Annotated in this window: 28 protein-coding genes and 1 CRISPR repeat array; of the genes, 20 read left to right on the top strand and 8 right to left on the bottom strand. The window is 60.1% G+C overall.

The annotated features are described in order from the left end of the window. Positions 1-159: 159 nt before the first annotated feature. Positions 160-993, bottom strand: a complete 834-nt coding sequence (locus ACTJGZ_RS06010) for an ABC transporter substrate-binding protein (RefSeq protein WP_441662035.1) — start codon at positions 991-993, stop codon at positions 160-162. A gap of 348 nt (positions 994-1,341) precedes the next feature. Between ACTJGZ_RS06010 and ACTJGZ_RS06005 the strand changes: the two genes are divergently transcribed. From ACTJGZ_RS06005 to ACTJGZ_RS05990, 4 genes are all read left to right on the top strand, one after another. Beyond that, on the top strand, positions 1,342-1,854 hold the full coding sequence (locus tag ACTJGZ_RS06005) for a sigma-70 family RNA polymerase sigma factor (RefSeq protein WP_441662034.1): 513 nt from the start codon (positions 1,342-1,344) through the stop codon (positions 1,852-1,854). Then, the gene (locus ACTJGZ_RS06000; protein WP_441662033.1) at positions 1,847-2,875 is read left to right on the top strand and encodes a FecR domain-containing protein; all 1,029 of its coding nucleotides are present in this window, start codon (positions 1,847-1,849) and stop codon (positions 2,873-2,875) included. Before ACTJGZ_RS06005 ends, ACTJGZ_RS06000 begins: the two co-directional genes overlap by 8 nt. Before the next feature lie 111 nt (positions 2,876-2,986). Further along, positions 2,987-5,761 carry a TonB-dependent receptor domain-containing protein gene (locus ACTJGZ_RS05995; protein ID WP_441662032.1) on the top strand — a complete coding sequence of 925 codons (2,775 nt, stop codon included), beginning with the start codon at positions 2,987-2,989 and terminating at the stop codon, positions 5,759-5,761. Between the two features lie 54 nt (positions 5,762-5,815). Then, a complete protein-coding gene (locus tag ACTJGZ_RS05990) occupies positions 5,816-8,326 on the top strand; it encodes a PKD domain-containing protein (RefSeq protein ID WP_441662031.1) in 2,511 nt (836 codons plus the stop codon). Positions 8,327-8,459: 133 nt separating this feature from the next. Here ACTJGZ_RS05990 and ACTJGZ_RS05985 read toward each other — a convergent pair whose 3' ends face one another. Further along, positions 8,460-9,923 carry a short-chain fatty acyl-CoA regulator family protein gene (locus tag ACTJGZ_RS05985; RefSeq protein ID WP_441662030.1) on the bottom strand — a complete coding sequence of 488 codons (1,464 nt, stop codon included), beginning with the start codon at positions 9,921-9,923 and terminating at the stop codon, positions 8,460-8,462. A gap of 330 nt (positions 9,924-10,253) precedes the next feature. On the opposite strand from ACTJGZ_RS05985, the gene prpC reads away from it, so the two are divergent. The 10 genes from prpC (at position 10,254) to ACTJGZ_RS05935 (ending at position 28,626) form a co-directional block, all read left to right on the top strand. After that, complete coding sequence (gene prpC, locus ACTJGZ_RS05980; protein ID WP_441662029.1) at positions 10,254-11,414, top strand: bifunctional 2-methylcitrate synthase/citrate synthase; 1,161 nt, start codon at positions 10,254-10,256, stop codon at positions 11,412-11,414. A 92-nt stretch (positions 11,415-11,506) separates the two neighbouring features. Next, the gene (locus ACTJGZ_RS05975) at positions 11,507-12,961 is read left to right on the top strand and encodes a bifunctional 2-methylcitrate dehydratase/aconitate hydratase (protein WP_441662028.1); all 1,455 of its coding nucleotides are present in this window, start codon (positions 11,507-11,509) and stop codon (positions 12,959-12,961) included. A 203-nt stretch (positions 12,962-13,164) separates the two neighbouring features. After that, the gene (locus tag ACTJGZ_RS05970; protein ID WP_441662027.1) at positions 13,165-14,037 is read left to right on the top strand and encodes an isocitrate lyase/PEP mutase family protein; all 873 of its coding nucleotides are present in this window, start codon (positions 13,165-13,167) and stop codon (positions 14,035-14,037) included. Between the two features lie 268 nt (positions 14,038-14,305). After that, positions 14,306-15,298, top strand: a complete 993-nt coding sequence (gene cas1f / locus ACTJGZ_RS05965) for a type I-F CRISPR-associated endonuclease Cas1f (protein ID WP_441662026.1) — start codon at positions 14,306-14,308, stop codon at positions 15,296-15,298. A gap of 35 nt (positions 15,299-15,333) precedes the next feature. Continuing rightward, complete coding sequence (cas3f, locus tag ACTJGZ_RS05960) at positions 15,334-18,987, top strand: type I-F CRISPR-associated helicase Cas3f (protein ID WP_441662025.1); 3,654 nt, start codon at positions 15,334-15,336, stop codon at positions 18,985-18,987. Positions 18,988-19,357: 370 nt separating this feature from the next. Further along, entirely contained in the window at positions 19,358-20,731 is a 1,374-nt protein-coding gene (csy1, locus tag ACTJGZ_RS05955; RefSeq protein WP_441662024.1) for a type I-F CRISPR-associated protein Csy1, read from the top strand. Next, complete coding sequence (csy2, locus tag ACTJGZ_RS05950) at positions 20,728-21,804, top strand: type I-F CRISPR-associated protein Csy2 (RefSeq protein ID WP_441662023.1); 1,077 nt, start codon at positions 20,728-20,730, stop codon at positions 21,802-21,804. The genes csy1 and csy2 overlap by 4 nt, the downstream gene beginning before the upstream one ends. A 31-nt stretch (positions 21,805-21,835) precedes the next feature. After that, entirely contained in the window at positions 21,836-22,855 is a 1,020-nt protein-coding gene (gene csy3, locus ACTJGZ_RS05945) for a type I-F CRISPR-associated protein Csy3 (protein ID WP_441662022.1), read from the top strand. A 14-nt stretch (positions 22,856-22,869) separates the two neighbouring features. Further along, complete coding sequence (gene cas6f, locus ACTJGZ_RS05940; protein ID WP_441662021.1) at positions 22,870-23,436, top strand: type I-F CRISPR-associated endoribonuclease Cas6/Csy4; 567 nt, start codon at positions 22,870-22,872, stop codon at positions 23,434-23,436. A gap of 129 nt (positions 23,437-23,565) precedes the next feature. Next, positions 23,566-26,053: direct repeats of the CRISPR family, unit length 28 nt; unit sequence GTGGCCTGCCGCATAGGCAGCTTAGAAA. Positions 26,054-26,235: 182 nt separating this feature from the next. Further along, positions 26,236-28,626: a 3-hydroxyacyl-CoA dehydrogenase/enoyl-CoA hydratase family protein gene (locus ACTJGZ_RS05935; protein ID WP_441662020.1), complete on the top strand. Its 2,391-nt coding sequence runs from the start codon at positions 26,236-26,238 to the stop codon at positions 28,624-28,626. A 182-nt stretch (positions 28,627-28,808) separates the two neighbouring features. Here the strand turns inward: ACTJGZ_RS05935 and ACTJGZ_RS05930 are convergent, their stop codons facing one another. From ACTJGZ_RS05930 to ACTJGZ_RS05920, 3 genes are all read right to left on the bottom strand, one after another. Further along, positions 28,809-29,510 (bottom strand): Bax inhibitor-1/YccA family protein, encoded by a 702-nt coding sequence (locus tag ACTJGZ_RS05930; protein WP_441662019.1) that lies wholly within the window; start codon positions 29,508-29,510, stop codon positions 28,809-28,811. 270 nt (positions 29,511-29,780) lie between these two features. Further along, on the bottom strand, positions 29,781-30,212 hold the full coding sequence (locus tag ACTJGZ_RS05925) for a DNA polymerase III subunit chi (protein WP_441662018.1): 432 nt from the start codon (positions 30,210-30,212) through the stop codon (positions 29,781-29,783). A 9-nt stretch (positions 30,213-30,221) separates the two neighbouring features. Then, complete coding sequence (locus tag ACTJGZ_RS05920; protein WP_441662017.1) at positions 30,222-31,733, bottom strand: leucyl aminopeptidase; 1,512 nt, start codon at positions 31,731-31,733, stop codon at positions 30,222-30,224. Between the two features lie 59 nt (positions 31,734-31,792). On the opposite strand from ACTJGZ_RS05920, the gene lptF reads away from it, so the two are divergent. The 3 genes from lptF to ACTJGZ_RS05905 all read left to right on the top strand — a co-directional run bounded on the left by lptF (position 31,793) and on the right by ACTJGZ_RS05905 (position 34,853). After that, on the top strand, positions 31,793-32,911 hold the full coding sequence (lptF, locus tag ACTJGZ_RS05915) for an LPS export ABC transporter permease LptF (RefSeq protein ID WP_441662016.1): 1,119 nt from the start codon (positions 31,793-31,795) through the stop codon (positions 32,909-32,911). A 363-nt stretch (positions 32,912-33,274) separates the two neighbouring features. Continuing rightward, the gene (locus tag ACTJGZ_RS05910) at positions 33,275-34,234 is read left to right on the top strand and encodes a CysB family HTH-type transcriptional regulator (protein WP_441662015.1); all 960 of its coding nucleotides are present in this window, start codon (positions 33,275-33,277) and stop codon (positions 34,232-34,234) included. A gap of 307 nt (positions 34,235-34,541) precedes the next feature. After that, the gene (locus ACTJGZ_RS05905) at positions 34,542-34,853 is read left to right on the top strand and encodes a DUF2325 domain-containing protein (protein WP_415832427.1); all 312 of its coding nucleotides are present in this window, start codon (positions 34,542-34,544) and stop codon (positions 34,851-34,853) included. Between the two features lie 759 nt (positions 34,854-35,612). Here ACTJGZ_RS05905 and ACTJGZ_RS05900 read toward each other — a convergent pair. Further along, a complete protein-coding gene (locus ACTJGZ_RS05900; RefSeq protein ID WP_441662014.1) occupies positions 35,613-36,248 on the bottom strand; it encodes a C40 family peptidase in 636 nt (211 codons plus the stop codon). 496 nt (positions 36,249-36,744) lie between these two features. On the opposite strand from ACTJGZ_RS05900, the gene ACTJGZ_RS05895 reads away from it, so the two are divergent. After that, positions 36,745-37,152 carry a GlcG/HbpS family heme-binding protein gene (locus tag ACTJGZ_RS05895; RefSeq protein ID WP_441662013.1) on the top strand — a complete coding sequence of 136 codons (408 nt, stop codon included), beginning with the start codon at positions 36,745-36,747 and terminating at the stop codon, positions 37,150-37,152. Between the two features lie 652 nt (positions 37,153-37,804). On the opposite strand, the gene ACTJGZ_RS05890 is transcribed toward ACTJGZ_RS05895, so the two are convergent. Together ACTJGZ_RS05890 and trxB are read right to left on the bottom strand one after the other, a co-directional pair. Continuing rightward, positions 37,805-38,671 (bottom strand): Smr/MutS family protein, encoded by an 867-nt coding sequence (locus ACTJGZ_RS05890; protein WP_441662012.1) that lies wholly within the window; start codon positions 38,669-38,671, stop codon positions 37,805-37,807. Beyond that, positions 38,668-39,633 carry a thioredoxin-disulfide reductase gene (gene trxB / locus ACTJGZ_RS05885; protein WP_441662011.1) on the bottom strand — a complete coding sequence of 322 codons (966 nt, stop codon included), beginning with the start codon at positions 39,631-39,633 and terminating at the stop codon, positions 38,668-38,670. Before trxB ends, ACTJGZ_RS05890 begins: the two co-directional genes overlap by 4 nt. A 51-nt stretch (positions 39,634-39,684) precedes the next feature. On the opposite strand from trxB, the gene ACTJGZ_RS05880 reads away from it, so the two are divergent. After that, complete coding sequence (locus ACTJGZ_RS05880; RefSeq protein WP_441662010.1) at positions 39,685-42,081, top strand: DNA translocase FtsK; 2,397 nt, start codon at positions 39,685-39,687, stop codon at positions 42,079-42,081. Positions 42,082-42,181: 100 nt separating this feature from the next. Further along, the coding region (gene lolA / locus ACTJGZ_RS05875) for an outer membrane lipoprotein chaperone LolA (protein WP_441662009.1) at positions 42,182-42,495 on the top strand (314 nt) is incomplete at its 3' end.

Below are 42,495 nucleotides of genomic sequence, written 5' to 3'. Positions count from 1 at the left end.
GGTGGATTCCGGTGAACTTGTGTCAGGAGGGCAGCGGCACAAGGAAAATCAGGTTGGCAAGCAGGTTGGCACAATGCTGCTGGCGGAGCAGCGGAAGAAACGGCGGAGCGGCCCGCATGGTTGCCATGCGGGCCGCTGCCGGTTTCAAGCCTGCGTGGCTTACTCGTCGATCTGGTCAGTATCCAGCTTGAAGTCACGGGATTCGAATTGCGACTTGGTGTCCGGGCCGTACCACTTGAAGAAGATGCGTTCGGCGTCACCGCTGTTTTCCAGGCCGCGCAGCGTTTCATCCACCACGGCCTTCAGCGAAGACTCATTCTTGCGGATGCCGAAAGCCAGAGATTCCTTGCTCAGATTGTCCTTGAGCACCACGTAGTCGCGTTTGGCATCGCCCAGTTTGGCATACACGCGCAGCAAAGCGGCCTCATCGTCCACATAGCCGACGCCCTTGCGTTGCTGCAAGGCCTGGAAGGCTTGCTGGCTCGTATCGAAGGTCACCACATCCACGCCGGGCACGGCTTTGCGGACATTGGGTTCCTGCGTGCCGCCGCGGATGGTGACGACCTTGCGGTTTTCCAGGCCGGACAGATCGGTGATGCCGCTGTCGGCGCGCACCAGGGCTTTCTGGCCGGTCACGAAAGTGGTGACGGAGAAGTCGATCAGCTCTTCGCGTTCCTTGTTGTGCGTCAGGCCGGCGGCGATCAGATCGACATGGCCTTGCTGCAGTTCGGGGATGCGTGCCGCCACGGCGACTTGCTTGAAGACCGGCTTGACACCGATGGCCTTGGCCACTTCGGTTGCCAGATCCACTTCATAGCCGATGAACTGGCGGGTCTTGGGGTCGATGAAGGTGGCGGGCTCGTCCGTGCCCAGCACGCCGATGACCAGCTCGCCTTTCTGCTTGATGTCATCGAGCTGATCGGCCTGTGCCGACAGTGCGGCCAGCCCGAGCACGGAGCCAGCCAGAACGGAGAATAAACGGCGGAATTTCATCTTGCATCCCTGATTCACGTTGAATGATTGCAAGACTATCAATAGGACGGAAAATTATGAAATCACATTTTCATATAAACAAAGGATATCTTCTTATTTGGCTGGATGCTGATGCAGGCGCCGGGGCCAGCGTCTGGAAAGAAACGAAAAAACAACGCAGACCGGTCTGACGCATTCAAAATTTCTGCCGGCATATACATCTGTTGATAATAAGTATTATCATTTAGTATCTGGGCCGCGGGTGGACAATGCCGTGTCATCAGGTTGCGCTTCTGGCGCGCCGGTCCGGTCTGTCACCGCCCGGTTCCGAGGCGGAAGGATTTCCCCCCTGGAGTAAGGTACCGAAAAATGGCTGGCGACATTGCGCAACGCGATCAAATCGTACATGGCCTGTACCGTGAGCATCATGCCTGGCTAGTGTCATTGCTGCGCCGGCGGCTGGGGGACAATCATCAGGCAGCGGATCTGGCGCAGGACGTCTTTGAACGCCTGTTGCGCGTGGATCTTGCCCATCTGCTAGAGCCGCGTGCTTATCTCAGCACCATTGCCTCCCGTCTGGTGGCATCCCACTTCCGCCGGCGGGCGCTGGAGCAGGCCTGGGAAGAGGTCATGGTCAGCCAGCCCGAACCCTGCTGCGAGTCCGTGGAAACGCAATATCTGATCCTGGAATCCTTGCTTGCCGTCTGGAAAGCGCTGGATGGCCTGTCGCTGCGCACCCGGCAGATATTCCTGATGGCGCAGATTGACGGAATGGCGCACAAGGAAATTGCCGCCCAGCTGGGCGTGACCGCCAACGCGGTGCAGAAAGCTGTCGCGCGGGGCTTGGAACAATGTTATTTCGCGGTATATGACTGTGTCTGAGCGTCAGGCTTTACCTCTTCGCAGCGGCGCGGCGCAGGCGGATGAGCTGCCGGTGGAGCGCGGCATCATTCGCCAGGCGGCCATGTGGGCAGCACGCATTCAGGCCGGAGCCGGGCAGCAAGACCAGGAGTCCTGTTGCCGCTGGCGGGCCGCCGACCCCAGGCATGAAATCGCCTGGCAGCGGGTGACGGGCCTGGGGATGATGCTGCAAGACAATCTGCGGGCGGCAGGAGCGCCGCATGTGCGCGAAGTGCTGGGCCGGGCCCAGCATAAGGCGGCGCGCCGAGGCTTGTTGCGCGGCGTTGCTGGAGGCCTTGCGCTGGCAGGGATCTGGTATGGCGCCGGCCCGGCCCGCCAGGCCTCTGCCGTGTGGCTGGCGGATGCTGGCAGCGGGCCGGGCGAACGCCGCGTGCTGGAGCTTGATGACGGCACCTTGCTGTATCTGAATACCCGCTCCGCAGTGGATGTGCAGTATTCGGCCTCCGTGCGCAGCGTAACGCTGCTGCAGGGGGAAATCCTCATAGAAACCGCTGTGGATCAGCAGGGCCGGCCATTTTTGCTGCATACGGCCAGCGGCATTCTGCAACCGGTAGGCACGCGTTTTGTGGTGCGCGAACGCAGCGGCCAGCGCTATGACCTGACTGTCATGGAAGGCGCGGTGGATTGGCGCCCATTGCAGTCAGAGGCAGGGGCCGCCGTGCGCGTGCGCGCGGGCGAGAGTCTGAGTTTCGGGCAGCAGGGGCCCGTGTCGCCTGTCGGGGCGGCATCGCGCAATGCGGCCGCCTGGGAGCACGGCATGCTGGTGGCGGATAACCTGCCGCTAGGCCATTTTCTGGAAGAACTGGGGCGTTACCGCAGCGGTTGGCTGCATTGCGATCCTGCCATTGCCGGGCTGCCCGTCGTTGGTGTGTTCTCGGTGGAGGATACCGAGGCGTCATTGCTGTTGCTGTCCCAGATCCTTCCTGTGCGGGTGCGCAGGCGCTCGCGGTTCTGGATTACGGTCGAGCCCTTATCGGGCTGATTGTAAGAATTGTAAGCAATACGGCGTATTCGACGGCGTCAAGCGACAACAGAACTGAAGCGCCCGGAGATGCTCCGGGCGCCAGCAACCGTTTTGATGGAATGCCGCGCCATGCCAGTTCATTTCCTGCCCCGTCCCAATATGACGCGGGCCTGCCTGATTACCGTTTTCCTGGGGCTGGGCTATCTGCCCGGCACTGGCGTGCCTGCTGCGGTCGCAGCAGAAACCGCTGCGGCGAATCAGCAGGATTTCAATATTGCGCCCGGGCGCCTGAACGAGGTGCTGGGGCAGTTCGGCCAGCAGGCCGGTGTCATGGTCGGCAGCGCCCCAGCCTTGACGCAAGGGGTGGAAAGCCCCGGCCTGCATGGCCGTTATGCGCCGGCCGAAGGTCTGGCGCGTCTGCTGTCCGGGACGGGCCTGGAAGCCAGGCAGCTGGAAGATGGCAGTTTCCTGCTGCGGGCCGCGCCGCAAGCGAGTAATGCGTCAGTGCTCGATACCGTCATCGTGACGGGGGACGACCTTTCCCCCAAGGATGAGGCTTACCGCAAGGCGGGCTCTTCCAGCTATATTTCGCGTGATGACATCGAACGCTTCCGCGGCACCTCGGTCGGTGATATTTTCAAGGGAACGCCCGGTGTGCTGGTGGGCGAGAACCGCAATAGCGGCGGCCTGGATATCAATATCCGCGGGATGCAGGGCCAAGGCCGGGTGCCGGTGCTGATTGACGGCGCGCGCCAGGAAACCACGGTGTATCGCGGCTATTCAGGGGTGTCTTCACGCAGCTACGTGGACCCGGACCTGATTGGCGGCATTCAGATCGACAAAGGCGTGACCATGACCGCGCAGAGCAGTGGCGCCATTGGCGGCCTGGTCAGCATGCGCACGCTGGAGGCGGCGGACATCGTCAAGGACGGCGAAACGTTCGGCATCCGCATGCGCGGCAGCGCCATCGGCAACAACAGCGGCGCGGCCGTGGAACCCGGCACCCAGTCGGGCTACCGGTCGGTGGGCGGTTTGCTGGGCGGCGTGACGGAATACCGCCAGGATTGCGCCAGCGCCTGGTTGTGCCAGGGCACGGATGTCGCGCAGCTCTACCCCACGGAAGAGACCATGAACCGGCCGGGCACCTTCAAGCCCAAGAGTTACGCTGGCAGCATCGCCATTGCCAAGCGTTTTGAAAATCTGGATTTGCTGGCCGCGTACGCGCACCGGGAGCAGGGCAATTATTACGCTGGCAAACACGGCCAGACGCCCTGGCTGGATCTCAGCGAAAAATATAACCGGGGTTTCTATACGCAGGTGGTGCCCAAGCTGGAAGGCGCCTCCCGTTTTCGCGGCGAAGAGCTGATCGTCAACAGCAATTACAAAAGCAATTCGACCCTGCTCAAGGCCAAGACCTGGTTGCCGTCTGACCAGGAGCTGGAACTGGGCTTCATGCGTTACGACAGCAGCTACGGCCAGCTGATGCCTTCCCAGCTGATCTGGTTCGGCAACGCCGAGCAGACGGAAAACAGCGAAGTGACGGTCAAGACCTACACCTCGCGCTATCGCTGGAATCCGCAGGACAATGATTTGATCGACCTGCGCCTGAATGCCTGGCTGACGGACACGGATACGCTCAACCGCAATTATTCGGAAACTGTGGGCCAGGTGTCAGGCGGTTCGCTCAATGGCCGGGAAAAGTACAAGCGGCGCGGCCTGGATCTCAGCAATACCATGATGATCTACCGGCTGGGCAGCATCCGCCTGGACTATGGCGCGTCCGCGCAATGGGAAAAAATCGGATCCCATGCGCTGGGTGATACGCCCCGGGCGGACAACAGCTTTTATCGTGACGGCAATCGGACGGAATACAGTCTGTTCACTTCCCTGCAATGGAAACCGGTGGATAGCCTGACCCTGGATGCGGGGCTGCGTTACACGCGCTTCCGGGTGCAGGATGACAACGCGATTGAGATCGACGAAGAAAGCGCGTTCTGCGTGGATGCCGATAATGACGGCCGCTGCGATCCGGTGTTCTACAGCAACCGCAAGACGGGGGTAACGCCCACCCTCAGCGCAACCTGGGAATTCGCCGATGGCTGGCAGGTCTATGGCCTGTATGCCGAAGCTATCCGCATGCCCAGCCTGTTCGAAAGCGCCAGCGGTTTTTCCGTGACGCCGACGCTGGATTCCGATCTCAAACCCGAGCACGCCTACAACCGCGAATTCGGCCTGAACATTTTCCAGGACGGCGTGCTGGCTTCAAACGATCACTTGCGCCTGAAATTTTCCTATTTCCGCAATACCGTGCGTAATTACCTGACGCGCACCATCAGCAATACCTGGGAAGATACCTCTACCGGGCAGAATTCCTTCTGGCGCATGCGCAATATCGACCGGGCGACTTTCAATGGCCTGGAAGTCAGCGGCTCCTATGACCTGGGCTTCCTGTTCACTGACTTTGGCGCGACTCGCTATACCAAGATCGAGACTTGCCTGACAGGCAGCTACCGCCGTTATGCGTGCACGGACTACGGGATCGCCAACAGCTACATCAACAACATGATTCCGCCCAAGTGGCATGCCACGGCGACCATCGGCACGCGCCTGTTCGACCAGCGCCTGACGATGGGGGTGCGCGGCACCTTCATGGGCAAGCGTAATCCTGTGCCGGAAAACAATAACCAGGCTTCCAGCAACATTGGCCTGGCCTCGACGGCGCCGGTGGAATGGCATGCTTACAAGGTGTTCGATCTGTTCGCTTCCTATAAGGTGAATGACAGTCTCAGTGTGGACTTCAATATCGACAACTTTACCGACCGCTATTACCTCGATGCGCTCAGCCTGGGGCTGGTGCCGTCGCCTGGCCGCACGGCGCGCCTGAGTGCCACGGTTTCTTTCTGATTGTCTTCGCGTCGATTTTTCCAAGGGGGCATAGGCCCCCGGAGGCTTGATTTCATGAGTTCCATTTTCAAACACTCCCTGGCCGGACTGGGCATGACGCTCTTGCTGGCGGCATGCGGCGGTGGCGGGGATGGCGGCGGCAGCGCCGCGCCCAGCGTCAGCATCAGTGCTGACAAAACCCTGGTCGAGGTCGGCCAGACCATTACGTTCTCCAGCAGCACTGATGCTGGCGGGTCGCCAGGCTATGCCTGGAAACTGCGTGGCAAGCCGCCAGCCAGCAAAGCGGCGCTGGCCACGCCGGATCAGGCCAAGAGCGCGCTGACCCCGGACCGTGTGGGCGATTATCAGGTTGGCCTGACGGTGACGGACGGCCAGCGCGGCGCGGAAGCGCAGATGACGGTGACGGCCTTCAGTAAAGTGCCGGTTGCCAATGCGGGCGAGGATATCGCGACCTTGCCGGGAGCCGTGCAGCTCGATGGCTCGGGCAGCCAGCCGCCCTATCAAGGGGATGCGGTACGGCTGCGCTATGCCTGGGTGCTGGTCAGCCGGCCCGAGGGCAGCGCGGCGGCGTTGGATGATGCCACCCTGGTCAAACCCCGGTTCACGGCGGACAAGACTGGCGATTACAAAGCGGCGCTGACGGTACGTTATGACGACATGATCAGCGTGGCTGATGAAGTCGATATCAAGGTCGTGGCAGCGAATGTGCCGCCGGTGGCTGTCATCAGCCAGAATGGTGAATCGGTCAATGGCAAGACCTTGACGGTGGTGCGCGGCCAGCCGGTCACGCTGGGGGCGGAATTGAGCACCGATCCCGACCGGCCCGGTGAAACCGCGCATATGCAGTACCGCTGGGATTTCCTGGGCAACGGGAATTCCAACGGCTTGCCTATCGGGTCCCAGTCCGTCATGCAGGGCGAGCGCACGGCGTCCGTGACTTTCACGCCCGATGTCGCCGCAACCTATTATGTGACGCTGCATGTCTATGACGGCGTGACGCGTTCTTCAGTCATGCTGGGCCTGCGCGCGCAAGCGCCGGAAGGGGCGGAAAACATGCCGCCTGTCCTGGCCTCGCCGCTGCCGCCGTCCGGCAACAATACCTATGAGATCGAGCGCGGCAAGCAGAAGGTCATCTTCACCAGCGACCGTGCCGCCCATGATCCCGATGGCGATAGCTATGTGTATGAGTGGACCTGGATTTCCTATCCTGCCGGATTCGATCCGGTGACGGATTCCACGCTCAGTACTTCCTATTGGGATAGCGGCTTCATCCCCAAGGTCGAGGGCGATTATGTGATTGAAGCGCGGCTCAAGGACAGCAAGGGCGCCTATAGCAATACTGTGCGCCAGACGTATCACGTGACGCTGGGCGCGAACCATGCGCCGCGCGCCGAAGCCAGCAGCGCCACCGGCAATACCAACTTCATGGTGGGGGAAAAAGCGTCGCTGTCGGGCAGCAACAGTTCAGATGTGGATGGCAACCGCCTGGTTTTCCGCTGGGAACTGGTAGATAGCCCCGACGGCAGCACTACGGCGTTCGACAATGCCAAGGTCGAACGGCCCTTGCTGTTGCTTGATAAGCCGGGCTACTACACGGCGCGTCTGTCCGTGACGGATGAATGGGGCTTTCCGAACTATTACGCCAATAACCGCCCTGAGTACATCACCATCAAGGCCAAGTCTGAAAACCATGCGCCTGTCGTGCGGCCTGCGCTGGATCAGCCCTATACCGCGGAGCAGCCCCTGGTGCTGGGTGTCAGGGAGCGGCGCACCTATACGAGCGGCGTGACTCAGGTGACGGAAGATGTGGTGGTGCACAAGTCTTTTGCGGTCGATGCCAATGCCTATGACCCTGACGGCGACACCATGACCTATCTGTGGAATCTGACGGGCGAGCCCGCAGGCCAGCAGTTTGCCTTCGCGTCCGACACGGCATGCCAGAACGGCCGCACGGCTTCGGATGCTTCCCTGGCGGCGGCGGGCCTGACCCTGATGCAGTATTGGGGGGAAATCCTCAAGGCACGCAGCTGGTCGTGCCCGAAACAGATCCTGGCGCCCACGGTACCGGGCACCTATTCGCTGGAAGCGCTGGTGTATGACGGTTCCGTCACGGTAGGCCCTTACTCGCTGAGCGTGCCGGTGGTGGCGCGCGCCAGTTTCCCGACGCTGTTGCTCGAACAGTTGAAAACGGCTGAGTCCGTCGATGAAACCCAGGTGACGCAGCGCGTGCTGCCTAACCGCCAGCAGGACTATGTGAACCGCTACTCCTTCCGGCCTACCGTCGATCCGAATGTCAGCTATTACCGTCTGACGGCGTTTGACAAGGACTACACCATTCAGAATCTCAAGGCGAGTTCGGATACGGCGGATTTCAGCGCCAATTTCGATGGCTTGCAGAATGGGCAGGTGATCCGCAAAGGGGAATCCGTGGTGTTCCGTTTGCAATTGCAGCGCGATAACCCGAATGCGGACATGATTTTCAATGCCATACTGCTGTGGTCCTTTGATATCGGCGGCCGCCCGGATTGGAGCTTCCAATCAACCGGCTGGCTGACGTATATGTAATGCCAGAGGGCCTGGCTGCCTTCGCCCGCGCCCGGCTTGCCGGGCGGCGCTGGCGGGGGTTAGCGGGGGCTGGCGGCGGTTAGCGGGGATTTTCAGCACTATCAGGACCAGGGCGCGCCAGCAGGCAGCGGCCTCAGCCATTCAGGGCCAGCGGGTAGGGAGACACACTGCCGACCTCTTCGCTGACGGCCAGTTTGCCGCCTATGTACGGAAAGGCCCGCTGAGGACAGCTGGGCCGTTCACAGACTTTGCAGCCCATACCGATGGGCGTGGGGGCTTGCGGGTCATGCAGGTCCAGCCCTTGGGCGTAGATCAGGCGATGCGCGTGTTCGATGTCGCACCCCAGGGCGACGGCAAACATTTTCTCCGGTTCGCCGAAGCCCCCGGTCTGGTGCGACACGGTGCGGGCAATCCATAAATAGACCCGGCCATCCGGCATGCGCGCCAACTGCCGCAGAATGCGGCCGGGATGGGAAAACGCTTCGTACACATTCCAGAGCGGACAGGTGCCGCCAATGCGCGAGAAGTGGAAATGGGCGGCGGATTGCCGCTTGGAAATATTGCCAGCGCGGTCCACGCGAATAAAGAAGAACGGGACACCGGTGGCATCCGGGCGCTGCATGGTGCTCAGCCGGTGGCAGATGGTTTCAAAACTGACGCCGAATTGTTGCCCCAGCAGGTCAATGTCGTAGCGCAGGGCCTGAGCGGCCGCCAGAAAGCGGCCATAGGGCAGGATCAGCGCGCCGGCGAAATAATTGGCCAGCCCCAGCCGGACCAGGCGCCGGACTTCATCACCGGAAAAACGGGGCGCTTCCGACATGCGGTGCAAGGTCTCGTCCATCTCCAGAAAAGCCAGTTGCGTGGCCAGCTGGAATACCTGCTGGCCGGGGGCCAGGGCGGGCGACAATAACAATTCGCCTGCTGCGGCATCGAGCCGGCGTTGCAGGCCAGGGCCGGGCGGATGCAAGCGCACGGTGATGCCATGGCGCGCCGACAGCCTTGCCGCCAGGCGGTCGGCCAGGCGTTGTGGCGGGCAGTCCGCCAGCGCCCATTCTTCAAAACAGCGTTCGGCGCAGCAGTCCAGTTCGGCAAAGTGATTGTGGTGCGTGAAAAAGAAATCCCGCACTTCTTCATAGGGCTGGTCCGGGGCGGCCAGGGCGCGGCCACGGTCGCCAGCATCGTCGCCCGCCAGCACTTCAGCCAGATTGTCCAGGCGTTCCAGCGCTTCGCGATGCCGCCGGTGCAACTGAATCAGCACCCGCCCCACGGCAGGCATATTGGCGGCGATTTCACGGATTTCCGCCAGAGAAATACGCGCGTCATCCGTGCCGCCCACCGCAGAAGCGGGCAGGCTGGCCGTGACCTCACGCAGCGCGGCCACCATGCGCGCCTCACCATCATCGGAAAAACGCTGGATATCGACATCCAGTGTTTCATTCAGACGCAGCAAGACCGGCATCGTCAAAGGCCGCTGGTTTTTCTCCAGCTGGTTGAGATAGCTGGGCGATAGCCCCAGCGTGCGCGCCAGCGCCGCTTGCGTCATGCCGCGCTCTTCGCGCAGCCGGCGCAGCCGAACTCCCATAAAGACTTTACGCATGTCTGTTCACCCTCTGCGGCCAACCCTGAAGAGCCTATTTTATTCGCAAAGTTTGCAAAACTAATGCGTCAGGTACGCCGAATTTCGCCTTGTTAAGAGTGACACGGCAGGTAGTCTTGCATAGACTGCAAATAAAAAAAGGCCATTCGATGACCGGCTGCCGAGACATCTGCCCAGGCTTTCTGGCCAGACCCCCGGCAGCGCATCTCAAGGCGCTTCAGGCGCCCGGTATTGTGGCGGAGCAGCTCCGGCCTCAGGGCCGAAGTTCTCCCTTAGTGCAGCGGCATGAATGCAAAGGCAGACACCGCGAGGAAAACGAGGAGAGCAAACATGAGTGCAGAAACGACTTCCACGGGCATCAAACCCAAAAAATCCGTGGCCCTGTCTGGCATCGTGGCGGGCAATACCGCCTTGTGTACGGTTGGCCGCAGCGGTAATGACCTGCATTACCGGGGTTATGACATCCTGGATCTGGCCAATGGCAGCGAATTCGAAGAAATCGCGTATTTGCTGGTGCATGGCAAGCTGCCCAATCAGGCAGAACTGAATGCCTACAAAACCAAGCTGAAAAGCCTGCGCGGCCTGCCGGTGCAAGTCCGTTCCGTGTTGGAAGCCTTGCCCGCCGCCGCGCACCCCATGGATGTGATGCGCACCTATGTCTCGGCGCTAGGCACCATCCAGCCCGAAAAAGACGACCACAACCTGCCCGGCGCCCGCGATATTGCCGACAAGCTCATGGCGTCGCTGGGTTCCGCGCTGATGTACTGGTATCACTATGCCAACAACGGGCGACGCATCGAAGTGGAAACCGATGATGATTCCATTGGCGGCCATTATCTGCATCTGCTGCATGGCAAGAAACCGTCGGCTTCCTGGGTCGAAGCCATGCACACCAGCCTGATCCTGTACGCCGAGCACGAATTCAACGCATCGACCTTTGCTTGCCGCGTCATTACCGGCACCGGCGCTGACCTGTACTCGGCGATCACAGGCGCCATCGGCGCGCTGCGCGGCCCTAAGCATGGCGGCGCCAACGAAGTCGCGTTTGAAATTCAGAACCGCTATGCCAGCCCGGACGAAGCTGAAGCCGACATCCGCGCCCGGGTGGAACGCAAGGAAGTCGTGATTGGTTTTGGTCACCCGGTCTATACCGTCAGCGATCCGCGCAACAAGGTCATCAAGGAAGTGGCGCGTGATCTCTCCAAAGAGGCTGGCACCGTGCGTCTGTTCGACATCGCCGAACGCCTGGAAACCGTCATGTGGGACGTCAAGAAAATGTTCCCCAACCTCGACTGGTTCAGCGCCGTGAGCTACCACATGATGGGCGTGCCCACCGCGCACTTCACGCCGCTGTTCGTGCTGGCCCGCACGGCAGGCTGGAGCGCGCATGCCATCGAACAGCGCCAGGACGGCAAGATCATTCGCCCGAGCGCCAACTATGTTGGCCCGGAAGACCAGAAGTTTGTGCCGTTGGCCAAGCGCAGTGTGTAAGAACCGCTGCTGCGGCATCTGCCGCAGTGACGCCGTGCCGGCCTGCGGGCCGGCATGCATGACCCAATATTTTTGAAAGACGAGAAGCCTCCATGTCCGCACATATTTCCAATGTCCGTCCCGATCCCGATCAGGTGCTGGTCGATATCGCCGATTACGTTCTCAACTATCGCATCGAGTCGTCGCTGGCCTACGAGACGGCCCGCAATTGCCTGATCGACACGCTGGGCTGCGGCTTGGAAGCGCTGGAATACCCGGCTTGCCGCAAGCTGCTTGGCCCGGTCGTGCCGGGCACCATCGTGCCGCACGGCGCCAAAGTGCCCGGCACCCAGTTCCAGCTCGACCCGGTACAGGCGGCCTTCAACATCGGCGCCATGATCCGCTGGCTGGATTTCAACGACACCTGGCTGGCGGCTGAATGGGGCCACCCCAGCGACAACCTGGGCGGCATCCTGGCGACCGCCGACTGGATCAGCCGCAACCGCGTGGCACAGGGCAAGACGCCGCTGACCATGCGCGACGTTCTGACGGGCATGATCAAAGCCCATGAAATCCAGGGCATCATCGCGCTGGAAAACTCGTTCAACAAGGTGGGCCTGGATCACGTCGTTCTGGTCAAAGTGGCATCGACCGCTGTCGTGGCGGAAATGCTGGGTTTGTCGCGTGACGAGATCATCAACGCCGTTTCGCTGGCCTGGGTGGATGGCCAATCGTTGCGCACCTATCGCCACGCGCCCAATGCGGGCAGCCGCAAGAGCTGGGCAGCAGGCGACGCCACCAGCCGCGCGGTACGCCTGGCCCTGATCGCCAAAACCGGCGAAATGGGCTATCCCAGCGTGCTCACGGCCAAGACCTGGGGGTTCTACGACGTCTTGTTCAAGGGCCAGCCGTTCAAATTCCAGCGCAGCTACGGTTCCTATGTGATGGAAAACGTGCTGTTCAAGATCAGCTTCCCGGCCGAATTCCACAGCCAGACGGCAGTCGAAGCGGCAGTGACGCTGCACGGCCAGCTTAAGGCGGCAGGCAAATCGGTGGATGACATCCGCAAGATCACCATCCGCACCCACGAAGCTTGCATTCGCATCATCGACAAGCAAGGGCCGCTGAACAACCCGGCAGACCGCGATCACTGCATCCAGTATATGGTTGCCGTCCCGCTGATCCACGGCAACCTGGTGGCGGCGCACTATGAAGATGCCTTCGCGCAAAACGATACCGGCATCGACGCGCTGCGCGCCAAGATACATTGCGTGGAAGATCCGCAATTTACCGCCGACTACCACAACCCGGAAAAGCGAAGCATCGCCAATGCCCTGACCGTGGAATTCAACGACGGCAGCCGCCTGGAAGAGGTCGTGGTGGAATACCCCATCGGCCACAAGCGCCGCCGCGAGCAGGGCATTCCCCTGCTGGAAGCCAAGTTCCGCACCAACCTGGCACGCCAGTTCCCCGCCCGCCAGCAAGAGGCTATCCTGGCTGTCAGCCTGGACCAGGCGAAGCTGGAAGACATGCCAGTCAACGAATACGTCGATCTCTACGTCATCTAAACCAGAAGCGGCAGTCCGTCGGCGCCCCTAAACGGGCGCCAGTGAGCCGCACCAGTCCCCACGGCTGGCGCGGCTTCACTCCTTGCCTGGGGCGCCGTCCTGACGGGACGGCATTGCCGGGCCTGTGACGGCCGCGCAAAGCGCCTGGACAAAAACCTCCATACCAGCCGGCAGCGAGGCCGGAAATTGAAGGAGTCTATGAAATGAGTCAGTCATCATCCCCGAGGCAAAAACTGCGCGCGCTGGCCGCAGCCCGTCGCGGCATCATCGTGCCGGGGGCGTTCAATGCCTTGTCGGCCCGGGTCATTGCCGACCTGGGTTTTGAAGCCATCTACGTCACAGGCGCAGGCGTCACCAACATGAGTTTCGGCTTGCCGGATCAGGGCTTCATGGGCCTGAGCGACATTGCTGAACACACGGCGCGCATCCGTGACGCGGTAGATGTCCCGCTGCTGGTGGATGCCGACACCGGTTTTGGCAATGCGCTCAACACCTACCACGCGGTCCGCACCCTGGAACGCGCCGGGGCGGACTGCATCCAGCTGGAAGACCAGGTCAGCCCCAAACGCTGTGGCCACTTTTCCGGCAAAGAAGTGATTGCTGCCGATGAAATGGTCAGCAAGATCAAGGCAGCCGTAGATGCCCGCCGCGACCCGGACTTTCTGGTCATGGCGCGTACCGACGCCCGCAGCACGCACAGCTTTGAAGAAACCATAGAACGCGCAGGCCGTTACGCCGAAGCGGGCGCAGACATCCTGTTTGTTGAAGCGCTGGAAACCCAGGAAGAAGTGCGCCGTTTACCGGCACTGGTAGATAAACCGCAACTCATGAACTTGGTCATCGGCGGTAAAACACCGATCTTCAACGCCACCGAACTGGGCGGGCTGGGCTTCGCATTCGTCCTCTACGCCAACGCCGCCTTGCAAGGCGCTGTCGCCGGCATGCAGAAAGCGCTGACCGTATTGCGGGACGAAAAAGAAGTGCAAGAAGACCCCGCGCTGGTCACCCCATTCCTGGAACGGCAAAGGCTGGTGAACAAGCCATTCTGGGATACGCTGGAGAAAAAATACACTTGAGGGCAGGGGTTGTGGCGAGGTAGGAGCAGGGCGGATATCCTCTCCTGACAAGCGCAGCATCTGGTATTCCAACACCCGGGCGGCAGCCAATGCCGGCCCGGGTGTTTGCTTTTTGTGGCCGGGCCGGCCGGGCAGGCAGCAGGCGTGGCGGAGTGCGTGGCGCCCGGAGCATTCCTGCGGTGTGGCCAGGAGACGAGAACGCCGGGAGCGGATGTCTTAGCGTAAGATCAATCTAATTAATTGATGGACGTGATTTGGACTCGCTTCTATGGAAGACATCCCTGCCTCTGATCTCAAGACCATTCTGCATTCCAAACGGGCGAACATCTACTACCTTGAGCACTGCCGGGTATTGGTCAACGGAGGCCGGGTGGAGTATGTCACGGATGCTGGCAAACGACAGCTTTATTGGAATATCCCCATCGCCAATACCACCAGCATTTTGCTGGGAACCGGGACATCCGTGACCCAGGCAGCCATGCGTGAACTGGCCAAGGCGGGTGTGTTGCTTGGGTTCGCAGGCGGGGGTGGCACACCGTTGTTCAGCGCCAATGAAATGGACATGGCGGTAGCCTGGTTCAGCCCCCAAAGTGAGTATCGTCCCACCGAATACTTACAGGCCTGGGTGCGTTTCTGGTTTGAAGAGGCCTTGCGCCTGAAGGCGGCGAAAGCCTTGCAGCGTGCGCGCATATTGCGCCTGCGCGAGGCATGGGGCCAGCGTGCTTTGCAGGAAGCCGGGTTTAGGGTGGATATCAAACGCCTGGATGATGTCTTGGACCGGACCTTGCGGCAAATTGAGCTGGCGCCAGATACGGTGGGCTTGTTGACCGAAGAGGCCAGGTTAACCAAAACGCTGTTTAAACATGCTGTCGATGCCGTAGGCTATGGGGAATTCAGTCGCGCCAAGCGTGGTACCGGGACGGACCCAGCGAACCGGTTTCTTGATCATGGCAATTATCTGGCCTACGGTCTCGGGGCAACGGCGACATGGGTACTTGGCTTGCCGCATGGCTTGGCTATCCTGCATGGCAAAACCCGGCGTGGGGGCCTGGTTTTTGATGCAGCGGATTTGGTCAAGGATGCGGTCATTTTGCCCCAGGCATTTCTGTCGGCCATGAAGGGCGACAGTGAACAGCAGTTTCGGCGCAACTGCATCGAGTCGCTGACCCGCAGTGAATCTCTGGACTTCATGATAGAGACGCTCAAGGACATCGCCTTGGAGACGGCCAGCCAAGACAGTGAAGCTCAGGGCGAAATATGAATATTCTGCTGATTTCCCAATGCAGCAAACGGGCGTTGACTGAAACTCGCCGTATTCTCGATCAGTTTGCCGAACGGCGGGGCGAACGGACCTGGCAGACTTCGATGACGCAGGCTGGGCTGGATACCTTGCGCAAACTATTGCGCAAAACGGCACGCAAAAATACGGCGGTGGCATGCCACTGGATACGCGGCCTGGATCATAGTGAACTGCTTTGGATTGTTGGTGATGCCCGGCAGTTCAATGAGCAAGGTGCCGTCCCCACCAATACGACGCGCGGCGATGTCTTGCGGGCGGAAGATGAAAACACCTGGCATAGTCTGGCTGTCATCCAGCAACTGGCAGCGCTGGCGGCGCTCATGCACGATCTGGGTAAAGCCAGCGATGCCTTTCAGGACCGTTTGCATGGCCGTTTGCAGGGGAAAAACCTGTACCGGCATGAATGGACATCCGTGCGCATGTTTCAGGCTTTCGTGACGACATGCCTTAATACCCGCGCGGCGGGTCAGGCGGAAGTCGGGTGCGGGGCGCCGGCTGCAGCGCAGCTAAAGGATGATGCGGGTGCTTCGCCGGCGGGGTCAGCACTTTCCAGACACGCAGACGAATGGGATCTCGACCGCGTGTGGTTGCAGCAACTGGCAGCAGCAGTTGATGCGCCAGATGCTGCTGCATGGGCGAAGCAATGGATTGGGCCCGCTTTGCTCCGGGATGGCATGGACGGGAAGGAGGGGGCCGCACTGAACCCATTGCATGCTTTGCCGCCATTGGCGCAGGCAGTGGCCTGGCTGATCCTGTCGCATCATCGCCTGCCGGCTGTGCCGGATACGGCAGGCAGTGCGAAGACGCAGAAGGTATGGCATGGCCGGGTAATGACTGAGCTGGCGCTGGGTGACCTTGTTCAGGTGCTGGGGAAAATCGACGCCAATTGGAACGAGCCTTACCTGGGCGAACAACGCCGTGAACAGGGGGCGGCCTTAGTGCGCCCATACTGGCAGTTCCGCCAGCCGTTGCCGGTGGCAGGCGCTGGCTGGCGCAAGCGTGCGGCACGTCTGGCTCAGGCATTACTGAAATCGCTTGCTGCGCCAGCACATGGCTTTTCTTCTCGCCAGAACACAGGCTTGCCATGCGATGCCTATGTGATGCATCTGGCAAGATTGGCGCTGATGCTGGGCGACCATTATTACTCCAGTCTCGGGTTGGACTCGCGGGGCCGTGTAGCGCCTGAGCGCCAGCCTTTCTTGCAAGCCCCTGGTGAGGATCGTCCTTATGCCAATACCATCAGCCGTGGCGGACGGACAGCACTGAATCAGACACTGGATGAACATTTGCTGGGCGTAGAACGGTGCGCCAGCCAGACGGTGCATGCGCTGCCTGGCTTGACTCGGCAATTGGCGCATTTGCGTCATCACAAACGCCTGAAAGCACGTAGCGACAATGCGCGGTTCCGCTGGCAGGACAAGGCCGTTGATTGCGCCGCCGGATTGGCTGAACGTTCGGCCCAGCATGGTGCCTTTATTGTCAATATGGCCTCCACAGGTTGTGGCAAAACGTTGGGCAATGCGCGCATCATGAATGCATTGTCCAACCCCCAGCTAGGCATGCGCTGTGCTTTTGCTATCGGCTTGCGCACTTTGACGCTGCAAACCGGGCGCAGCTTTCAGCGTGACCTGGGGCTGGCGGATGATGAACTGGCGATTCTGGTTGGGGGCGCTGCCAGCCGAGAGTTGTTTGAGTATTACGAAGCCGTGGCGGAAAAAACGGGTTCGGCATCCAGCAAAGCCTTGCTGGATGAAGCCACTCACGTTGTCTTCGAAGGTAATGACCAGCATCCCGTTTTGCAGTATCTGGGACGAGACCATGGCGCCCGCAAGCTATTGGCGGCTCCCCTGCTGGTCTGCACGGTCGATCATCTTATGCCGGCGACTGAAAGCCTGCGTGGCGGCGGGCAGATTGCGCCCATGTTGCGTTTGATGACTGGGGATCTTGTTCTGGATGAACCGGATGATTTCGATCTGGATGATTTGCCTGCGTTGGCAAGGCTGGTGCACTGGGCGGGGTTGCTGGGCGCGCGCGTGTTGCTGTCTTCGGCCACCTTGCCGCCGGCGCTTGTGCAGGGCTTGTTCTTGGCGTATCTGGAAGGGCGGCAGGTTTATCAGCGCAACCGTGGCGAACGGCCGGATGAACTGCCGGGGGTGGCTTGCCTTTGGGTTGATGAGTTCAGCCAACAACATGCTGATTGCGCGGATGCGGCTGGTTTTGATATCCAGCATGGGCAGTTTGTTGGCAGGCGTGCTGCTGAACTGACGATGCAAACGGCACAGCACGAACGCCGGCGCATGCAGGTATCAGGTTTGCCAAAAGGCATGCGGCAATTGGAATCACAGGAGCGTTGCCATGTATTTGCCCGGGCGCTGCTGGACGCGGCGCTGGCTTTGCACCAGTACCATCACAGCGTCGATCCCAAGGGCAAGACCGGGCAGGCAAGGCGGGTGAGCTTTGGCCTGATACGCATGGCCAATATCGGGCCTTTGTTTGATGTGGCTTTGGCGCTGTTCAGACAGAGCGTGCCTGCCGGCATGCATATCCATTTGAGTGTCTATCACTCGCAGTTTCCACTGTTCATGCGTTCGGCGATAGAGCACAGGCTGGATGGCACGCTGGATCGCCGTGATGAAACTGCCGTGTTCGACAGGCCAGATATCCGCCGGGCCATTGATGGGCAGGCGGCGATGGATCAGTTGTTTATCGTCCTGGGCTCCCCCGTCACCGAGGTGGGCCGCGATCATGATTATGACTGGGCCGTGGTTGAGCCTTCCTCCATGCGCTCATTGATCCAGTTGGCAGGTCGGGTATTGCGCCATCGTTCACAAAAAATCGTCAAGCATCCTAACGTACTGGTGTGCCAGACCAATTTGAAACATTACGAGAGCAAGGATGGCATCGCGTATTGCAGACCAGGGTTTGAAAGCCTGGCGTTCCGATTGAAAACCCACGACTTGGGGGCTTTGCTGGCGCCGTGGCTGGATGCCGAGCTGCAGATGCCTGTGGATGCGCGGTTGCGTATTCTGCCCAGGCCTGTAGCGGCGCGACAAGTGGAGGGCAATCTCGTTGATCTGGAACACGAGCGGATAGCGCAGCAAATGTTGCCGGCAGGCATAGGGATGGACGCTAGGGGTGGCGGCGAGGCGCCGGTTCGTCGCAACCGTTTGGCGCGTCAGGCCGCCGCGGCGCCGGTGGCTGTATCGCGTGTCTCGGCGCCCGGTGTCGCGCATCTGAATGCCAGCAGCTTCTGGCTGGATGGAAAACTGAGTCTGACGGCGGCGATGCAGCAGGCGCAGCCATTCCGCCAGGAAACGCAGCAACAAGAGGAACTAGTGCTTTTGCCGACCGAGGACGAAGACGATTACCGCCTGTTTCGCGTGGTTGAAGGAAAGCAAAAGTGGGAGCGCGGCTATGACGAATGGGAAGACCGCAATACCCGGATCGAGCAGGAAAGGGTGACTCACGCGCAGATCAGCTTTTGGGGCGACGCAGACCTGATGGCAGCCATGCGGGCCCAGGCCGAAGATATGGATTTGCCCTTGAGAGCATTTGCCGAAAAGTTCGCGACCGTCAGCTTGCGTGTGAATAGGGATAACAACCAGGGATGGTATTGGCACCCCTGGTTGGGTTTTGCGAACAAAAAGTGAGACTGCCTGTGCGGCAGCGGAGTTTATATCAAACGGAAAAAAACAGTTTGCTAAGCTGCCTAGCGGCAGTTGACAACTCCTATTGATGACTATAGCATTCTCACTATATTATTTTTATTTAAATATATAAAAATAAAAAAAACAGTGGTTCAATATTTTTTGTTCTTCCTCTCCGACAAGAGGAAGCCTTGCAGCACTAGACGTCAGGCTAGCCAACCGTAGGATACGGGCCACAAGGATGAAAACAGATGTTTGGCTTACATCGAATCTTATTAGTGTAGGCCGGATACCGGCCTAAACCATTCCCTGTGCGGCATTCATGCTGCACAGGCATTTTATCTTTTTTCTGCTTTTTGAAAAAGGAGCGGTCTTGTCAGCAAGCGATAAAGCAGGGCGGACACAACGCGCGCGTGCCGCTATTCAGATGTTCTTGCAGGATCGCCTGCAAGCCAAGGTTGACAAACTTGCGGATGACGATCCCAAGCGCAATGAATGGATAGCTCAATTCCAGTCAGAACGGTGGCTGGAAGATGCGGCACGCCGGGTCAGGCAAATTCAAGCCGTCACGCACTCCCTGAAACCTATTCACCCGGATGCCCGGGGCACGAATCTGTATTGCATTCCGTCCCAGCTGCCTGAGCATCTTTTGGTGGGCAGCCACGTTTTGATGCGGGATTTTTCTGCGGATGTCGTCGGCAATGCCGCTGCGCTGGATGTCTATAAGTTTCTTAGAATTCTGGTGGATGGGCGTCTCGTGCTGGATTGGCTGCTGGATGACGATGCTGCTGTCATGGCGGCATTGCATCCGGATCCAGCCATCGCCAAACAATGGCAGTCAGCGTTTACCAGCCTGACCCGGCCGCGGGAAAACGAACTCAGCAGTCATGCCCGCGCCAAACAGCTTTACTGGCTGGCGGCCGACGATGCAACGGACGATGGACAATATCACCTGCTGGCGCCGCTATATCCGACGTCGCTGGTGCACAGGGTATATGCCCAAGTGCAGGAAGATCGTTTCGGCGAGGCCAATAAAGCAGCGCGCGCCGCGCGCCGGGAGGGCAAGGCGCATGAGGGTGTCTTGCATGATTACCCTAGCCTGGCGGTGCAGAAGCTTGGCGGCACGAAACCGCAAAATATCAGTCAGCTCAACAGTGAACGCGGCGGAAATAATTATCTGCTGGCGTCGCTGCCGCCGCAATGGCAGTCGCGCGCGCTGCGCCAGCCTTGGGGGCTGCGCTCCATTTTCGAGCACATGCTGATGGCTCGCGAAGGCGTGAGGCCCACAGTCAGGGCATTCCTGAAATTCCTGAAAAGCGATCCGCCAGCCAATGCCGCCACACGTAACCGGGTCGAGGCCTATGTTTCCACGCTGATTGACGAGCTGGTGACGCTGGCGGGTGAGTTGCAGCGCGGCTGGCCGGCGGGCTGGACGGCAGACCGGCGTTGTGAACTGGCATTGCCCGAGCAGCTCTGGCTGGATCCCAAACGTGCGGAAACAGATGCCGGATTTCGGTCGGAGTGGATGTTCATGGATTGGCCTGCGCAAATCGGCCATCGTTTCGGCAGTTGGCTCAACACCCATCTGGAAAAAGAATTACGGGTAGGCGATGTCGAGTTGCGTGAATGGAAAAAGGAGCTGTTAGTGGATGAAAGCACGGATGGCTGGGCGCAAAGCCTGCATCGTTTGCGTGTGGAGCAGAATGCGCCGCGCTATATCCCGACGCGTAAGGGAGGCCAGACATGACTGATTTTCGTCATACGCTGGCAGGCAAGGGCTGGCTGGTCTTGCCGCATTTGCGCATCCAGAATGCGAATGCCATTTCCAGTCCCCTGACACATGGCTTTCCTGCCATGACAGCTTTTCTGGGGCTGATGTGGGCACTCGAAAGAAAAATGGCAGCGGCCAATATTCCTTTGGTTCTGGAAAAAGTGGGTGTGATCTGCCATTGGCATGAAGAACAGGTGCATGATGGTTACGTCAAGACATTTCGCTTGAGCCGCAATCCGGTGGATAAAGACGGCAGCACTGCAGCCATTGTAGAGGAAGGCCGAATTCACCTGGATATCACGCTTGTTTTCCAGGTGGATGGCGGCGACATCGGCGATAGCAATAATGTGTTGTACCAAGGCAAGGAAAAACAGCAGGAACTGGCCTGGACGATACGCAATATGCTGTCGGTGATGCGCATCGCTGGCGGCTCGGTCGTGCATCATTTGCCTGAACCCGGGCATTCCATCACGCCGGCATTGCTGCCGGTGCCAGAGCAGATGGAAGCGCGTGCCGAACAGTTTCGCTTGTTGCGCCGCCGCTGGCTGCCTGGGTTTGCGCTGGTCAGCCGTGATGATTTGCTGCAGCAGCGCTTGCTGCAATTGCAGGCGCATCAGGCCGATGCCACGATACTTGATGCCTGGCTGGACCTGGCGCGCTTCAACTGGCGCAGCAACAAGGAAGAAAACGGCAAGAAAGAAAACGGCAAGAAAGAAAACGGCAAGGTCAGCTGGCAGCATGACAGGCCGCAGGGGGCAGGCTGGCTGGTACCGATTCCGGTTGGTTACGGCGCCTTGTCCGAGCTGTATCAGGGCGGGCAGGTCGGGCACGCGCGGGACAACAAAACCCCCTTCCGTTTTGTAGAAAGCTTGTATTCCCTGGGGCAATGGGTGAGTCCGCATCGCCTGGCCGATATCACGGATCTGCTTTGGTGGGCGGATACTCAGGCTGACGCCGGACGATACCGCTGTTGCAATGGCTATCGTCCTATGGTTGAGATAGACGCGGAATTGGACGCCAGCGCCGAGACCGAACATTCAAATCATTGAAACGTATCAATTTGACCTGAAAGGAATTTCCATGTCTTTGAAAACTGCTTCGGTACTGGCTTTTGAACGCAAACTTGATCCTTCCGATGCGCTGTTTCATTCCGGACGGTGGGATGAGCAGGCTCAGCCTGGGGCTTGGTTGCCGGTAGCATTACGGGAAAAAGCTGTACGCGGCACGATTTCCAATCGCTTGAAAGCGAAAGATCAGGATCCGGCCAAGCTGGATGCCGCAATCGAGAACCCTAATCTGCAGACGGTGGACGTGGCCACCTTGCCTGCGGATGCTGACACCCTCAAAGTCAGCTTTACCTTGCGGGTGTTGTCGGGGGCGGGCAAACCTTCGGCCTGCAACAATGTTGACTATGAAGCCAAACTGCTGAGTACCGTAGCATCGTATGTGCAAACACACGGCTTTGGCGAGTTGGCCAAGCGTTATGCGCACAACCTGGCCAATGGCCGCTTTTTATGGCGTAACCGGGTCGGGGCGGAGCAGGTGCAAGTCAACGTAGCGCAAATCGAAAAAGGCCTGCCAGTGAAATCCTGGCAGTTCGATGCCTTGCAATTGGGCTTGCGCAATTTCGATGCAGGGGCTGAGCAGGCAAAGCGGGATGAACTGGCGCTCTTGATTGCGAAAGGCCTGGCGGGAGATCAGCACGTTCTGCTGCAGATCACGGCTTTTGTCCGCATGGGCGCTGGGCAGGAAGTTTTTCCTTCGCAGGAACTGGTGCTGGATCTTGGCCGCAGAGACAAGAGCAAAACGCTGTATGAAGTCAATAAGGTCGCGGGCATGCACTCGCAAAAACTGGGTAATGCGATCCGGACGATTGACGACTGGTATGACGGCGCCACAGAAATGGGGCCGATTGCCGTTGAACCCTATGGTTCGGTCACGACCCAAGGCAAGGCCTATCGTCAGCCTAAACAGAAACAAGACTTCTACAACTTGCTGGACGACTGGATTCTGAAAGACAAAATCGAATCCGAGGAACAACAGCATTTTGTCATGGCGGTCCTGATTCGTGGCGGTGTCTTCGGTGACGCGGGGAACTGAATGGGGAGCATGGCATGACTACCCACTATGTGGACATTCGTTTGCTGCCTGATCCGGAATTCAGCCAGTCCCATCTCATGAACGCGCTGTACGCCAAACTGCATCGTGCATTGGTTCAGCTTGGCGGCGGTGAGATCGGGGTGAGCTTTCCAGGTTACTGCTTGCAGCCCCGGGCGTTGGGAGAGCTCATGCGTTTGCATGGCACGGAACAGGGCTTGAAGAAACTGTGGGCGCTGGATTGGCTGCGGGGCATGCGGGATCATATGCAGCACAGCGATGTATTGCCTGTGCCGCAGACAAGTGAGTTCCGCAATGTTTGGCGGCAGCAGTTCAAAACCAACGCGGAACGGCTTCGCCGCCGCCGTATGAAGCGCAAGGGGGAAACGGCAGAGCAGGCCGCAGCAGCGATACCTGACAGTATTGAGCGCCAACCTGATTTGCCATTTTTGCAGGTTCGCAGCAGCAGCACGGGACAGTTCTTTCATCTCTTCCTGACATTGAGTGAACCTTGCGCCAGAGCGCAGTCGGGCACCTTCAATACTTATGGCCTGAGCCCATCCGCAACAATTCCCTGGTTTTGACCCTTTTTTCTGCCGCTTAAAAATTTCCTTTGAAAACAAAGGCCTGCTGTGTGACCCAAAATTTGGGTCCACAGCAGAAATGGCAGGGTTGTTCTTTAATAATCAGGTACATAGAACATATAAAATCTAGTGGCCTGCCGCATAGGCAGCTTAGAAAGTCTGCTCGCAAAGATACCTTAACCTCGCCGCGTGGCCTGCCGCATAGGCAGCTTAGAAATTGATAAGAATGGCGACGACCTTACTAGGGATGTGGCCTGCCGCATAGGCAGCTTAGAAATCCACCAGCTTTGCATAACCCTGAATATCATGGTGGCCTGCCGCATAGGCAGCTTAGAAAAACAATACGGAGGGCATGACCGGGAATGCAATGTGGCCTGCCGCATAGGCAGCTTAGAAAGACTGGCCCGCGCCCCCGCCTTGGCTTGTCACGTGGCCTGCCGCATAGGCAGCTTAGAAAGGGAAGAACTCGGCAATGCCGTTATCGCTGTGGTGGCCTGCCGCATAGGCAGCTTAGAAAAGTCGTTGCAGGTCAAATCCATTGGCGGTGTAGTGGCCTGCCGCATAGGCAGCTTAGAAAATCACGCGAGAAATGAACCTGGCCAAGACAGGGTGGCCTGCCGCATAGGCAGCTTAGAAATTTGTGGGATTAAGTCATCGAACATGCTCATCGTGGCCTGCCGCATAGGCAGCTTAGAAAGCCGGCTCGCGCCTTCTTCGACCTCTTCTCCAGTGGCCTGCCGCATAGGCAGCTTAGAAATCCAGCCAGTCCCGCTGCAGCAGCCGCCTGGGGTGGCCTGCCGCATAGGCAGCTTAGAAATGCGCCAGGGCTTCGTCCTGCATGGCCTGGCTGTGGCCTGCCGCATAGGCAGCTTAGAAATATCTGCCGCATTTCGCTACATCGTTCATACAGTGGCCTGCCGCATAGGCAGCTTAGAAATTAGCCGAAGCGGTGCCTTTCTCCCAAAAATGGTGGCCTGCCGCATAGGCAGCTTAGAAATAGCGGCTGGGGCAGCAGAACATCGCTGACAAGTGGCCTGCCGCATAGGCAGCTTAGAAAAGAAACATCAGCCGTGTATGAATACGATTGTTGTGGCCTGCCGCATAGGCAGCTTAGAAAGAAAGCGCAACAGCCCCGGACGCCTGGGTTGTGTGGCCTGCCGCATAGGCAGCTTAGAAATCGTGCAGTTGCATCACGCCATTGACGCCCAGGTGGCCTGCCGCATAGGCAGCTTAGAAACTTCTACCGATGCTCCGTTCATATTGCCTACTGTGGCCTGCCGCATAGGCAGCTTAGAAAACGGCTGCGCGTCACGCGCATCGCGACAGACTGTGGCCTGCCGCATAGGCAGCTTAGAAAAGGGCGAAGTCACGGTAAAGGTGCTGGCTCTGGTGGCCTGCCGCATAGGCAGCTTAGAAATTGTCAATAGGGGCATTACGCAAAGCTGCAACGTGGCCTGCCGCATAGGCAGCTTAGAAAAAGGTGTTGACTCCCAAGCAGCGTGAGGAGGCGTGGCCTGCCGCATAGGCAGCTTAGAAAAGAAGGAAGCTTCACCAAGTCACCGTTATGGTGTGGCCTGCCGCATAGGCAGCTTAGAAAATCTCGTATAGACGCTTGCAGCACGCTCAATCGTGGCCTGCCGCATAGGCAGCTTAGAAATTGGAAAAAGAGCTGGCAGCAAAAGGCACGAGGTGGCCTGCCGCATAGGCAGCTTAGAAAGCTCGGCGATCTGGTTGTAAAGCAGGTGATGGGTGGCCTGCCGCATAGGCAGCTTAGAAATGTGTACATGTCCGTGAACTGGCACACATACTGTGGCCTGCCGCATAGGCAGCTTAGAAAGCAGAGTCAGCCGCAGCAATGGCGGCATCCCTGTGGCCTGCCGCATAGGCAGCTTAGAAAACGGGATAAACCCCGCTCCCCCGGAAGGTCGGGTGGCCTGCCGCATAGGCAGCTTAGAAATTCTACTGATGCTCCGTTCATGTTGCCAGCGGGTGGCCTGCCGCATAGGCAGCTTAGAAATTTCCATCTGCGCCCTGGCCATCCTGGCCCTGGTGGCCTGCCGCATAGGCAGCTTAGAAAACAAATTTGCACCAAGCAACCATCCCACGAAAGTGGCCTGCCGCATAGGCAGCTTAGAAAGAAAGGCGGACAAGACAGCAGCCGGTGTATGAGTGGCCTGCCGCATAGGCAGCTTAGAAAGTACTGCCCAAGTTGTTGTTTAGAAGATGTACGTGGCCTGCCGCATAGGCAGCTTAGAAATAGCCCACCGGGCAGCAAGTAATGGGTCAGCAGTGGCCTGCCGCATAGGCAGCTTAGAAACATCAAGCGCATCACGCGTCATCTGATCTGTGGTGGCCTGCCGCATAGGCAGCTTAGAAATGATCGACCACTGCGAAGGCGACATCATCAGCGTGGCCTGCCGCATAGGCAGCTTAGAAAATCACCGCCTCGCGGATAGCTACGCTAGATACGTGGCCTGCCGCATAGGCAGCTTAGAAAAGATAGTTGATGGTGTCGGCCAGGTCGCCAATGTGGCCTGCCGCATAGGCAGCTTAGAAAAGATTCAACCAACAGGGCCAGCGCCCAGGGCAGTGGCCTGCCGCATAGCCAGCTCAACCAATCCAATTGGCTACCTCGCACCCGTCCTTCCCTTGCCTGCCGTCCGCTTCTGTTTTGGTATCGTCATTAACGCGGCATGGATCGTGTTGCAACGCAGTACATCATTCCGGCCCAGTGCTATGCTGGGCGGATGACCGCGCTGGCGTGTGGCGGCCGGCTCAATCCGTCAACAGGAGATTCGCTTGGATAAGCTCATGGTCAAACAGGTTGCGGTGCTGGGCGCCGGTGTGATGGGGGCGCAGATTGCGGCGCATTTTGCGAATGCGGGGATTCCGGTGCTGCTGTATGACCTGACGGCCAAGGACGGGGAGCGTAGCGGGACGGCGGCCCGGGCGATTGAGAATCTGGCGCGCCAGCAGCCGGCGCCGCTGGCCGAGGCCACGCGCGCCGGGCTGATTCAGCCTGCCAATTATGATGATGATTTGCCGGCTCTGGCAGCTTGTGATCTGGTGGTGGAGGCGATTGCCGAGCGTCTGGACTGGAAACGGGATTTGTATCACCGGGTGGCGCCGCATGTGCCGGGGCATGCCGTGTTTGCCACGAATACTTCCGGCTTGTCCATCAATACGCTGGCCGATGCGGTGCCCGCCGCCTTGCGTGCCCGTTTTTGCGGGGTGCATTTTTTCAATCCCCCGCGGTATATGCGTTTGGTGGAGCTGATCGCCGCGCGTGATACTGATGCAGGCGTGATGGATGCTTTGGAGTCTTGGCTGACCAGCCGGCTGGGCAAGGGTGTGGTGCGTGCCCTGGATACGCCGAATTTCATCGGCAACCGGATTGGTATTTTCGCGATGCTGGCGGCTTTGCATCATGCAGAAGCCATGGGTTTGGCCCCTGATGAAGTCGATGCCATTACCGGGCCTGCCATCGGCCGCCCCAAGAGCGCGACTTACCGTACGGCTGATGTGATCGGCCTGGATACGTTTTCCCATGTGGTGGCGACGATGGCCGAGTATCTGCCATCGGACCCCTGGCACCGCTACTTTCAGTTGCCGGCCTGGATGCAGGCTTTGATACGGCAAGGTGCGCTGGGGCAGAAGTCAGGCGCTGGGGTGTATCGCAAGGAAGGCCGGGTGATTCAGGTGCTTGATACGCTCAGCGGCAAGTACCGTGACGGCGCGGGCAGCATGTCGGCGGCGCTGGCCAGCATTCTGAAACTGGCCGACCCGGCCGAGCGCATGCGCGCGCTGCGCGAGAGCGATGATCCTCAGGCGCGTTTTCTCTGGAATATCTTCCGGGATGTCTTCCATTACAGTGCCTATCATCTGGCAGAGGTGGCGCACTGCGCGCGGGATCTTGATCTGACGCTGCGTTGGGGGTTTGCCTGGGCCCAGGGGCCGTTCGAAACCTGGCAGCAAAGTGATTGGCAAGCCACCGCTCAGGCGATTGCGGCTGATATTGCCGCCGGCCGGGCGCTGGTGGATGCGCCTTTGCCTGACTGGGCTTTGGCCTCGTCGCGCCAGGGCGTGCACCAGGCCGAAGGGTCTTATGGGGCAGGGGATGGCCGCCTGCATCCGCGCAGCGCTTTGCCGGTCTATCGGCGCCAGTGCGCGCCGGAGTTGCTGGTCGGCGAGACCACGGCAGTGAACCGCCGTCTGCATTGGGAAAATGACGGTGTGAGTCTCTGGAGTCTGGATGAGGTGGATGCCCGCATTGCCGTGGTGTCTTTCAAAGGGCGCGTGCACGCGGTGGGCGAAGAGGTGCTGGACGGTTTGTTGCAAGCCATTGCACGCGCCGAGCGGGATTTTGATGGCCTGGTGTTATGGCATCCGGCACCGTTTTCCGTTGGCGCCGATCTGAAGCAGTTGCTGGCGGCGGCGCAAAATGGGCAGTTCGATGCCGTGGATGGCATATTGCAGCGTTTCCAGCAGGTTTCTCAGGCTTTGCAGTATGCGCAGGTTCCCGCTGTTGCGGCGGTGGAAGGAATGGCCTTAGGGGGCGGGTGCGAGTTCGCCGTGCATGCGGCACGGCGAGTGCTGGCATTGGAAACGTCCATCGGGCTGGTGGAAACGGGCGTGGGCCTGATACCCGCAGGCGGCGGGTGCGTTTATGTCGCCCAACGGGCGGCTTTGCTGGCCGCTACGGCAGATGCGACAGGAACCATCCTGCCCCATCTGCGCCCGCTGTTCCAGAATATGGCCCGGGCGCGCACGTCGCGCAGCGCCTGGGAGGCGCAGGCCCTGGGCTATGCCCGTTATGGCGATACCGTCCTGTTCCATCCGGGAGAATTACTGTACTCGGGCATCAAGGCGGCCCGCGGGCTGGCGGAATCCGGGTATGCGCCGCCGCCGCGCTACGCGATGCTGCCTGTCGCCGGCCAGGCGGGGCTGGATATGCTGGAAACCGAGCTGAGCATTCAGCGCGAGGCCGGGCGTATCAGCAAACACGATTACCGTGTTGCGCTGGGAGCGGCCACGGTGCTGTGCGGCGGTCAGCCTGAAAGCGGAACGCTGGCGCCGGTTGCGCAGATGCTGGCCGCAGAGCGCCGTGTCTTTATCGAGTTGCTGCGCACGCCGGAAACCCAGGCGCGGATTGCGCATACCCTGAAGACAGGAAAGCCCTTGCGTAATTGAGCGTGGCCCAGGCCGCCATCTTGGATAGGCACGTCGGCGGCAGGCAAAAAAAATCCTGCCGCAGGCCTGATGGGCCGGGCAGGATACAGGGGGGTAATACGCAAAAGGGGTAATACGCTTTGACTTAAGCTTGCCTGCGGCAGGCCCGGGCCCTTGCAGGCGCCCGGCCCGATGGCAGGCGGTTAGTCGCGGCTGCCGCCTGCGATGCCAAGAATGGCCAGCAGGTTGGAAAAGACGTTGTAAACGTCCAGGTAGATGGCCAGGGTGGCGGAAACGTAATTGGTTTCGCCGCCATTGATAACGCGTTGCAGATCTACCAGCATGAAGGCCGAGAAAATTACGACGGCCAGCACCGAGATGGTGAGCATCATGGCTGGCATTTGCAGGAAGATATTGGCCAGCGCGGCGACCAGAATCACGATGGCGCCGGTGAACAGCCATTTCTGCATGCCGGACAGATCACGCTTGATGGTCGTGGCCAGCGTTGCCATGGTGCCAAACACAATCGCCGTGCCGCCGAAGGCAGTCATGACCAGCTGGGCGCCATTGCTCATGCCAAGCACAAAGCCCAGCAGACGGGAGAGCATCAGGCCCATGAAGAAGGTGAAGGCCAGTAGCAGAATCACGCCCAGGCTGTTGTTTTTGTTGCGTTCGATCATATACATCAGACCGAAGGCGCCAGCCAGGAACAAGATGGCGGTCAAGCCAGGGCTGCCGGCGGTCATGGCGCCGAAGTTCATCGACAGGCCCAGCGCCGCACCGAGCACGGTGGGGATCAGCGATAGCGCCAGCAGCCAGTAAGTATTGCGCAAGACGCGGTTGCGCACGACCTCGCCTGGGGCGCTGGCCGAGCGATTAAAGGGGGAAGGTCGTTGGGTATTCATGACGGCTCCTATAGGGTTCCGGGTGCGGGGCATGGAATGCCCGGACGCAAATTCAGACACATAGCATAGCTTACAGTTCCCTGAAAATTCAACTTCTCTGCCTGTGGCGCTAACGCCCGCATGGCAGATTGTTGCTCAGGGCTGACGGAGCGCCCCGCGCCTGTCAGTATCTGGCGCAAGAGGCGAAGGCAAGAATGGCGGCTTCCGGCGGCAGCCTGTGCCCAGCGCGGCGCGGGTTGCCCGTGGCGCCGGCCAAGGCAGGCAGCCAGGTTAGCGCTGGGAAAGGTCATGGGCCTTCAGGTCGTGTCCGTCGTCCTGGTAACGGCGCCAGCGCAGCCGTGCAGTCTGGCGGTCTGTGTCGCTGGCCGAGACGAATTCCAGGATACGGACATAATGGCCATATTCCTGCGGGCAGTCATCATCCAGATTGATCAGCCAGCTTTCCGCTGAGACTGGCGGCGGAACCGGCTGGCTGCGGGTCAGCAGCACAGGCGTTTGGGCGGCCAGAGGGTCGTTGATGGCGACATGCGGGACGAAGGAAATGTCATCGAAGGTCCAGAGCAGGCGGTCAAAGGCCTGCAGCCTTTGCGTGTCGCTGCAGAAGACCAGCAACTGGCGGCCTGCCAGATACTGTCGGTGGACAGTCTGGCAAGCCGCCAGCAGGCGGTCGGCTGCGCCGAAGGCGAAGTCGATACGCGCCATGCTTCAGGCTCAGGCCTGCTGGCTCAGCAGGTACTGCACCAGCAGAGGGACAGGCCGGCCAGTGCTGCCCTTGTCCTTGCCGCCGCGCCAGGCCGTGCCGGCGATGTCCAGGTGCGCCCAGGAATACGCCTGGGTGAAGCGGGACAGGAAGCAGGCGGCTGTCACCGAACCGGCAGGAGGGCCGCCGATGTTCGCGAGATCCGCGAAGTTGGATTTCAGCTGTTCCTGGTAAGCATCTTCCAGCGGCATGCGCCAGGCGGTGTCCTGGGCGGCGCGCCCGGCGTCCAGAAGAGCCTGGGCCAGCGTGTCATCGGTCGAGAACAAACCGCTGTTGACATGGCCCAGCGCGACAACGCAAGCGCCTGTCAGCGTGGCGATATCAATCACAGCTGCCGGTTTGAAGCGTTCCGCGTAGGTCAGGGCATCGCACAGCACCAGACGGCCTTCTGCGTCGGTGTTGAGGATTTCGATGGTGAGGCCGGACATGCTGGTGACGACATCGCCAGGTTTGTTGGCAGTGCCGCTGGGCAGGTTTTCGCAAGAGGGAATCAGGCCGACGACTTCACGTTCCAGGCCGAGTTCGGCGATGGCGCGGAAGGTGCCCAGCACGCTGGCTGCGCCGCCCATGTCGTATTTCATCTCGTCCATGGTGGCGGCAGGCTTGATGGAAATGCCGCCAGCGTCAAAGGTGATGCCCTTGCCGACCAGCACGATGGGTTGGGCTGCTTTGGCTTTCCCTTTGGCGGCCTTTGCCGGTTTGTATTGCAGGATGATGAAGCGCGGCGGCTCGGCTGAGCCCTTGGCCACGGAAAGGAATGAACCCATTTTCAGGGCTTCGATCTGCTTGCGCTCAAGGATCTGAACCTTGATGGTGTCATAGCTGCTGGCCAGTTTCTTGGCTTCATCCGCCAGGTAGCTCGGCGTGCAGACGTTGCCCGGCAGGTTGCCCAGGGTGCGGGTCAGGGCCATGCCGTTGGCGATGGCGGCACCTTCAGCCAGGCCGCGTTGGGCTTCGGCGGCTTCATTGCGGGCAACGATAAGCGTGAGTTTTTTCGGGCCTGAGGGGGCTTTATCCTCTTTTTTGCTCAGCGTGGCGTCGTAGCGGTAGCCTGCGCTGATGGCGGCCTGGGCCGCCTGGCGCGCACGGCTTTGCAGCGTGCTGGCGTCAGTGGTGGGCAGGGTGGCCAATGTCGAGGCGGCATCAGACAGGGACAATTGCGCGAGGGCGGCTGCCAGGCCGCGCTCGGCTTTGGCATGTGCTGCCGCGGTGTAATCCGCGGCTTGGCCCAGGCCGACCAGGATGATGCGGCTGGCGGTAATGCCTGCCACGCGATGCAGCGTCAGGGTGGCGCCAGCGCTGGCGCGGAAGTCCTGTTTGACGACATCGGCAATCAGCCCCTGGCTGGCGCGGTCCAGCGCCTGCGCGTCTGGCGTCAGCGAGCCATCGGCATAAACGCCGACGGCCAATGCGGCACTTTTAATCCGGTGCAGCGACACGGTTGACTGTGTGCTAAATTCCATGAGGATTTCCCGTTGCATTCAATAAGGAACGCAACGATTATCCCGCAATTTGCATCTTCATGTCCCTGTTCAAGAAATCCGTGGTGGGCGAGATCACCAGCCATGCAGGCGTGGTGTTCTCCACGCTCGTCATTGTCTGGCTGAGCGTGCTGCTCATCCGCCTGCTGGGCGATGCCGCCAGCGGCTCCATCGGCGCCGATGTTGTCCTCGGTCTGGCCGCGTTTTCCACTATCACGGCCTTGCCTGTCGTGCTGTCCGTATCGCTGTTCATCGCGGTACTGACGACCGTGACGCGCAATTACCGCGAATCGGAAATGGTTGTCTGGTTTGCCAGCGGGCTGTCGCTGCTGGATTGGCTGCGGCCGGTATTGCGTTGCGCAATTCCGACAGCCATTCTGATCGCCGTGCTGACCTTGCAGGCATCGCCCTGGGCATACCGGCAAATTGCGGAATACCGCCAGCGCTATGAACAGCGCTCGGATCTTTCCAAAGTCTCGGCTGGCCAGTTCCTGGAAACCAGCGGGGGCGCCCGGGTATTCTTTGCCGAAGAGCCCCGGACGCCAGAAGACGAGCTGGGCACCGTATTCCTGCGCATGAACGAGGACGACTGGCTCAGCGTGGTCTCGGCGGATGGGGTGCGCATTGAAACCCAGGACAATGGCGACCGTTTCCTGGTGCTGGGCGAAGGCTACCGCTACGATTTCAAGCCGGGCACGCCGGAGTTCCGCATGGCCGAGTTCGAGCGTTACGGCGCTCGCCTGGAAAGCCGTGGCGGCGAAGAGGCGCTCAAACAGGCGCGTCTGGAAGCCGAGAACGTCGTCAAGGCACGCCCCTTGGGCGCCTTGCTGCAAGATGGCACCGACCGTTCGCGGGCGCAGATCATGTGGCGTCTGGCCCTGCCTTTGGCGGCATTGAATCTGGCGCTGCTGGCGATTCCGCTGGGGGCGGTGAACCCGCGCCTGGGGCGGTCGGGGGACCTGCTGCTGGCTGGCCTGATTGCCTTGCTGTATATGAACCTGATCAATCTGTCGCGCAGCTGGATCGGTTCAGGCAGCCTGTCGTTCGGGATCGGGGTGTGGGCAGTGCATGCCGTATTCGCCTTGCTGACCGCCTGGCTGTTCTATATCCGCATGCGCATCAAGGCACCCAAACAGGCGCCCAGCGTGCCGGCTGCATAACCGGAAGGCATGCTGCGGGGCAGGGGGCTGGCCTGGGGGAGCGGATAGACCGGCAGCGGGGCCAGCGCTTAGTTTGAGCCTGCCCCGTAGAGAAATGTGACCCGCCGCATAGGCAGCTTAGAAAAGAGGCAACCGCGTGTTGAGCCTCTTCACCCTGTGGCCTGCCGCATAGGCAGCTTAGAAAACGACAGATCAGCCATGGCTGGCGCTGCTAAGGCGGCTTGCCGTATAGGCTGGGGGTGGACAAAGCTTGCCGCAGGGAAGTAGCTTATGCCTATAGGCAATAGCTTATGTGCATTATTTATAAGCTTTGCTCCCCTTATTCCCTACAATCGGTTGCTACGATGTCGAGGTAGCCACACCATGAACCTGCAGCAATTTCGTTTTGTCCGGGAAACCATCCGTCGCGACTTCAATCTGACTGAAGCCGCCAGGATGCTGTACACCTCGCAGCCGGGGGTCTCCAAGGCCATCCTGGAATTCGAGGATGAACTCGGGATCAAAATCTTCGAGCGCCACGGCAAGCGCATCAAGGGCCTCACACGGCCTGGCTTGGCGGTGTCGCAGGTGATTGACCGCATCATGCTGGAAGTCGATAACCTGAAAAAGGTCAGCGACGAATATGCGCGGCGCGATGAAGGCGGGTTGACCATCGCCTGTACCCATACCCAGGCACGCTACATGCTGCCCAAGGTGATCCCGGCTTTCCGGCAGCGTTTTCCCAAAGTGCATCTGTCGCTGGCAGAAGGCAGCCCGCGCCAATTGGCGGAAATGGTGCTGCACGGCCAGGCCGATCTGGCCATCGCAACGGAATCGCTGGCCCTGACACCGGGCCTGGTGACTTTGCCTTGCTACACCTGGGAACACGTGGTGGTGGTGCGCCCCGATCATCCGCTGGCGGATCTGCGTTCCAGCGCAGTCAAGAAACTTTCGCTGGAGCAGTTGGCCGAATACCCCATCGTGACTTACGACCGGGCGTTTTCGGGCAGAACCGCCATGGACGATGCTTTTGCCGCGCAGCGTATCCACCCGGATATCGTGCTCGAAGCCATTGATGCCGATGTGATCAAGACCTATGTGGATGTGGGCATGGGCATCGGGATCATTGCCGGTGTTGCCTATGACCCGCGGCGCGATGCCGGGCTGGTCGGGCTGCCTGTGGGGCGTCTGTTCGGCACCCACACCACGCGTATCGGCGTGAAGGCCGGGGTATTCCTGCGCGACTACGTCTATACCTTCCTGGAAATGGCTGCGCCGCAGCTGACGCGTGAAGTCGTGCAGCAGGCCATCATGGAGCACGGTGGCGATATCGCGCCGGAATAAGCGCCAGACAGCCATATGGCCTGCCTGGTAAGCGCCAGGCGCGGCCTGGGCGGCAACAGGATAGGCAATCAGGCCGGCAGCCCGTTTTCAATCAGGAAGCGGCTGCCGGCTTTTTTGATGCGGCGCAGTGAAAAGCAGGGTGGTAAACAGGCCTGAGAGGGCAGTGCCTGTGGGCTTCATAGTGAAAATCTAACAATCGGATTGCTTGCATAGAAATATATTCCTGCATACCCGACTTTTTTACTATTGCATTCCAAATAGGAATCACTATCATTACATCTATCGTAACGATGCTATGAGGAAAACCATGTCGCAATCACTGAGTGCCGTCGTCGTCGGGGCAGACCGTCTGGGCAATATCCCGGATCTGCTGAAAGGCCACAATATCGCCATCACGCACCACATCAGTGGCCGTGACCCCTCCCATCAGAAAAAGACCCTGCAACTGCCGTCAGGCACGGAGTTGGTCATTCTGTTGACTGATTTCCTTGGCCACAATGTCATGAAAACCTTCCGCAGCGCGGCCATGCGCAGCGGTGTCCGGGTTGTGGCCTGCCGCCGTTCCGTTTGCAGCATGAAGCAGGCACTGGACCAGTGCGGCCTCTGTTCTTCCTGCTGAAGATTTTTTTCCTCATAGCATCTAGGCGGTGCCTGCAAGGGCAGACCGCATCAGGAAAAAATCATGCAGCGCCCGCTCGGGTAAATCGTTTTCAGCGATTTCCCCGAACGGGCTTTTTTTGGGCCAGCACTTTCTGTTGCCAGGCCGCGTTTGCGTAAAAATGTTCGTGCAGGAGCAGGAGCAGGAGCAGGAGCAGGAGCAGGCGCAGGCGCAGGAGCAGGCGCAGGGCAGGCGCAGGGCAGGCGCAGAGGGCAGGCGCAGAGGGCAGGAGCAGGGCAGGAGCAGGGCAGGAGCGGGGCAGCAAGCTGGTGCCAGACTGCGCCAGGAATAGGCGCCGCGCCTGGATAGGCAGCGCGGTGTCGCCAGCTCAGGGTATGTGTACGGGATAAGCAGGCGGAATGCCGCGGACGCCATAAATACCCTGAACGCGCGTGCGGTTCATGTCAGCGCACAAGGCTGGCTGTGGGGGATGGGCGGGAGGAGAGGCTGGCTGTGCGGGGCGTGTATGCCAGCCGGGCATGAAGGTCGGATATGAGGGCCGGGTATGCGAGCAGTCAGCGCGGCTTGCGTTGTATTCCCGGAAATCAGATCAGAGATTGCCCGTTTGAACAGGCCAGGCAGACAAGGTCTGAAAACAGCCGGACAAAAACTCAGACAAAAAAGGCCGGATAAAAAAACGCTGCACAAAAAAACGCTGCACAAAAAAAGCGCCAGTTAGAACCGGCGCCAGGCAGAAAAGACAGGAAACGACGCCGCAGCTTAGCTGGCAGCCGCCGACAGGCGGCGGGCGCCGTTGAAGCGTTTGCTCCAGTAGCGGATATCCAGGCTTTCAATACGCACGACGCCCTTCGAATTCGGAGCGTGCACGAACTGGTTATCGCCTACATAAATGCCGACATGGGAATAGCGGCGGCCCAGCGTGTTGAAGAACACGAGGTCGCCGGGTTGCAGGTCGGCGCGGGCGACGGCCTTGCCTTCATGGGCCAGCTCGGAGGCGCTGCGAGGCAATTGCAGCCCCAGCGACTCACGCGCGGCATAGACGACCAGACCGCTGCAATCGAAACCGGTATCGGGATTGGCACCGCCCCATTTGTAGCGTACGCCCAAGTGTTCCAGAGCCGTGCTGACCAGCGCATTGTCCATATCGGACGAATCTTGGTTGGCGTAACGGTCGGAAGCCAGATTGCTGCGCGGCAGGGCAGCGCTATCGCGCTGTCTGGCGGTATAACTGGCAATCAGGGCGTCCAGCGAGCTATCGTCGGCCTGTTGGCGGCGAGCATGGCTCTGCTGCTCAAGAGAGATCAGACGTGCTTGTTGTTGCTGGGGGGGAGTGGTGCTGGCGCAGCCAGCCAGAAACAGCACGCCGCATGCCATGAAACTGCGCGGCGCAGACATTAAAAAGGAAGTAATGCCTGAACGGAAGGGGCGGGCAGCGTGCATGGGCGTCGTTGGAAGCTTGGCAGCAGGGCTGCTGACGCAGCGCCGGCTTGGTGGCTAGGCGGTGAGTGGCGATTTTAGCAAATCCGGCAGTAAATCGGGCATATAAACGTATGAAAGAATGGAATTAACGAAAAATTCGAACATATTCTATTAATTTCGTTCTTTATGTCGTTAACGTCCTATTTTTTGTCTTGAACAGCCCGTGGCAACTGGAGGCATTGGAAAAACAGCGCGTTTTCCACGCCATGGCGGGTAGGGCGGGCTGCCGCTAAGCCATTTAGAAGACGCGCCCGTCATTCCGGTTTCACGGAATCCTGCGGCTGCCGCCTAGAAAACCCAAGATTGAACGCGATTCCAGTCTTATGGGTATGATGCCAGCCTGCTGCAATCCATATTGCCGCATTCATGTCGTACGACATTTTTATTGATGGTTTCAGTCAGGGAGTCTGTTATGCAGCAAAAATCGTTTTTGACACAGTCCGATGTAGCGCTGATCCTGGAAGCGGCGCAGGCCCATGCCAAACAGAAACAGTGGGCGGTCACGATTGCCGTTGCAGATGATGGCGGCCACTTGCTGGGTTTGCTGCGCATGGACCGCGCATCCCCTTTCACCTCACAAATGGCGCCTGCAAAAGCCCGTACCGCTGCTATGGGGCGGCGTGAAAGCAAAGGCTTTGAAGACATCATCAACCAGGGGCGCTCCGCCTTTGGCTCGGTCCCGCTGAGTGATGGCATGATTGAAGGCGGCGTGCCGGTCATCGTTGAAGGCCATGTCGTTGGCGCGGTTGGCGTCTCCGGCGTCAAATCATTCGAAGACGTTGAAATCGCCCGCGCCGGCGTCGCCGCGCTAGGCCTGTAAAACCGCCGCGAGGCGAACCCTCAGATGGCAGGCAAAGCGCCTGCCATCCAAGCGCCACAGCCTGCCGAATCATGCCGCTCAATGACATAAACGGAAAAACGGCAAGCAAAAGCAGCGCAAACGGCAAACAGGGCAAACAGGGCAAACGGCACAGAATACAAGCCGCACAGCAGACAAGCAGCAAATAAAACCCGCCCCTACATACTGGGCAGGCACCCCACAGGCCAGCGCCACGCAGCGTCCAGCCAGGCTCGCCTGGAGCGACGCGCTATCTCACCGGCCCGCGCCCCGACGCCCAAACGCCCTACACCCCTACACCCCAACGCCCTACACCCAAACCAGCGCCGTGGCGGAAAGGTGGTGCTGGGCAGTGGAGCGTGCCGGGTTGGGTGGTGCTGGCGGGGAACCAAGGACGCACATGTTTGAGCGAGACGCTTGCGGACAGTCCGGTGGACTGTCCGCCTCGCGAGTTGTGCGTCCGCCCCGCTGGCGCCGCCCAACCCGGGAAGTTCCGGCCATGCCGGAACCACGCGATCTGCCGCGGCGCTCAGGCTTGCCCTGCCGCGGCCTTAGCAAAGATCCCTGGCAACGAATCCAGCGCAACAGACCCAACGCAACGCACCAGAACAGCACACCCTCCCGCCGGAACCCCTCAATCGTCGCTGCCGTCCATCCCGGCCAGCAGCACCAGCACTGCCCCTGCGCCGCCATCAGCCTCACGCCCCTGGGCAAACGCCTGAACCTCCGGATACTGCACCAGCCAAGTCTTCACCTTCTCGCGCAGCACAGGCTGCTGCTCAGGCGAACCCAAACCCTTACCGTGAATCACACGCACCCCGCGGTGCCCCTGCGCACGGCTGCTGGCCAGAAAAGGAATCAGCGCTGCGCGGGCGGCATCCACCGTCATCCCATGCAAGTCGATCTCGGCGCGGAACGGCCACTTGCCGCGCCGCAGACGCTTAACCGTATCGGGCGCCATCCCGGCGCGCAAATACGCCGTACCGTTCTCGATCAGGCGCGCGGCAATATACTCATCCGACACGGCGGGGGCCGGAATATGGGCCTCCTCCAGCGTCGCCACGCCGGCAGCTGCCTGGCGCTTACGCAACTGCTCATCACTGGGGGCGGACCGGTAAACCCTGGTATTGACATCATGCCCCTGGCGGATAGGCATCACCCCCGCCATACTGCGCAACAGCAGCGTGCCATCATCCTCATCACCCAGCGGCCGGTAAAACTCCGCTGCGGCATCAGGTTTCGCGCCAAGCGCGGCAGACGGGCTGGCTGGCCGGGATGATGGGCTGCCGGACGCGGGCCGGGCCGTCTGCCTGGCTGCCGCCTGGGCAGCGGCGGTCGCGCGGTCTGCGGCCCGCCCGCCCGGCGCAGCAGGGGCCGCGGCAAGCTGGCGCGCAGCCAGCCGCTGACGCGCCAACTGCTGCTCATCGCGCTCGCGCGCCTGCTGATGCAAACGCTTCAGATCTTCCAGCCCACCCTTCAAAGGCTTATCGCGGGCGCTCATTTCTGGACTTCGTTATCGTCCAGCCAGCGCTGGGCATCCAGGGCTGCCATGCAACCGGTGCCGGCGCTGGTAATCGCCTGGCGATACACATGGTCCTGCACATCGCCAGCTGCGAACACACCGGGAACCGACGTCATGGTCGCCAGGCCGTTCTGCCCGCTGCGCGTCAGGATATAGCCATCCTGCATCTGCAATTGGCCGACGAACAAATCCGTATTCGGATGATGGCCGATCGCAATAAAGGCGCCGCTGACATCCAGCTTGCTGAGCTGGCCCGTCTGCACATCACGCACCTGCACGCCGGTCACGCCGCTTTCATCGCCCAGCACCTCATCGAGCTCATGGAACAGCTTCAGGGAAATATTGCCCGAACGGACCTTCTCCATCAGCTTATCCACCAGAATAGGCTCTGCGCGGAACGTATCGCGGCGGTGAACCACCGTCACATTGCGGCAAATATTCGACAGATACAGCGCTTCTTCGACAGCCGTATTGCCGCCGCCGACCACGATCACATCCTGATTCTTATAAAAGAAACCATCGCAGGTCGCGCAGCCTGACACCCCCCGGCCCATGAAAGCGCTCTCCGACGGCAGGCCCAGGTACTTGGCCGAAGCGCCAGTCGCCAGAATGACCGCATCGGCCGTGTAATCCGTGCCGCTATCGCCATGCAGGCGGAACGGGCGCGTACTGAAATCGACCTTGTCGATCTGGTCGAAAACAATTTCGGTATTGAAACGTTCCGCGTGTTTCTGGAACCGCTCCATCAATTCGGGCCCTTGCACGCCGAGCGGATCGGCGGGCCAGTTATCGACTTCCGTCGTGGTCATCAACTGGCCGCCCTGGGCCAGGCCGGTCACCAGCATAGGCTGCAGATTGGCGCGGGCGGCGTAAACGGCGGCGGTATAACCGGCAGGGCCTGAACCCAGGATCAGGACTTTGGCGTGTTTGGTCGTGGACATGGCTGACAAGGTTTACATTCGTTGAACAGTGCAGCAATTATAATGACCCCCATGCCTCGCGTACCTGTTTCCAAATCCCGCGCGCCGCGGGTCACACGATCCTCCCGTTCTTCACGGAATACTCGCAACGGCCCATCGCCGCTGCAGAGCCGTCTTTCTTCGCTGTTTCGCGAAGCGCGCTGGATATTGTTTGCCTTCCTGGCCGTCTGGCTGGGCATCAGCCTATATACCTGGAGCAGCCAGGATCCGGGCTGGATGCGTTCGTCCATGCCGGGAACGGATGTCACCAATATGGGCGGCGTGGCCGGCGCCCATGTCGCGGACGTCCTCTTGCTGATCTTCGGCTTCTCGGCCTGGTGGTGGGTGGTGCTGCTGGCGCAGCGAGTGCGTGCCGGCTATCGCCGCCTGGCGCGCATGTTTGGGCTGCAGGCCGAAGATGAGGCTTCCAATGATCTGCCCCGCGTCCGCTGGGAACAAGGGCTGGGCTTCGGCCTGATCGTATTGGGGTCGGTCGGCCTGGAAGCGCTGCGCTTCTACTCCTGGGGCACCGATCTGCCGGCGGCCAGCGCCACGGCCAGCGGTGCTGGCGGGGTCATCGGCCAACTGCTCAAAGGCGCCCTGCAAAACACCATCGGCTTTACCGGCAGCACGCTGGCCTTGCTGGTCATGATGGCGATAGGGCTCAGCCTATTCTTCGGCTTTTCCTGGGTGCGGCTGGCCGAACGCATCGGCTTCCTGATCGAAGCCGTGGTGTGCCGCATCCGCGACGGCTATGGCGCGCGCCAGGACCGGCGCGTGGGTGCGGTCGCCAAGGCGGAACGCGAAGAACAGGTCGTCGCCAAACAGGAAAAAATGGTGCACGAACCCGTCCGCATCGAACCTGCGGTACGCGAAGTGCAGAAGTCGCCACGGGTTGAAAAGGAAAAACAGCAGACCTTGTTTACCGAAACGGTGCAGGGCGACCTGCCGGCCCTGGGGCTGCTGGATCCCGCCCCGGAGGCGCAGGAAACGGTCTCGCAGGAAACGATTGAATACACGTCGCGCCTGATTGAAAAGAAGCTGGCGGATTTTGGCGTGCAGGTGACTGTCGTCGCGGCCCAGGCCGGCCCTGTCATCACTCGTTACGAAATTGAGCCGGCAACGGGCGTCAAGGGCAGCCAGATCGTCAACCTGGCCAAAGACCTCGCGCGCGCGCTCAGCATGGTGAACATCCGCGTGGTGGAAACCATTCCCGGCAAGAACCTCATGGGCCTGGAACTGCCCAACCCGCGCCGGCAAATGGTCAAACTGTCGGAAATTCTGGGTTCGCGCACCTATCATGACAGCGCTTCGGTACTGACCATGGCGCTGGGCAAGGATATTGCCGGTAATCCGGTGGTGGCTGACCTGGCCCGCATGCCGCACGTCCTGGTGGCGGGCACCACGGGTTCGGGCAAATCGGTCGGGATCAATGCAATGATCCTGTCCTTGCTTTACAAAGCGGATGCCAACCATACCCGCTTGATCCTGATCGACCCCAAGATGCTGGAAATGAGTGTCTATGAAGGCATTCCGCATCTGCTCGCGCCGGTGGTGACGGACATGCGCCAGGCGGCCAACGCGCTGAACTGGTGCGTCAACGAAATGGAAAAGCGCTACCGGCTGATGAGCAAGCTGGGCGTGCGCAACCTCGCGGGCTACAACGCCAAGATTCGTGAGGCGGAGAAGCGCGAGGAAAATATTCCTAACCCGTTCTCCCTGACGCCGGATGCGCCCGAACCGCTGGGCCACTTGCCGCATATCGTCGTCTTTATCGACGAGCTGGCCGACCTCATGATGGTGGTCGGCAAAAAAATCGAGGAATTGATTGCCCGTCTGGCGCAAAAAGCGCGGGCGGCCGGGATACACCTGGTGCTGGCAACGCAGCGCCCCAGCGTGGACGTCATCACCGGTTTGATCAAGGCCAATATCCCGACGCGTATCGCTTTCCAGGTGTCCTCCAAAATCGACTCGCGCACCATCCTGGATCAGATGGGGGCCGAAACCCTGCTGGGGCAGGGCGACATGCTCTATATGCCGCCGGGCTCGGGCCTGCCGGAACGCGTGCACGGCGCGTTTGTTTCTGACGATGAAGTGCACCGGGTGGTTGAGTCGCTGAAAGCGCAGGGCGAAGCCAACTATGTGGACGGCCTGCTGGAAGGCGCGGTGGAAGGGGAAACCGGTGACGGCGTCAGCAGTGTCACGGGCTTCGCGGATGCCGAATCCGACCCGCTGTACGATCAAGCCGTGGAAGTGGTCCTGAAAAACAAGCGCGCGTCCATTTCCCTGGTGCAGCGTCATTTGCGTATTGGATACAACCGCGCGGCCCGTTTGCTGGAACAAATGGAGGCATCGGGGGTCGTATCGCCCATGCAGTCCAACGGCAATCGTGAAATTCTTGCGCCCAGGCGCGACGACGACGCGGACTGAGCGGGGGCGCGTGGCGCCGCGTGAGAACGCGCGGCGCCGTGTGGTGTCGGGCGCCATTGAACATATGATGTAGCGTAGCGTTTTGGGCTGGGAGGCCGGTATGCGCAAGTGGATGTTGTTTGCGGTTCTGATGAGTTCCGCGGCGCTGGCGCGGGCAGATGCGCTCGCGCAGTTGCAGGCGTTTATTGGCGATGTGCAGGCCGCGCAAGGTCAATTCAGCCAGGTGGTACAGGCGGAGGACGGCAGCCGCGCCGCGCCGCAGCAGGGCGACTTCGCTTTTCAGCGCCCGGGCCGCTTCCGCTGGGAAGTCAAACGTCCTTATGAACAACTGGTGCTGTCTGATGGCCAGGTGCTGTTGCAATATGACCCCGATCTGGAGCAGATGACGCGCCGCCGGGTCGATGAAGCCATTGG

Source organism: Kerstersia sp., from assembly GCF_052103615.1.
Taxonomy (GTDB): Bacteria; Pseudomonadota; Gammaproteobacteria; order Burkholderiales; family Burkholderiaceae_B; genus Kerstersia.
The sequence above is the reverse complement of the archived record's forward strand: the minus strand, read 5'-3'. Positions and strand labels throughout refer to the sequence as shown.

Coding starts and splice junctions, on each gene's coding strand:
- ACTJGZ_RS06010 (WP_441662035.1), bottom strand. CDS start 993: ATGAAATTCCGCCGTTTATTCTCCGTTCTGGCTGGCTCCGTGCTCGGG.
- ACTJGZ_RS06005 (WP_441662034.1), top strand. CDS start 1,342: ATGGCTGGCGACATTGCGCAACGCGATCAAATCGTACATGGCCTGTAC.
- ACTJGZ_RS05995 (WP_441662032.1), top strand. CDS start 2,987: ATGCCAGTTCATTTCCTGCCCCGTCCCAATATGACGCGGGCCTGCCTG.
- ACTJGZ_RS05990 (WP_441662031.1), top strand. CDS start 5,816: ATGAGTTCCATTTTCAAACACTCCCTGGCCGGACTGGGCATGACGCTC.
- ACTJGZ_RS05985 (WP_441662030.1), bottom strand. CDS start 9,923: ATGCGTAAAGTCTTTATGGGAGTTCGGCTGCGCCGGCTGCGCGAAGAG.
- prpC (WP_441662029.1), top strand. CDS start 10,254: ATGAGTGCAGAAACGACTTCCACGGGCATCAAACCCAAAAAATCCGTG.
- ACTJGZ_RS05975 (WP_441662028.1), top strand. CDS start 11,507: ATGTCCGCACATATTTCCAATGTCCGTCCCGATCCCGATCAGGTGCTG.
- ACTJGZ_RS05970 (WP_441662027.1), top strand. CDS start 13,165: ATGAGTCAGTCATCATCCCCGAGGCAAAAACTGCGCGCGCTGGCCGCA.
- cas1f (WP_441662026.1), top strand. CDS start 14,306: ATGGAAGACATCCCTGCCTCTGATCTCAAGACCATTCTGCATTCCAAA.
- csy2 (WP_441662023.1), top strand. CDS start 20,728: ATGACTGATTTTCGTCATACGCTGGCAGGCAAGGGCTGGCTGGTCTTG.
- csy3 (WP_441662022.1), top strand. CDS start 21,836: ATGTCTTTGAAAACTGCTTCGGTACTGGCTTTTGAACGCAAACTTGAT.
- cas6f (WP_441662021.1), top strand. CDS start 22,870: ATGACTACCCACTATGTGGACATTCGTTTGCTGCCTGATCCGGAATTC.
- ACTJGZ_RS05930 (WP_441662019.1), bottom strand. CDS start 29,510: ATGAATACCCAACGACCTTCCCCCTTTAATCGCTCGGCCAGCGCCCCA.
- ACTJGZ_RS05925 (WP_441662018.1), bottom strand. CDS start 30,212: ATGGCGCGTATCGACTTCGCCTTCGGCGCAGCCGACCGCCTGCTGGCG.
- ACTJGZ_RS05920 (WP_441662017.1), bottom strand. CDS start 31,733: ATGGAATTTAGCACACAGTCAACCGTGTCGCTGCACCGGATTAAAAGT.
- lptF (WP_441662016.1), top strand. CDS start 31,793: ATGTCCCTGTTCAAGAAATCCGTGGTGGGCGAGATCACCAGCCATGCA.
- ACTJGZ_RS05910 (WP_441662015.1), top strand. CDS start 33,275: ATGAACCTGCAGCAATTTCGTTTTGTCCGGGAAACCATCCGTCGCGAC.
- ACTJGZ_RS05905 (WP_415832427.1), top strand. CDS start 34,542: ATGTCGCAATCACTGAGTGCCGTCGTCGTCGGGGCAGACCGTCTGGGC.
- ACTJGZ_RS05900 (WP_441662014.1), bottom strand. CDS start 36,248: ATGTCTGCGCCGCGCAGTTTCATGGCATGCGGCGTGCTGTTTCTGGCT.
- ACTJGZ_RS05895 (WP_441662013.1), top strand. CDS start 36,745: ATGCAGCAAAAATCGTTTTTGACACAGTCCGATGTAGCGCTGATCCTG.
- ACTJGZ_RS05890 (WP_441662012.1), bottom strand. CDS start 38,671: ATGAGCGCCCGCGATAAGCCTTTGAAGGGTGGGCTGGAAGATCTGAAG.
- trxB (WP_441662011.1), bottom strand. CDS start 39,633: ATGTCCACGACCAAACACGCCAAAGTCCTGATCCTGGGTTCAGGCCCT.
- ACTJGZ_RS05880 (WP_441662010.1), top strand. CDS start 39,685: ATGCCTCGCGTACCTGTTTCCAAATCCCGCGCGCCGCGGGTCACACGA.